The 54,063-nt window shown below is 67.6% G+C and carries 64 protein-coding genes and 1 pseudogene (1 of these 65 only partly in view); 11 read left to right on the top strand and 54 right to left on the bottom strand.

Annotated elements, in window-relative coordinates:
* The 5 genes from purF to ABB34_RS01495 form a co-directional block, all read right to left on the bottom strand.
* Positions 1-382, bottom strand: the 5' end (the start) of a protein-coding gene (purF, locus tag ABB34_RS01515) for an amidophosphoribosyltransferase (RefSeq protein WP_057639467.1). 1,085 nt of this gene lie to the left of the window's left edge; 382 of the gene's 1,467 nt are visible here — the first part of the coding sequence; its start codon is at positions 380-382; the stop codon falls past the left edge of the window.
* A gap of 33 nt (positions 383-415) precedes the next feature.
* Positions 416-1,159: a CvpA family protein gene (locus ABB34_RS01510; RefSeq protein WP_057639466.1), complete on the bottom strand. Its 744-nt coding sequence runs from the start codon at positions 1,157-1,159 to the stop codon at positions 416-418.
* A gap of 40 nt (positions 1,160-1,199) precedes the next feature.
* The gene (locus ABB34_RS01505) at positions 1,200-2,165 is read right to left on the bottom strand and encodes an SPOR domain-containing protein (RefSeq protein WP_057639472.1); all 966 of its coding nucleotides are present in this window, start codon (positions 2,163-2,165) and stop codon (positions 1,200-1,202) included.
* Between the two features lie 266 nt (positions 2,166-2,431).
* Entirely contained in the window at positions 2,432-3,700 is a 1,269-nt protein-coding gene (gene folC / locus ABB34_RS01500) for a bifunctional tetrahydrofolate synthase/dihydrofolate synthase (protein WP_057639465.1), read from the bottom strand.
* Positions 3,701-3,952: 252 nt separating this feature from the next.
* The gene (locus ABB34_RS01495) at positions 3,953-4,597 is read right to left on the bottom strand and encodes a histidine phosphatase family protein (protein ID WP_057639464.1); all 645 of its coding nucleotides are present in this window, start codon (positions 4,595-4,597) and stop codon (positions 3,953-3,955) included.
* A gap of 265 nt (positions 4,598-4,862) precedes the next feature.
* On the opposite strand from ABB34_RS01495, the gene ABB34_RS01490 reads away from it, so the two are divergent.
* A complete protein-coding gene (locus ABB34_RS01490) occupies positions 4,863-5,678 on the top strand; it encodes a hypothetical protein (RefSeq protein ID WP_083490017.1) in 816 nt (271 codons plus the stop codon).
* 165 nt (positions 5,679-5,843) lie between these two features.
* On the opposite strand, the gene ABB34_RS01485 is transcribed toward ABB34_RS01490, so the two are convergent.
* From ABB34_RS01485 to ABB34_RS01465, 5 genes are all read right to left on the bottom strand, one after another.
* Positions 5,844-8,009, bottom strand: a complete 2,166-nt coding sequence (locus tag ABB34_RS01485; protein ID WP_057639462.1) for a S46 family peptidase — start codon at positions 8,007-8,009, stop codon at positions 5,844-5,846.
* 134 nt (positions 8,010-8,143) lie between these two features.
* Positions 8,144-8,422 (bottom strand): hypothetical protein, encoded by a 279-nt coding sequence (locus ABB34_RS01480; protein ID WP_057639461.1) that lies wholly within the window; start codon positions 8,420-8,422, stop codon positions 8,144-8,146.
* 73 nt (positions 8,423-8,495) lie between these two features.
* Positions 8,496-9,455 (bottom strand): sensor domain-containing diguanylate cyclase, encoded by a 960-nt coding sequence (locus ABB34_RS01475; protein ID WP_057639460.1) that lies wholly within the window; start codon positions 9,453-9,455, stop codon positions 8,496-8,498.
* The gene (locus ABB34_RS01470; protein ID WP_057639459.1) at positions 9,452-10,069 is read right to left on the bottom strand and encodes a chemotaxis protein CheC; all 618 of its coding nucleotides are present in this window, start codon (positions 10,067-10,069) and stop codon (positions 9,452-9,454) included. Before ABB34_RS01470 ends, ABB34_RS01475 begins: the two co-directional genes overlap by 4 nt.
* A gap of 3 nt (positions 10,070-10,072) precedes the next feature.
* Positions 10,073-10,453, bottom strand: coding sequence for a response regulator (locus tag ABB34_RS01465; protein ID WP_057639458.1), 381 nt, complete (start codon positions 10,451-10,453; stop codon positions 10,073-10,075).
* 164 nt (positions 10,454-10,617) lie between these two features.
* Between ABB34_RS01465 and tdh the strand changes: the two genes are divergently transcribed.
* The gene (tdh, locus tag ABB34_RS01460; RefSeq protein ID WP_152979469.1) at positions 10,618-11,640 is read left to right on the top strand and encodes an L-threonine 3-dehydrogenase; all 1,023 of its coding nucleotides are present in this window, start codon (positions 10,618-10,620) and stop codon (positions 11,638-11,640) included.
* Positions 11,641-11,727: 87 nt separating this feature from the next.
* On the opposite strand, the gene ABB34_RS01455 is transcribed toward tdh, so the two are convergent.
* The 6 genes from ABB34_RS01455 to ABB34_RS01430 all read right to left on the bottom strand — a co-directional run bounded on the left by ABB34_RS01455 (position 11,728) and on the right by ABB34_RS01430 (position 18,020).
* Positions 11,728-12,426 carry a TorF family putative porin gene (locus tag ABB34_RS01455; protein ID WP_057639456.1) on the bottom strand — a complete coding sequence of 233 codons (699 nt, stop codon included), beginning with the start codon at positions 12,424-12,426 and terminating at the stop codon, positions 11,728-11,730.
* A gap of 239 nt (positions 12,427-12,665) precedes the next feature.
* A complete protein-coding gene (locus ABB34_RS01450) occupies positions 12,666-13,703 on the bottom strand; it encodes a sulfate/molybdate ABC transporter ATP-binding protein (RefSeq protein ID WP_057639471.1) in 1,038 nt (345 codons plus the stop codon).
* Between the two features lie 10 nt (positions 13,704-13,713).
* Positions 13,714-14,673 carry a sulfate ABC transporter permease subunit CysW gene (gene cysW, locus ABB34_RS01445; protein ID WP_057639455.1) on the bottom strand — a complete coding sequence of 320 codons (960 nt, stop codon included), beginning with the start codon at positions 14,671-14,673 and terminating at the stop codon, positions 13,714-13,716.
* A complete protein-coding gene (gene cysT / locus ABB34_RS01440; RefSeq protein WP_152979468.1) occupies positions 14,670-15,473 on the bottom strand; it encodes a sulfate ABC transporter permease subunit CysT in 804 nt (267 codons plus the stop codon). The genes cysW and cysT overlap by 4 nt, the downstream gene beginning before the upstream one ends.
* Before the next feature lie 75 nt (positions 15,474-15,548).
* A complete protein-coding gene (locus ABB34_RS01435) occupies positions 15,549-16,574 on the bottom strand; it encodes a sulfate ABC transporter substrate-binding protein (RefSeq protein ID WP_057639453.1) in 1,026 nt (341 codons plus the stop codon).
* Positions 16,575-16,586: 12 nt separating this feature from the next.
* Positions 16,587-18,020 carry an OprO/OprP family phosphate-selective porin gene (locus ABB34_RS01430; protein WP_245625379.1) on the bottom strand — a complete coding sequence of 478 codons (1,434 nt, stop codon included), beginning with the start codon at positions 18,018-18,020 and terminating at the stop codon, positions 16,587-16,589.
* Positions 18,021-18,183: 163 nt separating this feature from the next.
* Between ABB34_RS01430 and kbl the strand changes: the two genes are divergently transcribed.
* The gene (gene kbl / locus ABB34_RS01425; protein ID WP_057639451.1) at positions 18,184-19,395 is read left to right on the top strand and encodes a glycine C-acetyltransferase; all 1,212 of its coding nucleotides are present in this window, start codon (positions 18,184-18,186) and stop codon (positions 19,393-19,395) included.
* A gap of 78 nt (positions 19,396-19,473) precedes the next feature.
* Here kbl and ABB34_RS15445 read toward each other — a convergent pair whose 3' ends face one another.
* The 4 genes from ABB34_RS15445 to ABB34_RS01405 form a co-directional block, all read right to left on the bottom strand.
* Positions 19,474-19,773, bottom strand: a complete 300-nt coding sequence (locus ABB34_RS15445) for a hypothetical protein (protein ID WP_057639450.1) — start codon at positions 19,771-19,773, stop codon at positions 19,474-19,476.
* 104 nt (positions 19,774-19,877) lie between these two features.
* Positions 19,878-20,687 carry a pseudouridine synthase gene (locus ABB34_RS01415; protein ID WP_057639449.1) on the bottom strand — a complete coding sequence of 270 codons (810 nt, stop codon included), beginning with the start codon at positions 20,685-20,687 and terminating at the stop codon, positions 19,878-19,880.
* A gap of 15 nt (positions 20,688-20,702) precedes the next feature.
* Positions 20,703-21,176, bottom strand: coding sequence for a hypothetical protein (locus tag ABB34_RS01410; protein ID WP_057639448.1), 474 nt, complete (start codon positions 21,174-21,176; stop codon positions 20,703-20,705).
* Between the two features lie 180 nt (positions 21,177-21,356).
* Positions 21,357-22,466, bottom strand: a complete 1,110-nt coding sequence (locus ABB34_RS01405) for an OmpA family protein (RefSeq protein WP_057639447.1) — start codon at positions 22,464-22,466, stop codon at positions 21,357-21,359.
* Positions 22,467-22,794: 328 nt separating this feature from the next.
* Here ABB34_RS01405 and ABB34_RS01400 point away from each other — a divergent pair, with 328 nt between their 5' ends.
* Together ABB34_RS01400 and yczE are read left to right on the top strand one after the other, a co-directional pair.
* Positions 22,795-23,820 carry a zinc-binding alcohol dehydrogenase family protein gene (locus ABB34_RS01400; protein ID WP_057639446.1) on the top strand — a complete coding sequence of 342 codons (1,026 nt, stop codon included), beginning with the start codon at positions 22,795-22,797 and terminating at the stop codon, positions 23,818-23,820.
* Between the two features lie 81 nt (positions 23,821-23,901).
* Entirely contained in the window at positions 23,902-24,540 is a 639-nt protein-coding gene (yczE, locus tag ABB34_RS01395) for a membrane protein YczE (protein ID WP_425478912.1), read from the top strand.
* On the opposite strand, the gene ABB34_RS01390 is transcribed toward yczE, so the two are convergent.
* Positions 24,541-26,436, bottom strand: a complete 1,896-nt coding sequence (locus ABB34_RS01390; RefSeq protein WP_211258137.1) for an LTA synthase family protein — start codon at positions 26,434-26,436, stop codon at positions 24,541-24,543.
* Between the two features lie 297 nt (positions 26,437-26,733).
* Between ABB34_RS01390 and ABB34_RS01385 the strand changes: the two genes are divergently transcribed.
* The 3 genes from ABB34_RS01385 (at position 26,734) to ABB34_RS01375 (ending at position 30,208) form a co-directional block, all read left to right on the top strand.
* Positions 26,734-28,764, top strand: coding sequence for an NADPH-dependent 2,4-dienoyl-CoA reductase (locus ABB34_RS01385; protein ID WP_057639443.1), 2,031 nt, complete (start codon positions 26,734-26,736; stop codon positions 28,762-28,764).
* A gap of 290 nt (positions 28,765-29,054) precedes the next feature.
* Positions 29,055-29,513 (top strand): cell wall hydrolase, encoded by a 459-nt coding sequence (locus tag ABB34_RS01380; RefSeq protein ID WP_057639442.1) that lies wholly within the window; start codon positions 29,055-29,057, stop codon positions 29,511-29,513.
* A gap of 83 nt (positions 29,514-29,596) precedes the next feature.
* Complete coding sequence (locus ABB34_RS01375; protein WP_057639441.1) at positions 29,597-30,208, top strand: glutathione S-transferase N-terminal domain-containing protein; 612 nt, start codon at positions 29,597-29,599, stop codon at positions 30,206-30,208.
* Between the two features lie 99 nt (positions 30,209-30,307).
* Here the strand turns inward: ABB34_RS01375 and ABB34_RS01370 are convergent, their stop codons facing one another.
* The 3 genes from ABB34_RS01370 to ABB34_RS01360 form a co-directional block, all read right to left on the bottom strand.
* On the bottom strand, positions 30,308-30,928 hold the full coding sequence (locus ABB34_RS01370) for an RluA family pseudouridine synthase (protein WP_057639440.1): 621 nt from the start codon (positions 30,926-30,928) through the stop codon (positions 30,308-30,310).
* Positions 30,929-31,045: 117 nt separating this feature from the next.
* A complete protein-coding gene (locus ABB34_RS01365; RefSeq protein WP_057639439.1) occupies positions 31,046-32,029 on the bottom strand; it encodes a malate dehydrogenase in 984 nt (327 codons plus the stop codon).
* A 99-nt stretch (positions 32,030-32,128) separates the two neighbouring features.
* The gene (locus tag ABB34_RS01360) at positions 32,129-32,623 is read right to left on the bottom strand and encodes a peptidylprolyl isomerase (protein ID WP_057639438.1); all 495 of its coding nucleotides are present in this window, start codon (positions 32,621-32,623) and stop codon (positions 32,129-32,131) included.
* Between the two features lie 203 nt (positions 32,624-32,826).
* Between ABB34_RS01360 and typA the strand changes: the two genes are divergently transcribed.
* The 3 genes and pseudogenes from typA to ABB34_RS01345 all read left to right on the top strand — a co-directional run.
* A complete protein-coding gene (gene typA / locus ABB34_RS01355) occupies positions 32,827-34,656 on the top strand; it encodes a translational GTPase TypA (protein ID WP_057639437.1) in 1,830 nt (609 codons plus the stop codon).
* Between the two features lie 5 nt (positions 34,657-34,661).
* Positions 34,662-35,144, top strand: coding sequence for a DUF2127 domain-containing protein (locus tag ABB34_RS01350; RefSeq protein WP_057639436.1), 483 nt, complete (start codon positions 34,662-34,664; stop codon positions 35,142-35,144).
* A 73-nt stretch (positions 35,145-35,217) separates the two neighbouring features.
* A pseudogene (locus tag ABB34_RS01345) lies at positions 35,218-36,768 on the top strand (amidase); the annotation flags it as partial.
* 178 nt (positions 36,769-36,946) lie between these two features.
* Here ABB34_RS01345 and ABB34_RS01340 read toward each other — a convergent pair.
* The 30 genes from ABB34_RS01340 to ABB34_RS01195 form a co-directional block, all read right to left on the bottom strand.
* Complete coding sequence (locus ABB34_RS01340; protein WP_057639435.1) at positions 36,947-38,311, bottom strand: class II 3-deoxy-7-phosphoheptulonate synthase; 1,365 nt, start codon at positions 38,309-38,311, stop codon at positions 36,947-36,949.
* Positions 38,312-38,344: 33 nt separating this feature from the next.
* Positions 38,345-38,860: a disulfide bond formation protein B gene (locus ABB34_RS01335; RefSeq protein WP_057639434.1), complete on the bottom strand. Its 516-nt coding sequence runs from the start codon at positions 38,858-38,860 to the stop codon at positions 38,345-38,347.
* Positions 38,861-39,007: 147 nt separating this feature from the next.
* Entirely contained in the window at positions 39,008-39,394 is a 387-nt protein-coding gene (rplQ, locus tag ABB34_RS01330) for a 50S ribosomal protein L17 (RefSeq protein ID WP_055767523.1), read from the bottom strand.
* A 214-nt stretch (positions 39,395-39,608) separates the two neighbouring features.
* Positions 39,609-40,607 (bottom strand): DNA-directed RNA polymerase subunit alpha, encoded by a 999-nt coding sequence (locus tag ABB34_RS01325; protein ID WP_057639433.1) that lies wholly within the window; start codon positions 40,605-40,607, stop codon positions 39,609-39,611.
* 55 nt (positions 40,608-40,662) lie between these two features.
* Positions 40,663-41,292: a 30S ribosomal protein S4 gene (rpsD, locus tag ABB34_RS01320; protein ID WP_057639432.1), complete on the bottom strand. Its 630-nt coding sequence runs from the start codon at positions 41,290-41,292 to the stop codon at positions 40,663-40,665.
* A gap of 14 nt (positions 41,293-41,306) precedes the next feature.
* Positions 41,307-41,699 carry a 30S ribosomal protein S11 gene (rpsK, locus tag ABB34_RS01315; RefSeq protein ID WP_057639431.1) on the bottom strand — a complete coding sequence of 131 codons (393 nt, stop codon included), beginning with the start codon at positions 41,697-41,699 and terminating at the stop codon, positions 41,307-41,309.
* A gap of 13 nt (positions 41,700-41,712) precedes the next feature.
* Positions 41,713-42,069, bottom strand: coding sequence for a 30S ribosomal protein S13 (gene rpsM / locus ABB34_RS01310; RefSeq protein WP_057639430.1), 357 nt, complete (start codon positions 42,067-42,069; stop codon positions 41,713-41,715).
* A 352-nt stretch (positions 42,070-42,421) separates the two neighbouring features.
* The gene (secY, locus tag ABB34_RS01305; RefSeq protein ID WP_057639429.1) at positions 42,422-43,777 is read right to left on the bottom strand and encodes a preprotein translocase subunit SecY; all 1,356 of its coding nucleotides are present in this window, start codon (positions 43,775-43,777) and stop codon (positions 42,422-42,424) included.
* A 7-nt stretch (positions 43,778-43,784) separates the two neighbouring features.
* Positions 43,785-44,228, bottom strand: a complete 444-nt coding sequence (gene rplO / locus ABB34_RS01300) for a 50S ribosomal protein L15 (RefSeq protein ID WP_057639428.1) — start codon at positions 44,226-44,228, stop codon at positions 43,785-43,787.
* 6 nt (positions 44,229-44,234) lie between these two features.
* A complete protein-coding gene (gene rpmD / locus ABB34_RS01295) occupies positions 44,235-44,426 on the bottom strand; it encodes a 50S ribosomal protein L30 (protein WP_057639427.1) in 192 nt (63 codons plus the stop codon).
* Entirely contained in the window at positions 44,419-44,961 is a 543-nt protein-coding gene (gene rpsE, locus ABB34_RS01290; RefSeq protein ID WP_057639426.1) for a 30S ribosomal protein S5, read from the bottom strand. Before rpsE ends, rpmD begins: the two co-directional genes overlap by 8 nt.
* 157 nt (positions 44,962-45,118) lie before the next feature.
* The gene (gene rplR / locus ABB34_RS01285) at positions 45,119-45,472 is read right to left on the bottom strand and encodes a 50S ribosomal protein L18 (protein WP_057639425.1); all 354 of its coding nucleotides are present in this window, start codon (positions 45,470-45,472) and stop codon (positions 45,119-45,121) included.
* Positions 45,473-45,505: 33 nt separating this feature from the next.
* Positions 45,506-46,033, bottom strand: coding sequence for a 50S ribosomal protein L6 (gene rplF / locus ABB34_RS01280; protein ID WP_057639424.1), 528 nt, complete (start codon positions 46,031-46,033; stop codon positions 45,506-45,508).
* A gap of 17 nt (positions 46,034-46,050) precedes the next feature.
* A complete protein-coding gene (gene rpsH / locus ABB34_RS01275) occupies positions 46,051-46,449 on the bottom strand; it encodes a 30S ribosomal protein S8 (RefSeq protein WP_057639423.1) in 399 nt (132 codons plus the stop codon).
* Positions 46,450-46,666: 217 nt separating this feature from the next.
* Positions 46,667-46,972: a 30S ribosomal protein S14 gene (gene rpsN / locus ABB34_RS01270; RefSeq protein ID WP_057639422.1), complete on the bottom strand. Its 306-nt coding sequence runs from the start codon at positions 46,970-46,972 to the stop codon at positions 46,667-46,669.
* 18 nt (positions 46,973-46,990) lie between these two features.
* Positions 46,991-47,533 (bottom strand): 50S ribosomal protein L5, encoded by a 543-nt coding sequence (gene rplE / locus ABB34_RS01265; protein ID WP_057639421.1) that lies wholly within the window; start codon positions 47,531-47,533, stop codon positions 46,991-46,993.
* A gap of 11 nt (positions 47,534-47,544) precedes the next feature.
* The gene (gene rplX / locus ABB34_RS01260) at positions 47,545-47,862 is read right to left on the bottom strand and encodes a 50S ribosomal protein L24 (RefSeq protein ID WP_054663326.1); all 318 of its coding nucleotides are present in this window, start codon (positions 47,860-47,862) and stop codon (positions 47,545-47,547) included.
* Positions 47,863-47,879: 17 nt separating this feature from the next.
* A complete protein-coding gene (rplN, locus tag ABB34_RS01255; RefSeq protein WP_019186153.1) occupies positions 47,880-48,248 on the bottom strand; it encodes a 50S ribosomal protein L14 in 369 nt (122 codons plus the stop codon).
* A 13-nt stretch (positions 48,249-48,261) separates the two neighbouring features.
* On the bottom strand, positions 48,262-48,528 hold the full coding sequence (gene rpsQ / locus ABB34_RS01250) for a 30S ribosomal protein S17 (protein WP_057639420.1): 267 nt from the start codon (positions 48,526-48,528) through the stop codon (positions 48,262-48,264).
* A gap of 11 nt (positions 48,529-48,539) precedes the next feature.
* Positions 48,540-48,725, bottom strand: coding sequence for a 50S ribosomal protein L29 (rpmC, locus tag ABB34_RS01245; protein ID WP_057639419.1), 186 nt, complete (start codon positions 48,723-48,725; stop codon positions 48,540-48,542).
* Positions 48,725-49,138: a 50S ribosomal protein L16 gene (rplP, locus tag ABB34_RS01240; protein WP_057639418.1), complete on the bottom strand. Its 414-nt coding sequence runs from the start codon at positions 49,136-49,138 to the stop codon at positions 48,725-48,727. The genes rpmC and rplP overlap by 1 nt, the downstream gene beginning before the upstream one ends.
* A gap of 5 nt (positions 49,139-49,143) precedes the next feature.
* Complete coding sequence (rpsC, locus tag ABB34_RS01235; protein ID WP_057639417.1) at positions 49,144-49,878, bottom strand: 30S ribosomal protein S3; 735 nt, start codon at positions 49,876-49,878, stop codon at positions 49,144-49,146.
* Positions 49,879-49,880: 2 nt separating this feature from the next.
* The gene (gene rplV, locus ABB34_RS01230; protein WP_057639469.1) at positions 49,881-50,216 is read right to left on the bottom strand and encodes a 50S ribosomal protein L22; all 336 of its coding nucleotides are present in this window, start codon (positions 50,214-50,216) and stop codon (positions 49,881-49,883) included.
* Between the two features lie 12 nt (positions 50,217-50,228).
* On the bottom strand, positions 50,229-50,498 hold the full coding sequence (rpsS, locus tag ABB34_RS01225; protein ID WP_057639416.1) for a 30S ribosomal protein S19: 270 nt from the start codon (positions 50,496-50,498) through the stop codon (positions 50,229-50,231).
* Positions 50,499-50,504: 6 nt separating this feature from the next.
* Entirely contained in the window at positions 50,505-51,332 is an 828-nt protein-coding gene (gene rplB, locus ABB34_RS01220; protein WP_057639415.1) for a 50S ribosomal protein L2, read from the bottom strand.
* A 10-nt stretch (positions 51,333-51,342) separates the two neighbouring features.
* The gene (rplW, locus tag ABB34_RS01215) at positions 51,343-51,642 is read right to left on the bottom strand and encodes a 50S ribosomal protein L23 (RefSeq protein WP_054663307.1); all 300 of its coding nucleotides are present in this window, start codon (positions 51,640-51,642) and stop codon (positions 51,343-51,345) included.
* Complete coding sequence (gene rplD, locus ABB34_RS01210) at positions 51,639-52,244, bottom strand: 50S ribosomal protein L4 (RefSeq protein WP_057639468.1); 606 nt, start codon at positions 52,242-52,244, stop codon at positions 51,639-51,641. Before rplD ends, rplW begins: the two co-directional genes overlap by 4 nt.
* A 12-nt stretch (positions 52,245-52,256) precedes the next feature.
* Positions 52,257-52,907 (bottom strand): 50S ribosomal protein L3, encoded by a 651-nt coding sequence (gene rplC, locus ABB34_RS01205; RefSeq protein ID WP_057639414.1) that lies wholly within the window; start codon positions 52,905-52,907, stop codon positions 52,257-52,259.
* Between the two features lie 11 nt (positions 52,908-52,918).
* Positions 52,919-53,230, bottom strand: coding sequence for a 30S ribosomal protein S10 (rpsJ, locus tag ABB34_RS01200; protein ID WP_057639413.1), 312 nt, complete (start codon positions 53,228-53,230; stop codon positions 52,919-52,921).
* A gap of 446 nt (positions 53,231-53,676) precedes the next feature.
* Positions 53,677-54,063 (bottom strand): EF-Tu C-terminal domain-related protein (locus tag ABB34_RS01195; protein WP_484600317.1); only part of this gene is annotated, 387 nt, incomplete at its 5' end.

Raw genomic sequence — 54,063 nt, 5'->3', positions numbered from 1 at the left:
TGTCCGAGTCGGTGTTGATGTTGCGGCGGTCGGCCTCGAACACCTGCTGGCGCAGCGCCTCGGTGTTGATCAGGTTGCCGTTGTGTGCCAACGCGATGCCGTAGGGCGAGTTGACGTAGAACGGCTGCGCCTCGTCGGTGCCTTCCGAGCCGGCGGTGGGGTAGCGCACGTGGGCGATGCCGATGCGGCCCTGCAGCAGCGCCATGCGGCGCTCGTCGAACACGTCGCGGACCAGCCCGTTGGCCTTCTCCACGCGCAGGCGGGTGCCGTTGGCGGTGGCGATGCCGGCGGCATCCTGGCCGCGGTGCTGGAGGACGGTCAGGCCGTCATAGAGCTGCCCGGCGACGTTCTGGTTGCCGACGATTCCGACGATGCCACACATGTTGCGCGATCTCCGCTGGGCGCTGGGGCCCGGTTAACGTGAAGGTGGCCGTGCCTGGCCCTGTGCCTCGACCCGCGCCGGGTCGGGTTGACCCGGGCGCACCTGCGCGGGGTCGATATTGGAGGGCAACGCCCTCGCAGGGTCCTGCCGGTGGGCGGCGTCGGTGGCGTCCTGCGCGGGTTTCCCCAGCGCCCGGCTCACCATGTCCGGCAGCCCACTACCCTTCATCATGTCGTTGAGCGCGGCATTATCGCCTGTCACCGGCAGGTTCCCCAAGTCCGTCGGCGCCAATGCGTCCAGGTCCACGCCGGGCATGGACAGGTCCGGCAGCTGCGCGCGCATCCATTCGGCGCCTGGCAGCAGTACCGGCAGCACCTTCGACTGGCCCCACTCGGCCTCGCGCGGCAGCGGCGTGAAGCCCATCAGCAGCACCAGCACGCAGGCGAACAGCCCGCCGCGCAGCACGCCCAGGCCGAAGCCCAGCGCACGGTCGGTACCGTTGAGCCGGGTGGCATCGACCGCACTGCGCAGCAGCATGCCGGTCACCGCCACCAGCACCAGCACGCCGACGAAGACCAGCGCGTAGCCGCCCAGGTAGTGGGTCAGCGACGGCGCCGCGCCCTCGGCGAGCCAGCGCGCGGCATGGCCCCCGAACTGGAACGCGGCCCAGCCCGACAGCAGCCACGACAGCGTGCCCACGACGATGCCGACGAAGCCCTTCATCAGGCCCAGCAGGGCCGACAGCCCGATCACGGCCAGCAGCACCATGTCGATCATGCGTCGCCTCCGTGGCGGTGGAGCGGCGTTGCTGCCTGCATCAGGGGTGCGGGCTGACGATGCCGGGGATGCCGACCTTCGCCGCCACCTGCGCCTTGAGCTGCTCGGCTTCGGCGCGGTTGGCCACCGGCCCGACGCGGACACGGTGCAGCAGCACGCCGTCGCTCTTGCGCACCTGGTCGGTGAAGGCACTGAAGCCCGCCGCGCGCACCTTGTCGCGCAACGCATTGGCGCCCGCGGGCTGGGTGAACGCACCCAGCTGCACCGCGAAGCCGACGCCGCTGGCAGCCGGCGCGGTGCTCACCGTGGTGGTGCTGCGCTCGGGCACCGCCGGCTTGGCGGCTTCCGGCGGCGGCGCGGCGGGCCTGGGTTCGGGCCGGGTTTCCGGCTTCGCGGCGGCCACCGGCTTTGCTGCTTCCGGCGGCAACGCCTCGGTCCGTACCGGCGACGCGGCCGGCGCGTCCTTGTCGGCGTCGAGCACCACCACCTGCGCATTCACGTCGCTGCGCACCTTGCCCGCTTCCAACCGCACCAGTTCGGCCTGCGCGCGGTCGGCGTAGGGGCCGATGCGCACCCGCCAGGCCCGGCTGCCGTTGATGGTGTCCGGCTGGCGGAAACCGGGAAGGCCGGCCGTCTTCAGGTGAGCGATCACCGCATCGGCATCGGCCTCGGTCGCATAGGCGCCAAAGTTGACCGCGTAATTGCCGGCGGCGACGGCCGGTGGCAGCGCGCGGCCGTCGTCCGTCGCCGGCGCGGCCGCATTGGACTCCGGTTGCGCCGCCGGCATGCCGGTGGCACTGCCGGATGCCGGTGCGTTGGGCGCCACCAGCGGCAGCTCGCGGGTCTCGAACTGGCCATCGGAAGGAGCGTCGGGGGCGCGCAGCGGCACGTCCTGCGCACTACCGCTGTCCGGCGCCGGGTCCTTGACCAGCATGGGCAGGAAGATCACGGCCAGCGCCACCAGCACGATGGCACCAATCAGTCGCTGTTTCAGGGGGGTATCCACGGAAGGCGGGTCCGGCGGCATGCGAGTGTGTTCCGATTATATGCGGGTGCCTGCGGGCACGACGGCCGATGGCTGAATGCCTTGGCGGGTGCCCTGCATGGAGCCCGCAGGTCGGGGTTGCGTTCCCGACGCGCCTCCACATCGACGAATCGAGCGTCGGGGGTGTAACCCCGACCTACGGTTCCCGCTGCTCCAGCCCGTAGGTCGGGGCTACGTCCCCGACGCGCTTTCACGGACGAATCAAACGCCGGGGGCGTGGCCCCGGCCTACCCGTGCAGCAGCGGCAACGCTTCGGCCACGGTGTGGAAGGAGCCGAACACCAGCACGCGGTCGCCGCGCCGGGCCTGTTCCAGCGCGCCGGCCAACGCCTGCCCGACATTGGCCGACAATGCCGCGCCGGCGGCGGCGGTCCCGGCCAGGCGCTCGCGCAACCGTTCGGCGCTCTGCCCGCGCGCGCCTTCCAGCCCGGCCAGGTGCCAGCGGTCGATGCGCCCCTGCAACGCGGCGACCACGCCGGGCGCGTCCTTGTCGGCCAGCGCCGCGTACACCGCCAGCGTGCGCCCGGCGGCGGGGCGGGCCTGCAATGCCGCCGCCAGCACGGCGGCGGCCTGCGGGTTGTGGCCGACATCGACCAGCACCTCCACGCCATCGCGTTCGAACCGCTGCAGGCGCCCGGCCACCCGTGCCTCGGCGATCCCCCTGGCCCATGCCGCTCGCGGCACCGCCCGGTCCAGCGCGCGCAGCGCGGCGATGGCGGTGGCGGCGTTGTCGCGCTGCACCGGCGCCCACAGCGCCGGCTGCGGCAACTCCAGCCGCAGCGACACGTCGCGCCAGCGCCAGCGCCCGGCATCGATCGGCTCGGCGAAGAAATCGCTGCCGAAGCGGATCGCGTTGGCGCCCAGCACGTAGGCACGGCGCAGCACGCTCGACGGCGGGTCGATCTCGCCGAGGATCACCGGCTTCCAGCCACGGATGATGCCGGCCTTCTCCATGCCGATGGTTTCGCGGTCGCCGCCCAGCCAGTCGGCATGGTCGATGTCCACGGTGGTGATGACCGACACGTCGGCATCGACGATGTTCACCGCGTCCAGCCGCCCGCCCAGGCCGACTTCCAGCACCGCCAGGTCCAGCCCGGCCTGCCCGAACACCCACAGCGCGCACAGCGTGCCGTATTCGAAATAGGTCAGCGCGGTGTCGCCGCGCGCGTCCTCCACCGCATTGAAGCCGGCCACCAGCGTGGCGTCGTCGGCATCGCCGCCATCGATGCGCACGCGCTCGTTGTAGGCCAGCAGGTGCGGCGAGGTGTAGGCGCCTACCTTCCAACCGGCGGCACGGGCGATGGCCTCGATGAAGGCCACGGTCGACCCCTTGCCGTTGGTGCCGCCGACCACGATGCAGTGCTTGCCCGGCCGCGCCAGCCGCATCCGCGCGGCCACCTCGCGCACGCGCTCCAGCCCCATCGCGATCGGCTGAGTGTGCTGCTGTTCGATATGGGCGAGCCACTGCGCGAGCGTGGCGGGACGTGCGGGGGACATGCGGGGTTCTCGACGGAAAAACCGGCGCCGTGCGCGCGGGACGCACATGATAGCGGCGCTGGCCTCGCCGCGTGAGCAATGATCGGACGCTACCGAGGCCGCAGATGCCGGGCCTTCCCGGCATGGGGCTTCACCGGGAAAACTCCATGCGGGGCAAGCCCCGCAGCTACGAGAAGCAGCCTTTCCACCGTAGGTGCCGGGCTTGCCCGGCACGGGCTTCACCGGGGCAATGGCCCGGTGGGCACAGGACGCTTACAACGCGCGGTGCTTGGCTTCTCCGAAGAACGGGGTGTGGTGGGCGCAGTCGTTCAGGCGCACCACTTCCAGATGCTCCAGATCCGGGCCTTCGAGCAGGTTGAGCGTGGTCGGGGCCTGGCGGAAGGTCCACAGCTTGCCGATCGGCAGGCCCAGCACCCGGCACAGGATCACTCGGTTGACCGCATCGTGCGCGACCACCAGCAGGGTGTCGTCCTCGCCCAGCCCTTCGGCGGCCTTGGCCAACCCGCGCCAGCTGCGGTCCAGCACCTGCCGCAGCGATTCGCCGCCGGGCATCAGCACGGTGTCCGGCTCCTCGCGCCAGGCACGCAGCCGTGCCGGGTCGGAGTCATTGATCTCGCTGGCAAGCAGGCCCTCCCACTCGCCGTGGGCGATTTCCTGCAAGTCCGGCTCGGTCAGCAACATGGCTTCGCGCGCCGCGCCCAGCGCGGCCCTGGCGGTGCTCTGCGCGCGCGACAGCGGCGAGGCCACGGCACGGGTGATCTGCACGTCCCGCAGGCGCTCGCCAAGCGCGGCGGCCTGGGCCTGGCCCACCGGCGAAAGGGGAATGTCGATCTGGCCCTGGTAGCGGCCTTCGGCGTTCCACGGCGTTTCGCCGTGACGGGCAAGCAGGATGCGCATGCAGTGGAGTGTCCGTGGAGGGGGCCCGCATCATAGCCTGCCCCCGTGGCGCGGCCGGGGTCGGTTACCCGCGTTACGAAATCGCGGGTGGTCGCTCTCGCAGCGAACCTGCAACCGCCAGCGCGTTTGCCGGCCAACGGCAGGCGTTACCATACCGGCCCTCCTTTGGCTGCCTGGTGTGAATCCGCATGAGGGCCAGCACCTCCCACGCCCCCGACGCGGCATGAGCAGCCTTTCGACGTCCCCGACGCCCCGTCCCAAGCCTTTGAACGAGCGCCTGCAGCCGTGGGTGGCGGCGCTGGCGAGCGCGCTGCTGCACCTGCTGGTGGTGCTGCTCCTGCTGCACGCCGATCCGCCACAAGTGAGCACGCCGCAGGGTTCGTCCAATGGCGGCCGGGTCAAGGTGGATTTCATCGGCGAGGCACCGCCCTCGCCGCAGGCCACGCCGGCCCCGCCCAGGCCGAAGCCGACGGACGCGCCCAAGCCGCGGCCCAAACCAACCGCACGCAGGAAGGTCGAGCAGCGCAAGCCGGTGGTCGAAGCCAGGTTCATCGAACCGTCGGCCGAGCCGGAGCCGGAGCCGGAACAGGCCGAGGCCGCGGACCCGCCCGCGCAGGTACCGGCGCAGGCCGCCTCCAGCCCGTCGGGCACCGCCCAGCGCCAGCCGCGGACCTGGACCGGGCGTCCGCCGGGCTGGCTGGAGAAGGAAACCGCTCCCGACGACGACGGCCGCTACCGCGGGCAGGTCAACCGCAACGGCAGCCGCAACGACATGGCGAGCGGCGAGCCCGCCATGCAGGTGGGCGGCTACCAGATCATCTACGACCTGCTGCGCGAGGCCCAGCTGCGCGACTGGATGGAGCAGGGCATGAAGGAACTGTCCATCCCGCTGCCCGGCACCAGCTACCTGATGGTCTGCCCGGCCGAGGTCGCGCTCAGGCGCGAGTCCAGCAAGTGCCGCCTGCTTCCTCCCGACTCGCCGGAGCTGCAGGCCATCGGCGATGCCCGCGAAGTGGTCACGGTGATGTCCGTGTACCGGCAGGGCGAACTGGTCTGGCGCGGGCCGGGGCCGTACCGGTAGGCGCTGCGAATGCCTGAACACCTGTAGGAGCGCACCTTGGTGCGCGATGAAGCTTTCCCGGTAGAGCCTCATCGCGCACCAAGGTGCGCTCCTACCAGTGGTGGGCCATGCAAAAAGCCCCGGGCGGTTTCCCGTCCGGGGCTTTCGATCCGATGCGGCCGCCGCTTACTTCGAGGCGGCTTCCATTTCCTTCAGCAGCTGCGGCGCCGGGGCCACTTCCTGCATGATCCAGCGCATGTAGCGCTGGTCCACCGAGATCATGCGGGTCATCACCGGGTCGAACACCCAGTTGCTGGCCACCGCCTCCCAGATGCCGTCGAACGCCAGGCCCACCAGCCGGCCATGCGCGTCCAGCACCGGCGAGCCGGAGTTGCCGCCGGTGATGTCCAGGTCGGACAGGAAGTTCACCGGCACGCTGCCGATGCGCTTGTCCTCCAGCCCGCCATAGCGCTTGGCCTTGACCGCGTCGAGCAGCGCCTTGGGCGAGTCGAACGGATCGGCGCCGGTTTCCTTGGCGGCCACGCCTTCAAGATCGGTGAACGGCTGCTGCACCTTGCCGTCCAGCCCGGTGTAGCCCTTCACGTTGCCGAAGGTGATGCGCAGCGACAGGTTGGCGTCCGGGTAGACGAACCCGCCCTTGCTCTGCTTGTAGTCGGCGATGGCCTGCAGGAACAGCGGCCGCGCCACCAGTTCCTCGCCCATGCGCACCTTGCGCTGGTGTTCCAGCTCCAGCAGCGCCGGCATCACCGCCACCGCGTATTGGATGGCCGGGTCGCTGCTGGCCTCGAACGCGGCCTTGTCGGCGTTGAACCACTTCAGGCGCTCGTCCAGCTCGCCCAGCTTCGAGCCATCAAGGCGCGCCAGCGCCGCATCCACCGCCGCCGCGTCGTGGCCGCCCAGCCACTGGTCCAGCGCAGGCAGGCCCTTGCCCGCCGGCAGCTGCAGGTACTGCTGCAGCCAATATTGCTGGAACTGGCGGTCCATCGACGCCACGTAGCGGCGGTCCATCTGCTTCAGGCCGCCCTCGATCGCCGGCAGGTCGCGTTCCTGGTAGCCCTCCTCGCGCTCGGCATCCGGCCTGGCCTTCTCGATCGCCAGCCGGTACAGGCGTACCGCGGTGCCCAGCGTGCCGGTGCGGTTGAACATGCCCAGCACGAAATCGCGCTCCTGGGTGGCGCGCGCCATCGTGCCCAGGTTCTGCAGGCGGTCGTAGGCGTGCAGCGCCGGCCGGCCGGCTTCGCCCTGCGCGCGCAGCCATTCCAGCACCGCGGCCTCTTCCTTCTGCTTGTGGGCAAGCACGCCGTTGCGCTTGAAGCCGTCCAACTGGCCGTCGAAGTTCTTGCTGGTGTTGTTCCAGCCGGCCATGTTGGCCGCGTACTTCACCGCGATGTCCTTGTCGTCCTTGCCGGCCGCTTCCACCAGCGCGATCTGCTCCTTGTAGGCCTTGGCGACGGCCGGGTACAGCCAGTTGGCGGTGTTCTCGAACTCGCTGACCAGCGCATAGCGGTCGGTGCGGCCCGGGTAGCCGGCCACCATCACGAAGTCGCCCTCGCCCAGCGGCTGGTCGGCCAGCTTCAGCCAGTGCTTCGGCTGGTACGGCACGTTGTCGGCCGAGAACGCGGCCGGCTTGCCGTCCTTGCCGACATAGGCACGGTAGAACGAGAAGTCGCCGGTGTGGCGCGGCCACATCCAGTTGTCGATGTCGCCGCCGAACTTGCCGACGCTGCCCGGCGGCGCATAGGCCAAGCGCACGTCCTTGATCTCCAGGTTCTTGAACAGGCGATAGGTGTTGCCGCCGGAGAAGCTGTACAGCCGGCAGCTGTAGGCCTCGTCGGCCTCGCAGTCGGCGACGGCCTTCTTCTCGAACGCCTCCAGCGCCTCGGTGCGCTTGAGCGGATCGGCGCCCGCCGCAGCGATGGCCGCACGCGCCTGCGCGGTGACGTCGGTGATGTCATCCAGCACATAGATGCGCGCGTTGGGGCCGGCGCTGAGTTCGTCCTTGAAGGTCGGCGCGTTGAAGCCGTCCTTGATCAGGTTCTTCTCGGCGGTGGAGTTGAGCTGGATGGCGCCGTAGGCGCAGTGGTGGTTGGTGACCACCAGGCCCTGCGGCGAGACGAAGCTGGCGGTGCAGCCGCCCAGCGCGACCACCGCGCCCATCGGGTCGCCGGTGAGGTCGGCCAGCTGCTGCGGATCCAGCTGCAGCCCGGCCTGCTTCAGCGGACCGGCGATCTCGGGCAGCTGCTGCGGCACCCACATACCTTCGGCGGCCTGCGCCAACTGGGCCAGGCCGAGCCCGGCAACGACGGAAAAAGCGAGAAGGTTCAGACGCATGCAGGTACCCCCAGGGAATGGAAGCCCGATTGTAGCGGTTGCAACCAACTTGTCCCGCCGGCCGCTTGCATCTGGGCAAACGGGCAAGCGGAAAGCCCGCCCAAGCGGGCAGCCTGCCCGGGACGACCCGGCCATCACGGCGCCAGCCGCGCGACCATTTCCCTGATGACGGTGTGCGTGATCGCGCGCAGGCAACGCATCTCGCCTTCCAGTTGCGGGCCGATGGGCAACCTCCTGCCCAGCTCGGCGTTCTCCGCCTCCACTTCGCCCAGCAACTGCCCGGCCACCTCGAAGATCGAGGCCTGCATCATGGCGAGCCTGTCCGCCGCCGTCCGCGGTTTCAGGCCCAGCGCCTGCCCGGCCTCGATCAGGAGATCACCGAAATCCTCACTATCGAAAGGATTTTCCCGCATATTGCCGGTACTGCAAAAAAATCCTCATGCGGCAAAGGATTTCAGGGGCCCATCAATCCCCGGTCATCGCGGCTCAACCCGCCACCACCCTGTCGCGCCCGCCCTGCTTGGCGCGGTACAGCGCCGCGTCGGCGGCGTCCATCAGGCATCGCCCGTCGGCTTCTTCCTGCGGTACGGCGGTGCATACCCCGATGCTGATGGTCACGCGGCGGGCCACCGGCGACTTTTCATGCGGCTCTTCCAGCGCATGCACGCTTTCGCGCAGGCGCTCGGCGATTCCCTGCGCCCCGGCGGCATCGATGCCGTTGACCAGCATGACGAACTCCTCGCCGCCATAGCGGGCGAAGACGTCGGCCGACGAGCGCTGCTGCGCCTTGAGCGCGGCGGCCACGCGCTTCAGCACGCGGTCGCCCGCCGTGTGCCCGTAGTGGTCGTTGTATTGCTTGAAATAGTCGATGTCGATCATGAACAGCGACAGCGCCTCGCCATTGCGCCGCGCCCGCTGCAGCACCAGCGCGAAGCTCTCGTCGAAGAAGCGGCGGTTGTACACGCCGGTCAGGCCGTCGGTCACCACCTGGCGCTTCAGCGCCTCGGAGTGCGACATCAGCATCTTCTCGCGCCGGATCGAATGGCTGGCGTCGCTGACCTGGATCAGGCAGGCGCGGCTGCCGTCGACCGCCGTGATCGGCGTCATCACCACCGACTGCACCATGCGCGCCGGCGCCCCGCCGTCGTTGCCGGCATTGGCGTGGTACAGCGGCAGCGGCGAGCGGTGCAGGGCGCTGGACAGCATCGCCGGCAGGCCGTAACTGATGGTGTTGGACAGCGCCCGCAGGAAGCCGGGGGCCAGCTGCTGCTGGAACAGCGTGACGAAATTGGCGTTGAGCGCGCGCCCGGCGTCGATCCCGCCATGCCGCTCCATCCAGCCGTTCCACAGCAGGATGTTGAAGTCCTTGTCCAGCACGACCAACCCCAGGTTGAGGTTGTCGAGCACGGCATCGGCGGTGATGCGGCCCGGAACGAAACTGCTCATGAAATGGCGTTCAGATAGCGTTGGATGTGCGCCACCAGCCGGTTGAGCGAGGTCGAGCTGAGCAGGAAGATCAGGTGGCCGGAGGCGTGGTGCTTCTCGATCAGCAGGTCGATGTGCAGGACCAGCACGTAGGTGTCGTCGTTCTCGCCGGAGGCCAGGCGCGCGGAGATTTCCTCCGGCGAGGACACCGCGTACTCGGGCAGCGAGCTGTTCAGGGTGATGCCCAGCATGTCGGCCATCGCCGACAGGCAGGCGTTGAGGATGATGTTGCCCAGCTCGCACATGGCCTCCTGCTCGAACTCGGCCAGGTCCTCCAGGCTGATCTGCGAACCCATCATGTCGCGCACGATTTCCAGCGCATGGGCCTCGGCGAACAGCAGCACCGCCTCGGCGTCGAACGGGCCGTCGAATATCTGGCTGACGGCGGCGAAGCGCGCATTGGCCAGCGGCAGCACCCGCTCGTCGATCTCGCGCGTGCGCAGCACCTCCAGCGACGGCACCGACAGGCGCACCTCGTCGCCCACGATCTCGGACAGGCTCAGCGCGGCGCGCCCGGCACCGACGTTGAAGATCTCGGTGAGCGCGTCGGTTTCGATGTCGGTCAGGACGCTCATGGCCTACCCCGCGAAATGCTGGAGGGCCTGCGCGATCGACTTCTCGGTCACCGGCTTGGCCACGAACACCGCGCCCAACTGCTGCGCGCGCGTCTGCACCGCTTCCTGGATGTTCGCCGAGAAGATGGCGATGCGCACCTGCGGGTGCGCCTGCAGGATCAGCGCCGCCGCATCGGTGCCGGGCATGCCGGGCATGTTGACGTCCACGGTGCAGTAGTCGGGCACCGCCCTGGCGACCAGCGCGACGGCCTCCTCGCCGGTGCCGGCCTCGACCACCTGCCACTGCGGGTGGACCTCCAGGATGTGCGCCTTGATCACCATGCGCGACACCTTGCTGTCGTCGACGACCAATACCGTCTTGCCCGAATCCGCCTGGATGGCCATGTGTGCTGTCTCCCCGCACCGTGATGTGCCGCACAATTTTACGCGCAATGCCCTTGCGCTGCGCACCGCCCGCCGCAACGGCCCGGCCACCGGACCGTTGCGGCTGAAAGCATATAATCGGCGCTCTTTCCCACCGTGGTTTTCCGGCAATGACACAGAACACGATGCGCGCGCTGGTGAAGCGCGAGGCGGCCAAGGGCATCTGGATGGAAGAGGTGCCGGTGCCGGTGCCCGGCCCCAACGAGGTGCTGGTCAAGCTGGAGAAGACCGCCATCTGCGGCACCGACCTGCACATCTACCTGTGGGACGAGTGGAGCCAGCGCACGATCAAGCCGGGCCTGACCATCGGCCATGAGTTCGTCGGCCGTATCGCCCAGCTCGGCTCGGCCGTCACCGGCTACGAGGTCGGCCAGCGCGTCTCGGCCGAGGGCCACATCGTCTGCGGCCATTGCCGCAACTGCCGCGGCGGCCGCCCGCACCTGTGCCCGAACACGGTGGGCATCGGCGTCAACGTCAACGGCGCGTTCGCCGAGTACATGGTGATGCCGGCGTCCAACCTGTGGCCGATCCCCGACCAGATCCCGAGCGAGCTGGCCGCGTTCTTCGACCCCTACGGCAACGCCGCGCACTGCGCGCTGGAGTTCGACGTGATCGGCGAGGACGTGCTGATCACCGGCGCCGGCCCGATCGGCATCATTGCCGCGGGCATCTGCAAGCACATCGGTGCGCGCAACGTGGTGGTCACCGACGTCAACGACTTCCGCCTGAAGCTCGCCGCCGACATGGGCGCGACCCGCGTGGTCAACGTCGCCAACCAGTCGCTGAAGGACGTGATGGCCGACCTGCACATGGAAGGCTTCGACGTGGGCCTGGAGATGAGCGGCAACCCGCGCGCGTTCAACGACATGCTCGACTGCATGTACCACGGCGGCAAGATCGCGATGCTCGGCATCATGCCCAAGGGCGCCGGCTGCGACTGGGACAAGATCATCTTCAAGGGCCTGACCGTGCAGGGCATCTACGGCCGCAAGATGTACGAGACCTGGTACAAGATGACGCAGCTCGTCCTGGGCGGCTTCCCGCTGGGCAAGGTGCTGACCCACCAGCTGCCGGTGGATCGCTTCCAGGAGGGCTTCGACCTGATGGAACAGGGCAAGGCCGGCAAGGTGGTGTTGAGCTGGAATTGAGCTCCGCGGAATCGCGCCAAGGCGCGTTCCCGCACATGAAAAAGGCGCCTTGCGGCGCCTTTTTCATTGCAACGGCGTTGCCCGCGCTCAGCGCGCGATCTTCACCGCCAGCACCACGCGGTTGTCGGCCAGCTTGCCGAAGTTGTCGCGGCCGTTGCCGTCGGCGCCGTAGTAGCCCAGCGACACGTTGGCGATGCCGAAGCCGCGGCTCACGCCCACGCCCCAGTCGGTGTAATCCTCGGCGACGCCATTCTCGAAGGTACTGCGGCCGACGTTGGCGCTCAGGCTGAATTCGTTGGGCAGGCCCCACTCGCCACCGATGCCGTAGTACCAGCCATCGGTGCCGCTGTTCCACACGTCGTTGCTGTAGCTGACGTTGACCTTCCAGGTGTCGGCGATGGTGGTGGTGGTGACCAGCTCGTTGTAGGCCAGCTCGCTCGCGCCGGGGTAGGTATAGCGGTTGAGCAGCACGTCGAAGTTGACCTGCTCGCTGACGTCGAAGCCGTAGCCGACGAAGAAGTCCACTTCCACGTCGGGGTCGCCGGGGCCGAAATCCACGCCCGAGCCCCAGGTGCCGACGTACAGGCCGACCGGCGAGGTCCAGGTCAGGCCCGCCTGCACGGTGGGCTTCTCGTCGGTCTGCGAGGCCGCGCGGAACAGGTAGTCCGATACCGCGCCGACTTCCCAGCTGATGGGCGATTCGGCCGCATCGTCGGCGGAAGCCATGAACGGGACGGAAAGCAGGGCGGCGCAGGCAACGGCGGCAAGGCGTTTGCTGTGGGTCATTGCGGTTCTCCTGTGGGGGGACCCGTGCGGCGAGGGCGCGGGTTCACGAATTCTTAACCACAATGACCAGGCAGCGCCAGAGGAAATTCGGCTCTTCGCCCGATTGCGGGGAAGCGCAATCCCGCAAGTCCGCAGAATGCCCTGCCCCCGCAGGTACCGGGCTTGCCCGGCATGGGGTTTCGTCGGCAAGGCCCCATGCCGGGCGAGCCCCGCATCCACGGGGGCTGTGCCGGCACGCGCTACGTGGCCGGGAACACCCCGTGGCGGCGCGCCGCCAGCGCGATGGGCTGGCCGGCGGCATAGGCCGGGGCGTCCGGCGGCAGTTCGACCTCCACGTCCACGGCGGCCTCATGCAGGCGCGCGCGCAGCCGGGTACGGGCGCCGCTGCGCTGCACCGACAGCACGGTGCCGGCCCAGTCGCCGGCGGCGTCGGCGCGCATGTCCTCCGGCCGCACGTAGACCTCCAGTTCGCCCGCCGCCGGCAGGGTCGCCGGCAGCGGCCATTGCGCGCCGGCCACCTCCAGCCCGTCGCCGCGCACCCGCGCCGGCAGCCGGTTGGCCTCGCCGACGAAGCCGTACACGAACGGCGAGGCCGGGCGGTCGTAGACCTCGGCCGGGGTGCCGACCTGCTCGATGCGACCGCGGTTGAGGATGGCCACGCGGTCGGCCAGTTCCAGCGCTTCCTCCTGGTCGTGGGTGACGAACACCGTGGTCAGCCCGGTGCGGTCGTGCAGTTCGCGCAGCCAGCGCCGCAGGTCGCGGCGCACCTGCGCGTCGAGCGCGCCGAACGGTTCGTCCAGCAGCAGCACGCGCGGTTCGATGGCCAGCGCGCGCGCCAGCGCCACGCGCTGGCGCTGGCCACCGGACAGCTGCGTCGGGTAGCGCCCGCCCAGCCCGTCCAGCTGCACCAGCGCCAGCAGTTCCTCGACCCGGGCGGCGATGCGCGCCTTCGGCCAGCGCTCGCCGCCGCGCCGCACTTCGAGGCCGAAGGCGATGTTGCGGCGGACGTCCATGTGCTTGAACAGCGCGTAGTGCTGGAACACGAAGCCGGCGCGGCGCGCCTGCACGCTCAGCCCGGTGGCGTCCTCGCCGTCGAACAGGACGCGGCCCTGCTCGGGCTGCTCCAGCCCGGCGATGGCGCGCAACAGGGTGGTCTTGCCCGAGCCGGACGGCCCCAGCAGCGCCAGCAGCTCGCCGCTGCGGATGTCGAGGCTGACGCCGTCGAGCGCGGCGAAATCGCCGAAACGCTTGCCCAGTTGTCGTATGCGGATGTCCATCGTCGTCATCTCAGTGGCGGTGCGCGGCAGCCAGCGATTCGCCGTGGCGCCATTCAAGGAAGGTCTTTGTCACCAGCGTCAGCAGCGCAGTGCCGGCCAGCAGCGAGGCGCAGGCGAACGCGGCGCTCCACGTATGCGCGGACGGTTCGTTGTAGAGAATTTCCACATGCAGCGGCAACGTGTTGGTACGCCCGCGGATGTGCCCGGACACCACCGACACCGCGCCGAATTCGCCCATCGCCCGCGCGCTGCACAACAGCACGCCGTACAGCAGGCCCCAGCGGATGTTCGGCAACGTGACTTTCCAGAACATCTGCCACGCGTTCGCGCCCAGGGTCAGCGCGGCCAGTTCCTCGTCGTTGCCCTGCTGCTCCATCAGCGGCATCAGTTCGCGGGCGATGAAGGGAAAGGTGACGAAGGCGGTGGCCAGCACGATGCCGGGGATGGCGAACACGATGCGCGGCAGTTGCAGCAGCACCTCGCCCAGCACCGGCAGGTGCAGGTGCAGGCCGTCCTCGATCAGCGGCCACAGCCAGCCATCGCGGCCGAACAGCAGGATGAACACCAGCCCGGCCACCACCGGCGACACCGAGAACGGCAGGTCGATCAGCGTCACCAGCCAGCGCTTGCCGGGGAACTTGTGCTTGCTGACCACCCACGCCGCGGCAATGCCGAACAGCAGGTTCAGCGGTACGACGATCGCGGTGACCAGCAGGGTCAGTTTCACCGCCGCCAGCGCGTCGGCATCGGTGATCGCGGCCCAGAACGCCTGCACGCCGCCACGCAGTGCCTCGCCGAACACCAGCAGCAGCGGCAGCAGCAGGAAGGACAGCAGGAAGCCCAGCGCGCCGAGGATCAGCAGCACCTGCACCCAGCGCGGCTCGGTGGTCACGCTGGCCGCTTGCGCCGCGCCGCGGCGGCCGGTGGATGCGGCAATTCCCATCGGCAGCTCCGACACCATTTCGTTCATCGCGCGCCCCTGCGTTGCAGCCGCGCTTGCAGGCTGTTGACCAACAGCAACACGACGAAGGACAGCAGCAGCATCGCCGTGGCGATCGCGGTGGCCCCGGCGTAGTCGAATTCATCCAGGCGGATGGTAATCAGCAGCGGTGCGATCTCGGTGGCGAACGGCAGGTTGCCGGCGATGAAGATCACCGAGCCGTATTCGCCCACGCCGCGCGCAAACGCCAGCGCAAAACCGGTCAGCAGGGCTGGCCACAGCGCCGGCAGCACCACCCGCGCCACGGTCTGCAGGCGGTTGGCGCCGAGCGTGCCGGCCGCTTCCTCCAGCTCGCGCTCGCTCTCGGCCAGCACCGGCTGCACGATGCGCACCACGAACGGCAGGCCGACGAACACCAGCGCCACGACGATGCCGGCCGGTGCATAGGCGACCTTGACGCCCAGCGGCTCCAGCCAACGGCCTATCCAGCCCTGCCCGCCGTACAACGCGGTCAACGCGATGCCCGCCACCGCCGTGGGCAGCGCGAACGGCAGGTCGATCATCGCGTCGAACAGGCGCCGGCCGGGGAAGCGGTAGCGCACGAACACCCACGCCACCCACGTGCCCATCACCGTGTTGAACGCCGCCGCCGCCAGCGCGGTGAGGAAGCTCAGGCGCAACGCCGCCAGCACCCGCGGCTCGCTCCATATCTGCCAGATGCCGCCGACGCCCAGCCCGGCGGCCTTGAGGAACAGCCCGGCCAGCGGCACCAGCACGATCAGGCCCAGCCAGAACAGGGTGATGCCCATGCCGAGGCCGAAACCGGGAATGACCCGGCGCGCGCGCCGCCGGCCCTTCGGCGCGGCCAGCGGGGACGCCGGAGCGGGAGAAACCGGATGGGTCACTTATTTGCTCGCCTGGATCTGGTCGAACACGCCGCCATCGGCGAAATGCTCGGCTTGCGCCTTTTCCCACGAACCGAAGGCATCGCGGATGGTGACCAGCCGCACCTGCGGGAAGCGCGCCACGTCGGCCGGGGCGGCCAGTTCGGGATGGCGCGGACGGTAGTAGTGGCGCGCGGCGATGCGCTGGCCCTCCGCCGAATATAGGTAGTGCAGGTAGGCCTGCGCCACCTCGCGGGTGCCGTGGCGGTCGACGTTGCGATCGACCAGCGCCACCGACGGCTCGGCCAGGATCGACATGCGCGGCACCACGATCTCGAACTTGTCCGGCCCCATTTCCTGCTGGGCGAGGAAGGCCTCGTTCTCCCACGCCAGCAGCACGTCGCCGATGCCCCGCTGGACGAAGGTGGTGGTGGCGCCGCGCGCGCCGGTGTCCAGCACCGGCACGTTGCGGAACAGCGCGCGCATGTAGTTGAGGATGCGTTCGCGGTCGCCCTTGAAGATGTGGTCGGCGTAGGCCCAGGCGGCCAGGTAGTTCCAGCGCGCGCCGCCGGAGGTCTTGGGGTTGGGGGTGATGACCGACACGCCGTCGCGCAGCAGGTCCGGCCAGTCGCGGATGCCCTTGGGGTTGCCCTTGCGCACCAGGAACACGATCGTCGAGGTGTAGGGCGCGCTGTTGTCGGGCAGGCGGCTTTCCCAGTCCGCCGGCAGCAGCCTGGCCTTTCCGGCGATCGCATCCACGTCGTAGGCCAGCGCCAGGGTCACCACGTCGGCTTCGATGCCGTCGATCACCGCGCGCGCCTGCTTGCCCGAGCCGCCGTGCGAGGTTTCGACGGTGACCGTATCGCCGGTGGTCTGCTTCCAGTGCTTGGCGAAGGCGGCGTTGAAGTCGCGGTACAGCTCGCGGGTGGGGTCGTAGGAAACGTTGAGCAGCTGCACGTCGCGGGCGAAGGCACTGCCGGCCCCCAGGGCCAGCAGCAAGGCCAGCGTGGCAATGCCGGCGCGGCGGACAAGGGAGGAAGTCGTCATGGGGGCTCTCCGTCAGAAGGACACTTGCAGGCGCGAGAAAACGGCTTTTTCGTCGGGCAACGCGCTGGCGCCGCCGGCTGCATCGAAACGGGTGTGCGTGTAGTTGGTCACCAGCTTCAGGTTGGCGGTCAGGTACCAGTTGGCGCCCAGCACCCAGGCGCGGGCGCGCGCGGCCGAGGTGGCCGGGTCGGCATAGAACGGGAAGGCGGCAGCGTCGATCTCCAGCTCGCCGTAGCGGGCGGTCAGTTCCAGTGCGCCGCGGCCGCCGTTGACGCCGAACGGCCGCGCCGGCGTCACCCCGCGGTAACTGGCGTCCTCGCCGCTGAGCACCCAGCTGGCAGTGGCCTGCCAGGCGCGGTGCTCCAGCGCGGCGCGCTGGCCGGCGCTGGCTACTTCCTGCCGCGAGACGATGTATTCGCCCTGCAGGCCGAAGCCGTCGCGGTAGAACCAGCCCTGCGGCGACCAGCGGCGGTGGCTGCCGTCGGCCAGCACCGTGCCGCGGTAGCCGAAGAACGTGGCCTGCCCCGGGGTGCGGTAGCGCGGCAGGAAGTTGTTGCCGGCGCCGTGCTTGTCGCCGCTGCTGGCACCGAGGCCGAAGCCCAGCCCCGCCCAGGCGCTGTCGCGGCCCTTGAGCGGCTCGAAGAACACGCGCCCGGCCAGTTCGAAGTCGTCGTCCGGGTTGCTGGTGACGGCATCGCGGCCATCGACCGCGCCGTTGAACACGCCCAGCGCATAGCTGAACCTGCCCCCGGCCACGTCGCCCTGCAACTGCACGCCGAGGTCGCGGTTGGGTGCCAGTTCGCTGGCCAGCGCGCGTTCCACGTCGGCCAGCGCCGAGGAGGACTGCAGGCGCTCCAGCCCCACCGGCGAGGTGAACCTGCCTACCCGCAACGTCCAGGCGGGGTCGAAGCGCAGGTCGGCATACGCATCGACGACGCTGGCGCTGTCGCCGGCCAGCTCCGGGGTGAAGCGGTAAGCCACCCGCTTGCCGAGGCTGCCTTCCAGCGTCGGCCGCGCGGTGCGCAGCAGGAAGCTGTCGTTCTGGTTGGCGTCGCTGCCGAGGAACACCCGCGCATCGCCCTGCAGCAGGCCGCGCAGTTTCAGCTCGTAGGCGCCGTCGCCGGACTTGAACGCGGCGCCCTTCTGGTCGATGGCGATCTTCGGCGCGGCCTTCGCCGTGGCTGCGCGCTCTTCTTCCTGCAGTTCCAGGCGCCGTTCGAGGATGCGCAGGCGCTGGTCCAGCGCGGCCAACCCGGTATCTGCATCATCATCGTCGGCAGCGGCCACGCCGGCATGGCGTTCCAGCCGTTCCAGCCGCTGCTGCAACTGTTCCAGCGTCAGCGATTGCGCCTGTACCGGCCCCCATGCCCCACATGCCAGCCCGGCCAGGCTGGACAGCAGCAGCATCCTGGTCGACTTGGCGGACGGGGGAAGGGGCGCGGTCATCGGGAGATTCCTGTGGGATTGGACAGGTTGCCGATGCTGCGGGCGCACACGCGGGCGGAGAAATGACTTCGCCCGCTGCGCTTATAGCCATTCCCCATGACTCCGGCGGCACGGGCGGCCGGCGGCTAGAATCAGCGTCTTCTTTCCGCCGCAAGACGCCGCCATGACTTCCATCGCGCACACTTCCCCGCTCACCCGGCACTACGCCGAGGAACTGGACGCCATCCGCGCGCAGGGGCTGTTCAAGTCCGAACGCATCATCACCAGCCCGCAGTCCGCCGAGATCACTCTGGACGACGGCCGCACGGTGCTGAACTTCTGCGCCAACAACTACCTCGGGCTAGCCGACCACCCGGCGCTGATCCAGGCCGCCAAGGACGCGCTGGACAGCCACGGCTTCGGCATGGCCTCGGTGCGCTTCATCTGCGGCACGCAGGATTTGCACAAGCAGTTGGAAGCACAGATCGCGCGCTTCTTCGGCAAGGACGACACCATCCTCTACGCCGCCTGCTTCGACGCCAACGGCGGCCTGTTCGAGCCATTGCTGGGCGAGAACGACGCGATCATCTCCGACGTGCTGAACCACGCCTCGATCATCGACGGCGTGCGCCTATGCAAGGCCAAGCGCTTCCGCTACGCCAACTGCGACATGGCCGACCTCGAAGCGCAGTTGCAGGCCGCCGACGCCGCCGGCTGCAAGACCAAACTCATCACCACCGACGGCGTGTTCTCGATGGACGGCTTCATCGCCCCGCTGGACGAGATCACCGCGCTGGCTTCGAAGTACGGCGCGTTGGTGCACATCGACGAATGCCATGCCACCGGCTTCCTCGGCGCCACCGGCCGCGGCTCGGCCGAGGTCAAGGGCGTGCTGGACCGCATCGACATCATCACCGGCACCCTCGGCAAGGCGATGGGCGGCGCGCTGGGCGGCTTCACCTGCGCCAGCGCCGAGGTCGTCGAGCTGCTGCGCCAGCGCTCGCGCCCCTACCTGTTCTCAAACTCGCTGCCGCCGCACGTGGTGGCCGCCGGCATCAAGGCGTTCGAGATGCTGGACGCCGCCGGCGACCTGCGCGAGAAGCTGGCCGAGAACACTGCTTACTTCCGCGAGAAGATGACCGCCGCCGGTTTCGACGTGAAGCCGGGCGTGCACCCGATCAGCCCGGTGATGCTGTACGACGCCCCGCTCGCGCAGAAGTTCGCGCAGCGCCTGCTCGAAGAAGGCATCTACGCGATCGGCTTCTTCTTCCCGGTGGTGCCGAAGGGACAGGCGCGCATCCGCACCCAGATGAGTGCCGCGCACAGCCGCGGGCACCTGGACCGCGCCATCGATGCCTTCACCCGCATCGGCAGGGAACTGGGCGTCATCAAGTAACGGGACGTGCCCGGCCGGCAGCCGGGCACCCTCGCGCCATGCCGGCCAATGGCAGGCATGGCGCCATACCCGGGACGGTCAGCGCTTGCGCTTCTTCCCGTCCACGGCCGCCGGGGCCGCTGGCGCACCCTGCGCCACGCGGATGCCGTTGGCCTTCATCCAGGCATCGAACTGGTCGGCGCTCATGTTGGCGCCGTCCTGCTGCATCAGGAAACGGTAGTTGCCCAGCGCATCCTTCTGCGCCACGGAAGCGGCTTCCACCGTCACCGTGACCGGCTTGGGCGCCGTCGCCTGCGGGCCGGTCGAGGCGCACCCGGCCAGCCCCGCCACCGCCGCCAGCCACAGCGACGTTCCCGATACGCGAATCACTACCTGCATGGCACAGCACCTTCGTTCAAACCGGAGGACCCAGCCTAATCAGACACACGAAGTATTCAAGCTATTTCACTGAATTCATTGAATAAATGCAGATCCAGTCGCATTCATTCACTGAATGGGCACTGCAATGCCTGCAGTTCTTCCGCTTCCAGTTCGCGCCACTGCCCCTTCTCCAGCGTCCCCAGTTGCACCGGCCCGATCGCCACCCGTACCAGCCGCAGCACTTCGAACCCCAGCACCTGCAACAGGCGCCGGATATGGCGGTTGCGGCCCTCGGCCAGCACCACCTCCAGCCAGGCGGTGCGCTGGCCGTGGCGCAGCACCTGTACCGCATGCGCGGCCAGGTGCTCGCCGGCATCGTCGACGCCCTCGCGCATCCGCACCAGCTGCGCCGCATCGGGCAGGCCATCGACCTGCACCCGATAGGTCTTCAGCGGCCCGGTGGCCGGGTCGGTCAGCCGCGCCGCCCATTCGGGATCGTTGCTGAAAAGCAGCAAGCCTTCGCTGGCCTTGTCCAGCCGCCCGGCCGGCGCCAACCACGGCAGGCCGCCGCCGTCGAAGCAGCGATACACGGTGTCGCGCCCCTGCTCGTCGCGCACCGTGGTGACCAGCCCGCGCGGCTTGTTCAGGGCCACGTACCAGCGCCGCGCCGGTGCCAGCGGCACGCCATCCACCCGTACCTGCTGGCGCGACGGCACCACCGGGAACTCCGGATCGCGGACCACGCGCCCGTCCACGCTCACCCGCCCTTCCTGCACGCGCCGCGCCGCCTCGCTGCGCGAGCACAGCCCGGCCTTGGACAGCACCCGCGCCAAGCCATGCCGCGCCCCCCCGGCCGGCGCCGGCGCGGAAACGCGACGCCCGCCCTGGTGACCAGGACGGGCGTGCGTTGAAGGGGTCCGGCGGGAAGCCATGCGGCCTTGCGCCGGTTACTTGGCCTCGGGAGCCGGCTGCGCCTCGGCGGGGGTTTCGCGCGCCTTGACCACGCGCACGCCGCGCGCCTTCATCCAGGCATCGAACTCCTCGGCGGTCATGCGCTTGCCGTTCTGGCTCATGTCGAAGCGCCACGGCGTATTGTCGAATTCGGTCTGCGGCTTGTAGGCGGCCGGATCGTTGGGGTTGACCGCAGCGCCTGCCGGCACCGCATTGGCGACGTTGTTGCAGCTTTCCACGCGCAGGCGCATCAGCACCAGGTCCAGCGACTGCTCGCCCAGGTTCGAGGTCAGCACGCCCGCGGGCATGCCCAGCTGGCCCTGGCGCACGTGCAGCTCGGCGGCTACCGGGGCCACCACCGTGGCCGGCAGCGGTGCCGGGACCGCGGCACTGGCCGAGCAATCGACGGCTGCGTGGGCAACGGGGACGAGAGCCAGCGCGAGGGCACCGGCCAATGCGATACGCAGCATCGGATTTCCATCGGAAGAAGAACGCGGCGAGTGTAGGCAGCTGCCGATGCGCAATCAACCGCGGCATGCACGCGACCGCGCGCGGCGTGCCGGAGGTCCCGCGCATTCCGGGCCGCCGTCACGAAAAAGACAAGGCCCGGCAATGCCGGGCCTTGTCTGGTATCAATCGAAGCGTCCGGATCAGTTCTGGACGTTCAGCTCGGTGCGGCGGTTCTTGGCGCGGCCTTCCGGATTGTCCGAACCATCTTCGTTGGTATTCGGGGCAATCGGACGGCTCTCGCCGTAACCCACCGGGCCGATCAGGCGCGAAGCAGCGACGCCGTTGCCGGTCAGGTAGTCGTACACGGCGGTGGCGCGACGCTCGGACAGCTTCTGGTTGTAGGCGTCGCTACCCTTCGAGTCGGTATGACCGGCGACTTCAACGCGCAGCTCCGGATAACGCTTCAGGATCTCGGCCGCTTCGCTCAGGACCGACACGGCGTCCGGACGCAGGGTGGCCTTGTCGAAGTCGAAGTTGACGCCCTTCAGGTCGATCGACACCGGCACCGGGCAACCGTCCGGACCGATGATCTGGCCGGCTTCCGAGGTCGGGCACTTGTCGTCGCAGTTGTTGACGCCGTCGCCGTCGTCGTCCAGGTCGGCGCAGCTCGGCGCAACCGGAGCCGGAGCCGGTTCCGGAGCGGCGGCCACCGGGGCCGGGCCCAGCGGGATCACGACGCCGACCGAGGCCAGCACGTCACCGAACCAGTCGTTGTCGTTGCCGGCCAGACGCGGGTTCACGCTCTGGTCGTCGAAATCGGCGCGGTAGGCCAGTTCGGCGCGCACGGCGACGCGCTTGTCGAAGGTGGTCTGCAGGCCGACACCGACCTTGGCGGCCAGGTTGCCGTCCTCACGCTGCGCCGGCGAGTTCGGCGCATTGATGACGTACTCTTCCTCGGCCTTCTGGTAGCCCAGGCCGAACAGCAGGTACGGGTTCCAGCCACGACCGTCCTGGATGAAGTGGCGACGCAGGTCCAGCGACACGCCGTACTGCGACCAGTTCAGATTCTGGTTGCTCTCGAAATTCGGGTTCTGGTAATTCAGTTCGCCATCCAGCGACCAATTCGGGCTGATGAACTTGCCCAGGCCCAAAGTAGCGAACGGAGCGTCATTGGTAGTGCGATCGCTGTCCTGAAGGTTGAAGCCAGCCGAACCGGTCAGGTACCAGCGGTCATCGAATTCCTGGGCCGACGCAGCCTGGGCGAATGCCAGGCCACCCAGCAGCGCGGCGGTGAGAATCTTCTTGTTCATGAATACAACTCCTTGTTTCGGGGGAATGAAACCGGGTTAAGGCATGGTCCAGCGATTTCGTTCGTCGCGTTCAGAAACGGCCGTATCCGCACGCCAACGCGGTGCACATTATGCGCGGGACCGTGAAGACCGTGTTAACGGCGATATAACAAATGGCAGATTGCCGTCTTCCCGACCACGAACGAACGCTCATGCGGCTTGGCGGGCATACCTGCTCATCGGCATCGCATTCACGCCGCTCCGCCATCGTTGGCCCTCCCCTCACCGGCCACGCCATCAACCGCGCTGCGTATGATGCCTCTGCCCTTCCAGCAACGGATCTTCCCACATGAAAGCCGTCGCCCTGACCCGCTACCTGCCCATCGACGACCCGCATTCACTGCAGGACTTCGACCTCCCCGAACCCGCCGGTCCACATGGCCGGGACCTGCTGATCGGCGTGCAGGCGGTGTCGGTGAACCCGGTGGACACCAAGCTGCGCCGCGCCGGCACCGGCGAGGAGAATCCGCCGCGGGTGCTCGGCTTCGATGCCGCCGGCACGGTGCTGGCCGTCGGCCCGGAGGTGACGGCGTTCGAGGTCGGCGACGCGGTCTACTACGCCGGCGACGTCACCCGCCCCGGCTGCAATGCGCAGCTGCAACTGGTGGACGAGCGGCTGGCCGGGCGCAAGCCGGCCACGCTGGATTTCGCCGAGGCCGCCGCACTGCCGTTGACCACGCTCACCGCATGGGAGCTGCTGTTCCAGCGCATGCCCTGCCAACTGGACGGGCGCCGCCATGCCGGGCAGGTCCTGTTGGTCGTCGGCGGTGCCGGCGGGGTCGGCTCGATGGCCATCCAGCTCGGCCGCCATGCCGGCTTCACCGTGGTGGCGACCGCTTCGCGCGAGGAAACCGCGGCGTGGTGCCGGCAAATGGGCGCCACGCACGTGGTCGACCACCATCAGCCGCTGGCCCCACAATTGCGGGCGCTGGGCATCGTCGAGGTGGATGCGGCGCTGAACCTGGCCGATACCGACGCGTACTGGCAGCAACTGGGGGAACTGCTGGCCCCGCAGGGTCACGTGGGGCTGGTCGTCGAACCACGCGGCGAGCTGCGCATCGGCGATCCATACAAGGCCAAGTGCATCGGCATCCACTGGGAATTCATGTTCGCCCGCGCCCGCTTCCGCACCGAAGACATGATCGAGCAGCACCGCATCCTGACCCGCGCGGCCAGCCTGATCGATGCCGGCGAACTGCGCAGCCCGCTGAACCGGCGGCTGGGGCCGATCGGCGCCGCCAACCTGCGCGAGGCGCACCGGCTGCTGGAGTCGGGCCGCAGCATCGGCAAGCTGGCGCTGGAAGGCTGGGGTTGAAAGACCGGCAGGAATGAAGGAAGCAGGATTCACTCTCCCGGCATTTTCCCTTGGTCCATCCTCTCCCCCGCCTTCATGCCGATGTCCCGCACCGCCCTCGCCCCGCGCCTGCTGCAACTGCTTCCCGGCCTGTTCCTGTTCGGTATCGCCTCGTCGTTGATGATCCGCGCGGGCATCGGCATCGCGCCGTGGGACGTGCTGGCGCAAGGCATCGCGCAGCGCAGTGGCTGGTCCTTCGGCCTGGCCAGCAATCTGGTGAGCATCGCGGTGCTGTCGATGTGGTGGCCGCTGCGGCAACGGCCGGGGCTGGGCACCGTGCTCAACGCCCTGTTGGTCGGCCCCAGCGCCCAGTGCGGGTTGAACCTCATACCGGCGCCGCAGGGCCTGCCCATGCAGTTGCTGCTGTTCGCCGCCGGACTGGTGCTGCTGGCCGTCGCCACCGGGCTCTACATAGGCGCGCACCTGGGGCCGGGCCCGCGTGACGGACTGATGACCGGGCTGCATGCGCGTACCGGCCGGGCGATCTGGAAGGTGCGCACCCTCATCGAAGCCAGCGCCCTGGCGGTGGGCTGGTGGCTGGGCGGAAACGTGGGGCCGGGCACGTTGGCCTTCGCCCTGCTGATCGGCCCGCTGTGCGGCATCACCCTGCCGCTGTTCGACCGGGACAGACGCCACCCGCCGGCAGCCACGGCATCCCTGCCGGATCAGGCGCCCAAGTGACTAACGCCGCTGCGCCAGCACCTGCCCGCGGATGTACCAGTCGCGCAACGCGACATTGGCGGCAATGCGCCGGGCCTGCACAAGGGCAGCCGCATCCGGCACGTGCCCCTGCGCCTGCACGCGGCGTGCATCCTGCCAACCATGCAGTTGCGGGGCCTCCAACGGGGTCAGCATGCCCTCCCGCAGGTAGAGATGCTTGAACTGGGACAGCGCCTGTCCGCCATCGGCCGGCGCCTGCCATAGATTGCGTCCGGTGGCGAAATAACGCTCTCCCGGCAGGGCCAGCGACACCAGCGTCGGAACCAGGTCGCCGTGACCGGCGAACGCATGCACGTCGGGCCCCGGCCCGGGCGGCGCGAATGCAGGCGGCACCCGCAGGTAGGCGAACACGCGGTCCACGTCCGGCTGCTCCGCCGGCAGGTCGTAACGATAGTGGGTGCGCAGGTTGTGGTCGCCGGCGGCCGCAACGAGGGTGCGCTCCCCCAGTTCCCCCTGTCGCAGCACCTGCAGGAAGGCGCCGAACTCGTCGGCCTGGTACTGGTACGTCGCCAGGATCCTGCGCAGCTCGTCGCGGTCGTCCGTTGCGCGCGGGCCCAGGGCGGCCGGGTCCAGCGGCAACGTGCGATGCGGCGTGTCCAGTTCGAACGGCGGGTGGTTGGTCGTGGTCAACAGCACCAGGAACAGGCGTTCGCCACGGGCATCGGCCTGTGCCAGCAGTTCCCCGGCGAAGCGGAACAGGTAGGCGTCATAGATGCCCCAGTCGGTGCCATGCGCCTCGGGGAAGCGCGTGCGGATGTCGCGCGCATCGTAGACATGGTCGAAGCCCTGGTGGCTCAACGCGGTGCCGATCTGGCGCCAGTCGCTGCCTCCGCCATAGACGAAGGCGGTGCGGTAGCCGGCCCGCCTGAACGGCAGTGCCGCCGAGGTATCGAACGTCATCCGCGCATTGCGCCCGCCGGTAAGCGGCGTGATCGGCGTGCCGAGCAGCAGGTTTTCCAGTTCCTGGTGGGTGCCGTTCTGGCCGGCGATGAAATTGTCGAACCGGTAGCCGTGGGCCAGTTCCCCGCGCAGGCGCCCCAGCATGTCGTTGCCGGGCGTGTCGGCGTGCAACAGGTCCTGGCCGAACGACTCCAGCAGCCCCAGCACCACATGCGGCGACTGCGCCAGCGGACGCGGCTGCCCCGGCGCCACCGGGAACAGCGCCGCGCGCACCGGTCCGGGTTCGGCGGACGGCAGGCCGGCGACAACGGCCGCCTCGTCCAGCGTGGCGAAACCCAGCCGGTGCAGCCCGACCAGCGGATCGTCGCCGACACGGGTTTCCCGCGCCCGTATCCGGAGCGCGCGGTACAGCGTCAGCGGCGCATTCAGCACCGAGGCGTTGACGAAGGGATCGGGCGAGAACGTCACGTCGCGCCGCACCAGCGGGAACGTGCCCACGCTGCCACGCGCCAGCAGCAACAGCAGCAGGCATTGCACGACCACCAGCACGATGCGGGTGCCGGTACCGGAACCTGCAGGCCAGCGCGCGCTCAACCAGCGGCCGGCGCGCGGCACGGCCCAACCCAGCAATGCCGCCGCCAGCACCAGGCCCAGCACGCCGCGCAGCACTGGATAGTCCTGCCAGATGGTCACGAGGACCGCACCGGTATCGTCCTCGAACAGGCCGAACATGACCGGGTCGAAGCGCGTCTTGTAGAAACCGTAGTAGAAGTATTCGCAGGCGGACAGCAACAGGAACAACAGCAACACCCCCACCGCCAGCCACTGCGCCAGCCACGCCGCCCGGGCGTGTCGGCGCCGCAGCCACAGCGGCATCACCAGCAACCCGAGCAGCAGGGCGGCCACCGCTCCCGCCACCAGGTCATAGCGTAGCCCCTGCAGCAAAACCGGCAGCAACAACTCCATTCCCCGCCCGGCACCGGCATGGGCGCCCCACATGCACAGCCTGGCCATGCCCCCCAGCACGGCAATGCCCGCGACCAACAGCCACAACCTCGGCAATACCCGTTGGTCCTCGGGCAGCAATGATTTCGTATTCATTCGGAACAGGCAGCCCTTGGCGGTGGAGCGAACCGGCGATGCGGGCGCGCATTGTAATTCCAGCCCGCACCCTGGCCATCCAATACCCGGGGATTGAGAAATCGGCAGGTTGCACCGCAGAATGGCGGCAATCCATACGCAAGCGTATCCATCATGACGCCAGCCACCGACATCGCCTATCCCCACCTGTTCGCCCCGCTGGACCTGGGCTTCACGCGGTTGCGCAACCGCGTGCTGATGGGCTCGATGCATACCGGGCTGGAAGACCATGCCCGCGATTTCCCCAAGCTGGCCGCCTATTTCGCCGAGCGTGCCGAAGGTGGCGCGGCGCTGCTGGTGACCGGCGGCTTCGCCCCCAATGTGGTCGGCTGGCTGGCGCCGTTCGGCAGCAAGCTGTCGTGGCCGTGGGAAGTGCGCCGGCACCGGCAGGTGACCGCCGCCGTGCACGGGCACGCGGCGAAGATCTGCATGCAGCTGCTGCACGCCGGCCGCTACGGCTACCACCCGCTGCAGGTGGCGCCGTCGAAGCTGAAGGCGCCGATCAACCCGTTCACGCCGCGCGCCCTCAGCGCGCGCGGCGTCGAGCGGCACATCGCCGATTACGCCCGCGCGGCGCGGCTGGCGCGCGAGGCCGGTTACGACGGCGTCGAGGTGATGGGTTCGGAAGGCTACCTGATCAACGAGTTCATCGCCCCGCGCACCAACCAGCGCACCGACGCCTGGGGCGGCGACGCGGCCAGGCGCATGCGCTTCGCGGTGGAGATCGTGCGCCGCATCCGCGAGACCTGCGGGCCGGACTTCATCATCATCTACCGGCTGTCGCTGCTGGATCTGGTGGAAGACGGCAGCAACTGGCAGGAGATCGTGCAGCAGGCCAAGGCCATCGAGGCGGCCGGCGCGACGATCATCAACTCCGGCATCGGCTGGCACGAGGCGCGCGTGCCGACCATCGCCACCTCGGTGCCGCGCGCGGCGTTCGCCGGCGTCACCGCCAAGCTCAAGCCGCACGTGGGCCTCCCGCTGATCGCCACCAACCGCATCAACATGCCGGAGGTGGCCGAAGCCATCCTCGCCGCCGGTGGCGCGGACATGGTGTCGCTGGCGCGACCGCTGCTGGCCGACCCGCAGTGGCCGAACAAGGCGCGCGCCGGCAAGGCCGACGCCATCAATACCTGCATCGCCTGCAACCAGGCCTGCCTGGACCACGTATTCCAGAACAAGCGCGCCAGTTGCCTGGTCAACCCGCGCGCGGCGCACGAAACCGAACTGGTCTATCGCCCGACCTCCGCGCCCAAGCGCATCGCCGTGGTCGGCGCCGGCCCGGCCGGGCTGGCCTGCGCCACGGTGGCGGCCGAGCGTGGCCACCGCGTGACCCTGTTCGACGCCGCCGGCGAGATCGGCGGCCAGTTCAACGTCGCCAAGCGCATCCCCGGCAAGGAGGAGTTCCACGAGACGCTGCGCTACTTCCGCCACAAGCTGGTCGAAACCGGCGTGGAACTGCGACTGGGCACGGTCGCCGGCACGGAAACCCTGACCGGCTTCGACGAGGTGGTGGTGGCTACCGGCATCGTCCCGCGCACCGTGGATTTCCCCGGCGCCAACCACCCGATGGTGGTCAGCTACCTCGACGTGCTGCTGGGCCGGGTCCGGGCCGCCGACAAGGTGGCGGTCATCGGCGCCGGCGGCATCGGCTTCGACGTCGGCGAGTTCCTCGTCCACGAAGGCGAATCGCCGTCGCTGGACCCGGCCCGCTGGATGGCCGAATGGGGCGTGGACCCGGACTTCGAGGCGCGCGGCTCGCTCGCCAGGCCCCGGCCTGAACACCCGGCACGCCACGTCTGGCTGCTGCAGCGCAGCCCCGGCAAGCCCGGCGCACGGCTGGGCAAGACCACCGGCTGGATCCACCGCGCCACGCTCAAGGCCAAGGGCGTGAAGATGCTGGGCGGCGTGGAGTACCTCGGCGTGGACGACGCCGGCCTGCGCATCCGCGTGGACGGCAGCGAGCAGCTGCTTGATGTCGGCACCGTGGTGGTCTGCGCCGGGCAGGAGCCGCGCCGCGAACTTGCCGACGCGCTGCGCGCGGCCGGCCGCAGCGTGCACGTCATCGGCGGCGCCGACGTGGCCGCCGAACTGGACGCCAAGCGCGCCATCGACCAGGGCAGCCGCCTCGCCGCGGAGCTCTGAAGCCACGAAGAATGTGACGACGCCCTCAATTCCATCCCAGCAACAAACCTGAATGTCAAGAAACCGCATTCAGGACCGGTTTTGGATTCCCCCCCTACCTTGCGCGCACTTTCCGCTCACCCCCCAGTTCAGGTGAGCACGGCGCGGCCCCCTCCGAACGACATTGGAGGCCGCCCACGGGGCGGCCCCGATGCCACGGCCGCCTCCCCATGACGCCAAGCTGCGGTTGCCAGGCTCCAGGTTTCGTTACCAGAGCAGGCGCTGCTGCCCATACGGAGCAAGGAGACCCAATGAAACTGGCCTGGATACTCTGGCTGTCGCAACTGTTGCCGCAGCCGGCCGCCGACTCGCTGTGCCTGAGCACCACCGTTTACCTGGAAGCCCGCGACCAGACCCTGCGCGGCCAGCAGGCCGTGGCCGAAGTCGCGCTGCGCCGCCTCGACAGCGGCCTGTGGGGCGACTCGATGTGCGAGGTGGTGACCGCGCGCAAGCAGTTCGCGCCCACCCTCGTCGCCCCCGGCTTCCGCCTGCGCAACAACGACGCCTGGGCCGAAGCGGTGGGCGTGGCCTTCGCCGCCGAGCGCAACTGGGCGCTGCCGGCCGGCGAGCGCCAGGAGATCGTGCCCGGCGCCAGCCACTTCGCCGCCCATGCCATCGCCAGCCCGAGCTGGCGCAATGCCTACCAGGTGGCGACCATCGGCGGGCACACCTTCTACAAGGTGCAATCGCTCAAGCCGCGGCAGTCGTAACGGTCCGTTGCCGCCATGCCGCTGTGCGGCGGCAACCGGCTCTGGGATAGTGCGTGGGTTTCCCATCCACTCCCGGAGTCCCCATGAAGCTGTACAGCAAGCCCGGTGCCTGCTCCACCGCCGACCACATCGCCCTGCAATGGACCGGCCAGCCGTTCGAGGTCGAACTGCTGACCGCCGAACGCATGAAGGCGCCGGAATTCCTGAAGATCAACCCGACCGGCGCGGTGCCGGCGCTGGTGGACGGCGATTTCGTGCTGACCCAGAACGCGGCGATCATGGGCTACATCGCCGACAGCTTCCCGCAGGCGCGGCTGGCCGGCGACGGCAGCCCACGCCAGCGCGCGGAGGCGACCCGCTGGCTTTGCTTCGTCAACTCCGACCTGCACCCGGCCTTCGTGCCGCTGTTCTCCCCGGCCAAGTTCCTCGCCGATGCTTCCCAGCACGATGCCCTGAAAGCCACCGCGCGCACCCGCCTGCGCGGCCTCTACGAGCAGGCCGAGCGGCAACTGGCCGGCAGGGACTGGCTGGCCGGCTTCCGCAGTTTCGCCGATCCCTACCTCTACATCACCCTGCGCTGGGCCGGCGCGGTGGGCGTGGACCTGTCGGGGTTGGACCACCTGGCCGCGTTCAAGGCGCGGATGGAAGCCGATGCCGGCGTGCAGGCCGCACTGAAGGCCGAAGGACTGGCCTGACGGTCCCCATAGCTGCGGGGCTTGCCCCGCAGGGGCCTTCTTATTCAGAGGATTCCTTCCGGAAAGCGTGCGGGGCAAGCCCCGCACCTGCGTCAAGTTTCAGAACGGCACAGGCGACTCGAATGCCATCGCCTGCCCGCTGCGCGGATGCGCGAACGCCAGCGCTCGCGCATGCAGGCATACCCGTGCCGCGGGTACGGCCCCGTAGAGCACATCCCCGACGATGGGATGACCAATGCTGGCCAGATGCAGGCGCAGCTGGTGGCTGCGGCCGGTCACCGGCTCCAGTTCCAGCCGCGTGCACCGCGTATCGGCATCGCGTGCCATGACCCGCCAGCGAGTCAACGCCAGCTTGCCCAGTTCGAAATCCACCTTCTGTTTCGGCCGGTTCGGCCAGTCGCAGATCAAGGGCAGCGCGATCTCGCCAACCTCTTCTTCGACCAGTCCCTGCACCAACGCTTCGTAACGCTTGCCGACCTGCCGCCGCTCGAACTGCGCCGACAACGCCACCTGCATCGCCTTGCCCCGTGCATGCAGCAGCAGCCCCGAGGTGACCTGGTCCAGCCGATGCACTGTGAGTACATCCGGGTAATGCGCCTGCAAGCGCGTCACCACGCAATCGCGGTTTCCCTCGGCACGCCCCGGCACCGACAGCAGGCCGGCCGGTTTTTCGGCTACCAGTAGCGCCTCGTCGATGTGGTACAGGAGGATGTCGTTCATCAGTTGGAGCACGGAATCCTTGTAGGAGCGTACCTTGGTGCGCTCCTACGCCATGAAAGCCCACAAAAAGACGGGGAAGCCGAAGCTTCCCCGTCCGTCACGTCATGGCGCCATCGTTTACAGCAGGTCTGCCACGCCGGCGCGCTCTTCTTCCAGCTCGGCCAGGGTGATGTCGATGTACTTCTTCGAGAAGTCGTCGATCGGCAGGTCCTTGACGATGCTGTAGGTGCCGTTCTCGGTGGTCACCGGGAAGCCGAACACCACGCCTTCCGGAATGCCGTAGGAGCCGTCGGACGGCACGCCCATCGTCACCCACTTGCCGCCGGTGCCCAGCACCCAGTCATGCACGTGGTCGATGGCGGCATTGGCGGCCGAGGCGGCCGAGGACAGGCCACGGGCGGCGATGATCGCCGCGCCGCGCTTGCCGACGGTCGGGATGAAGGTGCTGGCGTTCCATTCCTGGTCGTCGATCAGCTCGGCCACCTTGGTGCCGCCGGTGGTGGCGAAGCGGTAGTCCGGGTACATGGTCGGGCTGTGATTGCCCCACACGGTGAACTTCTCGAAGCTGTCCACGGCCTTGCCGGTCTTGGCGGCGAGCTGGCTCAGCGCGCGGTTGTGGTCCAGGCGCAGCATCGCGGTGAAGTTCTCCGGCTTCAGGTCCGGTGCCGACTTCATCGCGATGTAGGCATTGGTGTTGGCCGGGTTGCCGACCACCAGCACCTTGACGTCGCGCTTGGCCACGGCGTTCAGCGCCTTGCCCTGCACGGTGAAGATCTTGGCGTTCTCCAGCAGCAGGTCCTTGCGCTCCATGCCCGGGCCGCGCGGGCGCGCGCCGACCAGCAGGGCGACGTCGACGTCCTTGAACGCGACCAGCGGGTCGGCGGTGGTCACCACGCCGGCCAGCAGCGGGAACGCGCAGTCTTCCAGCTCCATCACCACGCCCTGCAGCGCGGCCTGGGCCTTCTCATTGTCCAGTTCCAGCAGTTGCAGGACGACCGGCTGGTCCTTGCCCAGCATTTCACCGGAAGCGATGCGGAACAGCAGGGCGTAGCCGATCTGGCCGGCTGCGCCGGTCACGGCAACTCGTACGGGTGCTTTCATGGGGGTTTCCTCTGTCAAGAAACGAATCGTGGGGGCGGCCCGCGCCTTGCGGCGGGGCTTGAAGCAAAAACGGCCACCTGTGCAGGTGGCCGTGGAGAATCAGGCGGCGAGGATCTTGTTCCACTCGGCCACGCGCTCGGCCTTGGCGGCCAGCACGGCGTCGGCATCGCCTTCGATGGTGACCGTGTTGATGGCGTCGCCCTGCTTGATGGCGTCAACCACGTCCAGGCCTTCGGTCACCTTGCCGAACACGGTGTGCTTGCCGTCCAGCCAGTCGGTCTTGATGTGGGTGATGAAGAACTGGCTGCCGTTGGTGTTGGGGCCGGCATTGGCCATCGACAGCACGCCGCGCTCGTGGCGCACGCCGTTGTTGGTCTCGTCCTCGAAGCGGTAGCCCGGGCCGCCGCGGCCGGAGCCTTCCGGGCAGCCGCCCTGGATCATGAAGTCGGCGATCACGCGGTGGAAGCTCAGGCCGTCGTAGAACCCGCGCTTGGCCAGGTTGACGAAGTTGGCCACGGTCAGCGGCGCCTTGTCGGCGAACAGCTCGACCTTGATCAGGCCGCGGGAGGTGTCGAAGTTGGCGATCAGGGACATGGGATACCTTGTGGGGAAAGACGGCTTTGCCAGCCGCATAGGATACACCCGGCCCGAATCCGCCAGCGCCGGCCACCGTGTCCGGCGCTTGCTGAATGGGCGCCTCCACATCCCGCCACGGGTACTTTTCGCGCAGGGCCCGCCTGCCCGTATAATGTTGGACTTCTTTTCCCAATCCACGGCACCTGCTGGCCGTCTTTCGCATGTCCATCGAAAACCTTCGCAACATCGCCATCGTCGCCCACGTCGACCACGGCAAGACCACCCTCGTCGACCAGTTGCTGAAGCAGTCTGGCACCCTGTCCGAGCGCACGGTGCTGGCCGAGCGCGTGATGGACAGCAACGACCAGGAAAAGGAACGCGGCATCACCATCCTGGCCAAGAACACCGCCATCAAGTGGAACGGCAACCGCATCAACATCGTCGACACCCCCGGGCACGCCGACTTCGGCGGCGAGGTGGAGCGCGTGCTGTCGATGGTCGACTCGGTACTGATCCTGGTCGACGCGATGGACGGCCCGATGCCGCAGACCCGCTTCGTCACCCAGAAGGCCTTCGCGATGGGCTTCAAGCCGATCGTGGTGGTCAACAAGGTCGACCGCCCCGGCGCGCGCCCGGACTGGGTGATCGACCAGGTGTTCGACCTGTTCGACAAGCTCGGCGCCACCAACGAGCAGCTGGACTTCCCGATCGTCTACGCCTCCGGCCTGAACGGCTACGCCGGCCTTGAAGACACCGTGCGCGACGGCGACATGACCCCGCTGTACGAAGCGATCATGAAGTACGTGCCGGCGCCGCAGGTCGAAACCGAAGGCCCGTTCCAGATGCGCATCAGCCAGCTGGACTACAACAACTTCGTCGGCGTGATCGGCATCGGCCGCATCCAGCGCGGCAAGGTGAAGAAGAACCAGCCGGTGGTCGTGATCGACCGCGAGGGCAAGAAGCGCCAGGGCAAGGTGCTGCAGGTGCTGGGCTTCATGGGCCTGGAGCGGATCGAGGTCGAGGAGGCGCAGGCCGGCGACATCGTCGCCATCTCCGGCATCCAGGAGCTGACCATCTCCGACACCGTGTGCGCGCTGGACAACCCGGAGGCGCTGCCGGCGCTGACCGTGGACGAGCCGACCATCTCGATGACCTTCCAGGTCAACAACTCGCCGTTCGCCGGCAACAAGGACCTGTCCGGCGGCAAGTTCCTGACCAGCCGCCAGCTCAAGGAGCGGCTGGAGCGCGAGACCGTGCACAACGTCGCGCTGAAGGTCGAGCAGTTGGAGGACGCCGACAAGTTCCTGGTCTCCGGCCGCGGCGAACTGCACCTGTCGGTGCTGATCGAGACCATGCGCCGCGAAGGCTACGAGCTGGCCGTGTCGCGCCCGGAAGTCATCATCAAGGAGATCGACGGCCAGCTGATGGAGCCGATCGAGCAGCTGGTGGTGGACGTCGAGGAGCAGCACCAGGGCGGCGTGATGGAGAAGCTCGGTACCCGCAAGGCCCAACTCAAGAACATGGAGCCGGACGGCAAGGGCCGCGTGCGCCTGGACTTCGAGATCCCGGCGCGCGGCCTGATCGGCTTCCAGAACGAGTTCAAGACCCTGACCCAGGGTTCGGGCCTGCTGTTCCACGTGTTCGACCATTACGGCCCGAAGGAACAGGGCGCCATCGCCAAGCGCCTGAACGGCGTGATGATCGCCAACGCCCCGGGCACCACCCCGGCCTACTCGCTGGGCCCGCTGCAGGAACGCGGCAAGCTGTTCGCCGCCGAAGGCGACAACGTGTACGAAGGCCAGCTGATCGGCATCCACTCCAAGGACAACGACCTGACCGTCAACGCCATCAAGACCAAGCCGCTGACCAACATGCGCGCTTCGGGCAAGGATGACGCGATCCAGCTGACCCCGGCCATCAAGTTCTCGCTGGAGCAGGCGCTGGACTTCATCGACGACGACGAGCTGGTGGAGATCACCCCGAAGGAGATCCGCCTGCGCAAGAAGCACCTGACCGAGAACGATCGCAAGCGCGCCTCGCGCGCCGGCTGATCGTCTTGAAGCAACGCCAGCCCTACAACCCGGATCGCCACGCGCATCCGGGCCTGGCCGCCATCGCCCTGCTCGAAGCGGGCAAGGCGGTGTTGGCGTTCCTCGCCGCCGCGGGCCTGGAGATCTCCGGGCCCGCGCCGTTGCGCAACATCGTCAACACGCTGGTCCGCCGCGTCGGCGCGGACCCGGAGCACGGCTCGTTCTCCAACCTGCTGGACCTGATCACACCGGACACCGTGCACGTCGGCGTCATCGCGCTGGTCGCCTACGGCCTGCTGCGCGCGGTGGAAGCCTGGGGCCTGTGGCGCGCCAAGGCCTGGGCCTCGTGGCTGGGCTGCATCTCCGCCGCGCTGTACCTGCCGCTGGACGTCTACGCCATCGCCAGGCACCCCGGCTGGGCCTCGTGGCTGCTGCTGGCGGTCAACGTGCTGGTGGTCTGGGTGCTGGCCCGCGATATCGGCAAGCGCCGCCCGCCACGCAACGCCTGACGCCGTTGCCAAGGGCGCCACGGGGCAATAGCCTGCCCGGATGCGCCCCTTCCCGATACGTCCCCGCCCCCTGCTGCCGCTACTGGCGCTGGCCCTGTGCTGCGCCTGCCAGCGCCCTGCCACGCAATCGGCCGAAGCGCCCTTCCCCTATCAGGAAGCCGACATCGCCGGACTGCAGGCGCGCATGGCCGCCGGCGAACTGGACAGCGTCACCCTCACCGATGCCTACCTGCGCCGCATCGCCGAGCTGGACCGCAGCGGCCCCACCCTGCGCGCGGTGACCGAGCTCAATCCCGCCGCGCGCCGCGAGGCCGCCCAGCGCGACGCCGAACGCCGCGCCGGCCATGTGCGCGGGCCGCTGCACGGCATGCCGGTGCTGCTCAAGGACAACATCGCCGCCACGCCCATGCACAACACCGCCGGCTCGCTGGCGTTGAAGGGCTTCCGCCCCGGCCGCGACGCCTTCCTCGTGCAGCGCCTGCGCCAGGCCGGCGCGGTGATCCTGGGCAAGACCAACTTGAGCGAATGGGCCAACTTCCGCTCGACCAGGGCCAGCTCCGGCTGGAGCGCGGTCGGCGGGCAGACCCGCAACCCGTATGCACTGGAGCGCAACCCCTGCGGCTCCAGCGCGGGCAGCGCGGTGGCGGTGGCCGCCAACTTCGCGGTGGTGGCCATCGGCACCGAAACCGACGGCAGCATCACCTGCCCGGCGGCGATCAACGGTATCGTCGGGCTCAAGCCCACCGTCGGGCTGGTCAGCCGCGACGGCATCATCCCCATCTCCTTCAGCCAGGACACCGCCGGGCCGATGACCCGCAGCGTCGCCGATGCCGCGCTGCTGCTGGGCGCCATCGCCGGGCGCGACGAAGCCGACCCGGCCACCGCGGCGATGCCCGGCCGCGCCGTCTACGACTACAGCGCACGCCTGCGCACCGATGCCCTGCGCGGCGCCCGCATCGGCCTGCTGCGCAGCCCGCTGTCCGAACGCCCCGAGATCGGGCCGGTGCTTGCCCAGGCCGTCGCGGCGCTGCGCGCGGCCGGCGCCATCGTGGTCGAGACCGAGCTGCCGACCGAAGGCCAATGGGAACAGGACGAACTGACCGTGCTGTTGCACGAGTTCAAGGCCGGCCTGCCGCGCCACCTGCAGCAATGGCAGGCGCCGGTGACGACGCTGGCCGGGCTGATCGCCTTCAACCGCGAGCATGCCGCGCAGGAAATGCCGTTCTTCGGCCAGGAACTGTTCGAACAGGCCGAAGCCGCCGGCGAACTGAACGACCCGGCCTACATCAGCGCCCGCAACAACGCGCGGCGCCTGGCCGGCCCGGAAGGCATCGACGCCGCGCTGCGCGCCGACCAGCTGGACGCGCTGATCGCGCCGACTACCGGCGTGGCCTGGCGCACCACCCACGGCGAGGGCGACGACTACCCGGGCGGCAGCTACGGCGCGGCCGCGGTGGCCGGCTACCCGAGCCTGAGCGTGCCGATGGGCCATGCCGACGGCCTGCCGCTGGGACTGCTGTTCATGGGCACCGCGTGGAGCGAACCGCGCCTGCTGGAACTAGGCTACGCCTACGAGCAGCTCACCCGCGCGCGCAAGCCGCCGACGTTCGCCAGCGGCAAGCCGTAGATGCCGGGCTCTCCCCATATTGGGGCATTGCATGGAAAGCCCCGTGCCGGGCAAGCCCGGCACCTACGCGGGGATGATCGGCTTTCCGTAGATGCGGGGCTTGCCCCGCATGGAGCCTCACCGGTAAAGCCATGCATGGGGCACAAACCCCATACCCGCGATCCCGGACGCGCGCCTATGCGCCCTGCTTGCGCACGATCGCCATCGCGATTTCCAGCGACTGCTCGTAGTTCAGCCGCGGGTCGACGCTGGAGCGATAGGCACGCTCCAGATCGCGCTCGGTCAACTCGCGCGCGCCGCCGGTGCATTCGGTGACGTCCTCGCCGGTCAACTCCAGATGCACGCCCCCCAGCCGGGTGCCGGCGGCGGCGTGCAGGTCGAACGACAACTCCACTTCGCGGCGCACGTTGTCGAAACGGCGGGTCTTGTAGCCGTTGCTGGTGCTCTCGGTATTGCCGTGCATCGCGTCGCACACCCACAGCACGCGACGGCCATCGCGCTTGACCGCATCCAGCAACGGCGGCAGCTTGTCGGCAATCTGCGCCGCGCCCATGCGGTGGATGAAACTCAACCGGCCCGGCTCGTCATCCGGGTTCAATACGTCGATCAGGCGCAACAACTGCTCCGGCTGCACCGACGGCCCCACCTTGATCGCGACCGGGTTGCGGATGCCGCGGAAATATTCCACGTGCGCGCCATCCAGCGCGGCGGTGCGCATGCCGATCCACGGGTAATGCGTGCTCAGGTTGAACCAGCCCGGCTGGCGCGGCACCTGCCGGGTCAGCGCCTGCTCGTAGGGCAGCAGCAAGGCCTCGTGCGAGGTGTAGAAATCGACCCGGTTGAGGTTGTGCACCTGCGCGCCGGACAGGGTTTCCATGAAGCGCACCGCATCGCCGATGGAGCCGACCATCTTCTGGTACTCGGCGGCCAGCGGCGAGCAGCCCATCCAGCTCAGGTTCCAGTATTCGGGGTGGTGCAGGTCGGCGAAGCCGCCGTCGATCAGCGCACGCACGAAATTCATCGTCAGCGCCGAACGCGAGTGCGCCACGATCATCCGCTGCGGGTCGGGCATGCGCGCGGCGGCGGTGAATTCCGGCGCGTTGATGACGTCGCCGCGGTAGCTGGGCAGCGTCTGCCCGTCGCGGGTCTCGGTATCGGCCGAACGCGGCTTGGCGTACTGGCCGGCGAAGCGGCCGACGCGGATCACCGGCTTGCGCAGCCCGTGCACCAGCACCAGGCTCATCTGCAGCAGCACCTTGAGCCGGTTGGAGATCGTGCCCGACTCGCAATCGACGAAGTTCTCCGCGCAGTCGCCGCCCTGCAGCAGGAAACGCTCGCCCTCCTGCGCCTCGGCCAGCTGCCGCTTGAGCGCGAGGATCTCCCACGAGGTCACCAGCGGCGGCAACCGCCGCAACTGCCCCAGCACGTCCTCCAGCGCCTGTAGGTCCGGGTAGGTCGGCATCTGCAACGCCGGCTTGCCGCGCCAACTCTCCGGCGTCCAGTCGGCGGCGGTGGGAGACAGGGACGGGAAAGCATTCATGGGGGATACCGTTGCAGTACGAAAAACGGGGGATCAGAACAGGCGCGACTTGCGTTTGCGCAGGCCGGCGCACAGCGCCAAGACACCGAGCAGCACGAACCAGACCAGGCTCCACATCGGCATGCTCAGGCCGAGGAAGGTCCAGTCGATGGTGCCGCAGTCGGCGGTGCCGGTCAGCACGGTGCGGAACACCTCGAACGGCCCCATCGTCTCGCTCAGGAAACTCAGCGGCGGCCCGCAACTGCTGCCCAGTTCCTTCGGCAGCAACTGCACGTAGACGTGGCGCCCGGCGATGCCCATGCCCACCGCGGCGGCGATGAAAGCCAGCAGCCCATAGGCGGCGCGCCCGCCGCGCGTGGCTGGCCCGTGCAGCGCGCCGAGCAGAAACAGCACGCCCAGCGCGGCAAAGGCGATGCGCTGGAAGATGCACAGCGGGCACGGCTCCAGCCCCATCTTCAACTGCATCCAGATCGCAAACGCCAGCAGGCCCGCACACACCAGGAAACCCAGCAGGCACTGCGCGCGGAAACTCCAGCGCAAGGGATTCATCGCGTCATTCCGGTTCGACAAGTACGCAAGAGTAGCAGGCCCCAACAAGGCCACGCATGACCCGGCTCATTGCAAACATGCATGAACGCAAAAGCCCGGCCAGGGCCGGGCTTTCGTTGCATTCGTCGTGATGGACGAAGGGCGCGATTACTCGGCCACTTCCTCGGCCACGGCAGCCGGACGATCGACCAGCTCGACGTAGGCCATCGGCGCATTGTCGCCGGCGCGGAAGCCGCACTTCAGCAGGCGCAGGTAGCCGCCCGGACGGGTGGCGTAGCGCGGGCCGAGGATGGTGAACAGGTTGCCGACGGCTTCCTTGTCGCGCAGGCGGGCGAAGGCCAGGCGGCGGTTGGCGACCGAGTCAACCTTGGCCAGGGTGATCAGCGGCTCGGCGACGCGGCGCAGTTCCTTGGCCTTGGGCAGGGTGGTCTTGATCAGCTCGTGCTTGAACAGCGAGGCGGCCATGTTCTTGAACATCGCTTCGCGATGGGCGCTGGTGCGGTTGAACTTGCGGCCCGACTTCTGGTGGCGCATGGGTGTGTTCCTTGGTCAGTGAATGGTGGGTCGTTGTACGTCGCTGTCGCCATCCCGGCGTTGTCTGCGGACTGCGGTTGGTCCTTGGCCGCTCGTCCTGAACGACCTGCCCGCGAACCTGCGGTTCGTCGTGGCGGCGAAGCCCTCAAGGCTTCGTTGCGAAGGCTCCACCGTTGCCGGTGGAGCCTTGCGCGGTACTGCGGGGAAGCGGCTGTCAGCCGAGCATGCCGTGGGCTGCAACACCGGCCGGCGGCCAGTTCTCCAGCTTCATGCCAAGCGACAGGCCACGCTGGGCCAGCACTTCCTTGATCTCGGTGAGCGACTTCTTGCCCAGGTTCGGGGTCTTGAGCAGCTCCACTTCGGTCTTCTGGATCAGATCGCCGATGTAGTAGATGCTCTCGGCCTTCAGGCAGTTGGCCGAACGCACGGTCAGCTCCAGGTCGTCGATCGGGCGCAGCAGCACCGGATCGACGCCGGTGTTGGCCGGCTTGGCCGCACCGCGGTCGCGATGGGTGAAGTCGCCGAACACCGACAGCTGGTCGCTGAGGATGTCGGCGGCGGTGCGCACGGCTTCCTCGGCGTCGATGGTGCCATTGGTCTCGATGTCGATGACCAGCTTGTCCAGGTCGGTACGCTGCTCGACGCGCGCGGCTTCCACCGCGTAGGCGACGCGGCGCACCGGCGAGAACGAGGCGTCCAGCACCAGGCGGCCGATGGCGCGCGACTCTTCGTCCGGGCGACGGCGCGAGGCCGCCGGCTGGTAGCCGAAGCCACGCTCGACCTTCAGGCGCATGTTGATCGACGTATCCTTGGTCAGGTTGCAGATCACCTGATCGGGATTGACCACTTCGACGTTGTGGTCGACCTTGATGTCGGCCGCGGTGACGACGCCCGGGCCCTGCTTGGACAGGGACACGGTGGCGCTCTCGCCGGAATGCATGCGAATGGCCACGTCCTTCAGGTTGAGCAGGACTTCCAGCACGTCCTCCTGCAGGCCTTCCAGCGTGGTGTACTCGTGCAGCACGCCATCGATCTCGACTTCGGTGATGGCGAAGCCCGGGATGGACGACAGCAGCACGCGACGCAGGGCGTTGCCCAGCGTATGCCCGTAACCCCGCTCCAAGGGTTCGATCACGACCTTGGCGCGGGTGTCGGTAAGGCGTTCGATCTGCGGGCCGCGAGGACGCAGAACCTGGTTTGCGGTAACCGTCATGTGGCGGGTTCTCCTAGTGAACTCCCGGCCGTCGCCGGGAGTTCTCCGATGTGAATTACTTCGAGTACAGCTCGACGATCAGCGCTTCGTTGATGTCCGCCGGCAGGTCGGCGCGATCCGGCACGGCCTTGAAGATGCCGCTGAACTTCTTCGAATCGACTTCGACCCACGACGGGCTGAGATCGTGCTGTTCGGCCACGGTCAGGGCTTCCTGCACGCGCAGCTGCTTCTGGGCCTTTTCGGACAGGGCGATCGCATCGCCGGCCTTGACCTGGTACGAGGCCAGGTTGACCGACTTGCCGTTGACCGTGACGCCACGATGCGAGACCAGCTGGCGCGCGGCCGGGCGGGTCACCGCGAAGCCCATGCGGTAGACGACGTTGTCCAGGCGGGTTTCCAGCAGCTGCAGCAGGTTCTCGCCGGTGTTGCCCTTCTTGGTCGAGGCCTTCTTGTAGTAGTTGCGGAACTGGCGCTCCAGCAGGCCGTAGATGCGCTTGACCTTCTGCTTCTCGCGCAGCTGGGTGGCGTAGTCGGACAGCTTGCCCTTGCGGGCGGTGGCGCCATGCTGGCCGGGCTTCTGCTCCAGCTTGCACTTGGAGTCCAGCGCACGGGCCGGGGACTTCAGCGACAGGTCGGCGCCTTCGCGACGGGCGAGCTTGCAGGTAGGACCGATATAACGAGCCATTTCTTATCGCTCCTTTAGACGCGACGCTTCTTCGGCGGACGGCACCCGTTGTGCGGGATCGGCGTCACGTCGATGATGTTGGTGATCTTGTAGCCGACGTTGTTCAGCGAACGCACGGCCGACTCACGGCCCGGACCCGGGCCCTTGATGCGGACTTCCAGCGACTTCACGCCGTAGTCCAGCGCGGCCTTGCCGGCCTTTTCGGCGGCGACCTGCGCGGCGAACGGGGTGGACTTGCGCGAACCGCGGAAGCCGGCACCACCGGAGGTCGCCCAGGACAGTGCATTGCCCTGGCGGTCGGTGATGGTCACGATGGTGTTGTTGAAAGAAGCGTGGACGTGGGCGACGCCGTCGGTGATGACGCGCTTGATCTTCTTCTTGGTCTTGGTAGCAGCGGGCTTGGCCATTTTCTAGGGTCCCTTACTTCTTCAGAGCCTTGCGCGGGCCCTTGCGGGTACGTGCATTGGTCTTGGTGCGCTGGCCACGCAGCGGCAGGCCGCGACGGTGGCGCAGGCCGCGGTAGCAACCCAGGTCCATCAGGCGCTTGATGGCGATGCCGACTTCGCGACGCAGGTCGCCTTCGACGATGTATTTGCCGATCTCGGCACGCAGACGGTCGATTTCCGGCTCCGACAGATCGCGGATCTTGGTGGTCGAAGCCACGCCTGCGTCTTCGCAGACCTTCTTCGAACGGGTACGGCCGATGCCGTAAATGCTTTGCAACCCGACCCAGACGTGCTTCTGGGCTGGCAGGTTGACGCCTGCAATACGCGCCATGACGCGGTTCTCCAGCTGAGTGATGGCCGAATGCGCACCGCGTGGCGCGCCGTTCCGGCAGGATGGATCAAAAAAGTGGACTGGTGATTCTAGCAAGGCCTCGGTTCATCTGTAAGTCCGTGGAACACGAAGTTCCATGGACCCGGCATGGGGAGTGTGCCCATGCTCCGGCGCCGGATGTGCCTGGCGAGGGACTCTTCCCCCACGCCGCCCGCGCTACTCCCGCGCGGAACTACCACATCGCACCCCCACCCGAGACCGCTGCGGGGGCCGCCCTTCCGTTTTTGGAAGCCCGCCCCGGGAACCGGTGCGGCGGGCTTCACGCCATGAAGCGGAGAAGTATAACCGGGAATCAGCCCCGCGCAAAACCGCCGCGGTTGCCGCCCTTCAGGTTCGCCTTCTTCAGCAGGCTCTCGTACTGGTGCGACATCAGGTGCGACTGGACCTGGGCGATGAAATCCATCACCACCACCACCACGATCAGCAGCGAGGTACCGCCGAAGTAGAACGAGGCGTTGAGCTCGGTGCGCATGATCTCGGGCAGCAGGCAGACGATCACCACGTACAGCGCGCCGGCCGCGGTCAGGCGGGTCAGCACGGCGTCGACGTAGTCGGCGGTGGCCTTGCCCGGGCGGATGCCAGGGATCAGCGCACCGGACTTCTTCAGGTTGTCGGCGGTTTCCTGCGAGTTGAACACCAGCGCGGTGTAGAAGAACGAGAAGCCGATGATCAGCGCGGCGAACACGATCATGTGCAGCGGCTCGCCCGGGCCCAGCGCGTTGGACGCCTTCTGCAGCCAGGTCGCCGAGGTGGCCTGGCCCGACCACTGCGCCAGCGTCGCCGGGAAGGCGAGGATGCTGGAGGCGAAGATCGCCGGGATCACGCCGGACATGTTGAGCTTCAGCGGCAGGAACGAAGCCTGATTCATGTAGGCGTTGCGGCCGCCCTGGCGGCGCGCGTAGTTCACCGTGATGCGGCGTTGCCCGCTCTCGACGAACACCACGAACCAGGTGAAGCCCAGCACCACGACCAGGATGATCAGCAGCGAGATGAAGCTCATGTTGCCGTTGCTGTAGGCCTCCAGCGTGTGGATGACCGCCGCCGGCAGGCCGGCGACGATGCCGGCGAAGATGATCAGCGAAACACCGTTGCCGATGCCGCGCTCGGTGACCTGCTCGCCCAGCCACATCAGGAACATGGTACCGGCGGTCAGCGCGACCACGGCGGTCAACACGAAGCCGAGGCCCGGCGCGTAGACGACCGGGGCGCCGCCCGGCGACACCTGGTTCTGCAGCGCCAGCGCGATGCTGCCGCCCTGCACCACGGCCAGCAGCACCGCGCCGATGCGCGAATACTGGGTGACCTTGCGGCGGCCGGACTCGCCTTCCTTCTGCATCGCCTTCAATGCCGGGAACACGTGCACGGCCAGCTGCATCACGATCGATGCCGAGATGTACGGCATCACGTTCAACGCGAAGATGCTGAAACGGTGCAGGGCGCCGCCCGAGAACATGTTGAACATGTCCACGATACCGCCGCCCTGCGCCTTCATCAGCGAAAGCATGGCATCGGGATTGACGCCCGGCACCGGCACGTAGCAGCCGATGCGGTAGACGAGCAATGCCCCGACGACGAACAGAAGACGCTGGCGAAGTTCCGTGAACTTGCCCATTCCGCCCGCGAGGTTTCCGATGCCAGCTTGCGCCATGTTCCAGTTACTCCTGCACGCTGCCGCCGGCAGCTTCGATCGCGGCCTTGGCGCCGGCGGTGGCCGCCACACCCTTCAGGGTGAATGCCTTGGTCAGCTCGCCCTTGAGGACGATCTTGGCCTTCTTGGCGGTGGACGGGACCAGCTTCGCGGCGCGCAGCGCGGCGAAGTCGATCTCGCCGGCTTCCAGACGATCCAGGTGGTAGGACAGCACTTCGGCGGTGTCCTTGGCCATCTTGGAATGGAAGCCGATCTTCGGCAGGCGGCGCTGCATCGGGGTCTGGCCGCCTTCGAAGCCGGCCTTGATCTTGCCGCCGCCCTTGCGGGCGAACGAACCCTTGTGGCCGCGGCCGGCGGTCTTGCCCAGGCCCGAGCCGATGCCGCGACCGACGCGGGTACGCTCGGTGCGGGCGCCCGGTGCCGGGCTCAGTTCATTGAGACGCAGAGTCATGGTCGATTACTCCTCAACCTGGACGAGGTACTGAACCTGGTTGATCAGGCCGCGCACCTGCGGGCTGTCCTTCAGTTCACGCACATCGTTGAGCTTGTTCAGGCCCAGCGCACGCACCGACAGGCGGTGACGCGACTGGGTTCCACGCAGGCCGCGCACCAGGCGCACCTTGACGGTCTTGTTGGACTCATTAGCCATGGTTGAGTTCCTCCACCTTCTTGCCGCGCTTGGCCGCGATGCGGGCCGGCGACTGCATGCCTGCCAGACCCTTGACGGTGGCGCGCACCAGGTTGATCGGGTTGCGCGAACCGGTGGCCTTGGCCAGCACGTCCTTCACGCCCACCGCTTCCAGCACGGCGCGCATGGCGCCGCCGGCGATCACGCCGGTACCTTCCGAGGCCGGCTGCATGAACACGCGGGCCGCGCCGTGGCCGTCCTTGACGGTGTGCCACAAGGTGCCATTGTGCAGGTCGACGTTGACCAGGTTCTTGCGCGCCTGCTCCATCGACTTCTGGATGGCGACCGGCACTTCGCGCGCCTTGCCGTAGCCGAAGCCGACCTTGCCCTCGCCGTCGCCGACCACGGTCAGCGCGGTGAAGGTGAACTGGCGGCCGCCCTTGACGGTCTTGCTGACGCGGTTGACGGCGACCAGCTTCTCGATCATGCCGTCGTCGACTTTCTCTTCGCGGTTGCGGTCGCGATCGCGACCCCGCGACTGACGTTCTTCTGCCATGTTGATTCCTTGATTGATTGGGTATGTACGGCTCTGGGCCGCTTATGGTTGTGGAATGGAACGTTGGATCGCCGGCGGTTGCAGAAGAACCGCCGGCGCCCGGCACTACCCGTGCCGGCAGGCCAGCAAGGAGCGCGAAGCTCCTTGCCCATGTTGCTTAGAACTGCAGGCCGCCTTCGCGGGCAGCGTCGGCCAGCGCCTTGATGCGGCCGTGGTAGCGGTAGCCCGAGCGGTCGAAGGCGACCTTCTCGATACCGGCAGCCTTGGCGCGCTCAGCGATGATCTTGCCAACCTTGGTCGCGGCGTCGCAGTTCTTGCCGTTCTTCAGGCCTTCCTTGACGTCGGCCTGGGCGGTATTGGCCGAAGCCAGCACCTTGGAGCCGTCGGCGGTGAAGACCTGCGCGTACAGGTGCTGGCCGGTACGCAGCACCGACAGGCGCGGCACGCCCAGGGTACGGATGTGCGAACGGGTCGACTTGGCGCGGCGCAGGCGAGCGATGTTCTTGTTCATGTTCTTTATCCTCGAAAGCTGAAGACCTAGGAATTAGGCCTTCTTGGCTTCCTTGCGAATGATGTTCTCACCGGCGTACTTCACACCCTTGCCCTTGTAGGGCTCCGGCGGACGGTAACCGCGGATCTTGGCGGCGACTTCGCCGACCACCTGCTTGTCGGCGCCCTGCACGACGATTTCCGTCTGCGTCGGGGTCGACAGGGTGATGCCTTCCGGCGCCACGAACACGATGGGATGCGAGAAACCCAGCGACAGGTTCAGGTCCTTGCCCTGCATGGCGGCGCGGTAACCCACGCCGACCAGCTCCAGCTTCTTCTCGAAGCCTTCGGACACGCCCTTGACCATGTTGGCCAGGATCGCGCGGACGGTGCCGGTCAACGCATCGAAGGAGATGTCCTTCGGGTTCAGCGTGGCGACGCCGTTGTCGAGGGTGATTTCAACGCCGGCGGCCTTGGCCAGCGACAGGGTGCCCTTGGGGCCCTTCACGCTGACGGATTCCGGCTGGATGTTCAGTTCAACGCCCTTGGGCAGGTTGATCGGCTTCTTGGCTACGCGGGACATGGTCTACTCCTTCTCGCTTAGGCCACGAAGCACAGGACTTCACCGCCGACGCCCTGCTGGCGCGCCTGCGCATCGGTCATGATGCCCTTGGAGGTGGAAATGATGGCGATGCCCAGGCCGTTGAGGACCTTCGGCAGCTCGCTCTTGCCGCGGTACTGGCGCAGGCCCGAACGCGAGAAGCGCTTCAGGGTCGCGATGACCGGCTTGCCCTCGAAGTACTTCAGGACGATTTCCAGCTCGGCCTTGTTGTTTTCCAGCTTGTTCACGCGCAGGTCGGCGATGTAGCCCTCGTCCTTCAGGACCTGGGCGATCGCAACCTTGATCTTGGAGGACGGCGCCTTCACCGTCGGCTTGCCAACCGCGGCCGCATTCTTGATGCGGACCAGCAGGTCGGCGATGGGATCAGTCATGCTCATGTAAATACCTTTGAGTGCACCGATATCCGCTTTCGCGAAAATCTCGTGTTTTCCCGGGAGGGGCCGGGGCCCTTTGCCAGCGTCACCCACCCTTTCGGGCAGGCAAGACGCGGGAGTATACGACAAAAAGTCCGACTTGCGTCGGACTTCCTGAATTGCCGCCGGGTTGCCCCGGCGGCGCTCCGCGGCAGGCCCGAAAGGCCCGCCGCGAAAGGTCTTACCAGCTGGCCTTGCGCAGGCCCGGCACGTCGCCACGCATGGTGGCTTCGCGCAGCTTGTTGCGGCCCAGGCCGAACTTGCGGTACACGCCACGCGGGCGGCCCGACAGTTCGCAGCGGTTGCGCTGGCGGCTCGGCGACGAATCGCGCGGCAGCTTGGACAGCTTGGTCGCGGCCTCGATCTTCTCCTCGTAGCTCGCGTCCTGCGAGGACACGATCTTCTTCAGAGCCGTACGCTTGTCGGCGTACTTCTTGGCCAGCTTCGCCCGCTTGATGTCGCGGTTGACCATGGAGGTCTTTGCCATTTCGGTTTCCTCGACGGATCAGTTACGGAACGGGAACTTGAACGCTGCCAGCAGCGCCTTCGCTTCCGCATCGGTCTTGGCGGTGGTGGTGATGGCGATATCCATGCCGCGGATCGCATCGACGGCGTCGAAGTCGATTTCCGGGAAGATGATCTGTTCCTTCACACCCATGTTGTAGTTGCCGCGGCCGTCGAACGAACGCCCCGACACGCCGCGGAAGTCACGCACGCGTGGCAGCGAGATGTTGATCAGGCGGTCCAGGAACTCGAACATGGTGTTGCGGCGCAGGGTGACCTTGCAACCGATCGGCCAGCCATCGCGGATCTTGAACGAAGCCACCGAGACGCGCGACTTGGTCACCACCGGCTTCTGGCCGGTGATCTTGGCCATGTCGGCGACGGCGTTCTCCAGCACCTTCTTGTTGGTCGCGGCTTCGCCGACGCCCATGTTCAAGGTGACCTTGACCAGCTTCGGCACTTCCATCGGATTGGTGTAGCCGAACTGCTTCATCAGCGCCGGCACCACTTCTTCCTTGTAGATTTTTTCGAGACGGGAAGTCATCAGCTCATTCCTCAGGCGTCAATCGCCTCACCGCTGGAGCGGAACACACGCAGTTTGCGTCCATCCTCCAGCACCTTGAAGCCAACGCGCTCGCCCTTGCCCGAAGCCGGGTTGAGGACATTGACGTTGGAGATATGGATCGAAGCTTCACGCTCGACCACGCCGCCGGCGACACCCGCCTGCGGGTTCGGCTTGGTGTGGCGCTTGACGATGTTCACGTTGGCGACGACCACGCGGTCGCCGTCGACGCGGACGACTTCGCCCTGCTTGCCCTTGTCCTTGCCGGTGTTGACGACGACCTGGTCGCCCTTCTTGATACGGTTAGCCATGATTATCTCCTAGTCGCTCACAGCACTTCGGGAGCGAGCGAGACGATCTTCATGAACTTCTCGGAACGAAGTTCACGGGTCACCGGCCCGAAGATACGGGTGCCGATCGGCTCCTGCTTGTTGTTGAGCAGGACCGCGGCGTTGCCGTCGAAACGGATCAGCGAGCCGTCGGCGCGACGCACACCCTTGCGGGTACGCACCACGACGGCGTCATACACTTCACCCTTCTTGACCTTGCCGCGCGGGATCGCGTCCTTCACGGTGACCTTGATGATGTCACCGATGTGCGCGTAACGGCGCTTGGAACCACCCAGCACCTTGATGCACATCAGTTCCTTGGCACCGGAGTTGTCCGCGGCGTCAAGGTAGCTCTGCATCTGGATCATGATTCAGATCTCCTTATTCGGCCGCACGGGTGACGACTTCCACCACCCGCCAGTTCTTGGTCTTGGACATCGGAGCAATCTCGGTCACGCGCACGACGTCGCCTTCGTTGCAGGCGTTGTCGGCGTCGTGCGCGTGCAGCTTGGTCGAGCGCTTGATGTACTTGCCGTACAGGGCGTGCTTGACCTGGCGCTCCACCAACACGGTGACCGTCTTGTCCATCTTGTTGCTGACGACACGGCCAACGACCGTACGCAGCGTCTTTTCGTTGTTTTCGCTCATCGCAGCCATCCTTACTTCGTGCTGCCGATCAGGTACTTGACGCGAGCGATCTCGCGGCGCACCCGGCGGGTTTCATGGGTCTTCGGCAGCTGCCCGGTGGCGGCCTGCATGCGGAGCGAGAACTGCTCCTTGCGCAGGTCGCCCAGGTGGGCCTTGAGTTCGTCAGCCGACTTTTCGCGGAGTTGTTTGATGTCCATCAGCGCACCGTCCGGGTCACGAAAGTGGTGGTGACCGAGAGCTTGGCCGACGCCAAGCGGAACGCCTCGCGCGCCACTTCCTCGGGGACACCCTCGATTTCATAGATCATGCGGCCGGGCTGGATCTGCGCGACCCAGTATTCCACGCCGCCCTTACCGGCACCCATACGCACTTCGATGGGCTTCTTGGTGATGGGCTTGTCGGGGAACACGCGGATCCACATCTTGCCGCCGCGCTTGACGTAGCGGCTGATCGAACGGCGGGCCGCCTCGATCTGGCGCGCGGTCAGCTGGCCGTGGGCGGTCGCCTTCAGGCCGTACTCACCGAAGCTGACGGCATTGGCATTCCAGCTCAGGCCGTCGTTGCGGCCCTTGAACATCTTGCGGTACTTGGTTCGCTTGGGTTGCAACATTGCCGTTACCTCGCTTCACGAGCCGGGCGCGACGGACGGTCACCGCGGTCGCCACGATCACTGCGATCGTTGCGCGGGCTGTCGTCCTGCTTTTCCTGGCCAACCTGGGAGAAATCGAAGATCTCGCCCTTGTAGATCCAGACCTTGATGCCGATGATGCCGTAGGTGGTGCTGGCCTCAGCGAAACCGTAGTCGATGTCCGCACGCAGGGTGTGCAGCGGCACGCGGCCTTCGCGGTACCACTCGGAACGGGCGATTTCAGCACCGTTCAAGCGGCCTGCGACGTTGACCTTGATGCCCAGGGCACCCAGGCGCATCGCGTTGCCGACCGAGCGCTTCATCGCGCGGCGGAACATGATGCGGCGCTCCAGCTGCTGCGCGATCGACTCGGCGACCAGCTGCGCGTCCAGCTCCGGCTTGCGCACTTCGGTGACGTTGATGTGCGCCGGGACGCCCATCATCTCGCTCACTTCCTTGCGCAGCTTCTCGATGTCCTCACCACGCTTGCCGATCACCACGCCCGGGCGGGCGGTGTGGATCGTCACGCGCGCGGTCTTGGCCGGACGCTCGATCAGGATCTTGGAGATACCCGCCTGAGCCAGCTTCTTGCGAAGCATCTCGCGGACCTTGAGGTCGGCCGCCAGGTAGCCGGCGAACTCGCTCTTGTTGGCGTACCACTTGGAGTTCCAGTCCTTGGAAACACCGAGGCGGATACCAATCGGATGTACTTTGTGACCCATCGTTATTTGCCCTCGCCCACGACCACGGTGATGTGGCTGGTGCGCTTGAGAATGCGCGTGCCGCGGCCCTTGGCGCGGGCCATGAAGCGCTTCAGCGTCGGACCTTCGTCGACCATGATGGTCTTGACCTTCAGCTCGTCGACGTCGGCGCCCTGGTTGTTCTCGGCATTGGCGATCGCCGACTCCACCACCTTCTTGATCAGGGCGGCGGCCTTCTTGTCCGAGAACTTCAGCAGGTTGACCGCACGCTCAGCCGGAAGGCCGCGCACCTGGTCGGCGACCAGACGGGCCTTCTGCGGGGAGATGCGCGCGGTGCGCAGGATTGCTTTCGCTTCCATCGTCATCTCTCCTTACTTGCCCGACTTCTTGTCAGCACCGTGACCCTTGAAGGTCCGGGTGATGGCGAATTCGCCGAGCTTGTGGCCAACCATGTTCTCGTTGACGAGAACCGGGATGTGGTTCTTGCCGTTGTGCACGGCAATGGTGAATCCAACCATTTCAGGCAGGATCATCGAACGGCGCGACCAGGTCTTGATCGGCCTTTTGCTGCCCGCGGCGGCCTCCACCTTCTTGACGAGGTGGTGATCGACGAACGGGCCCTTCTTGAGTGAACGTGCCATGGTCGATTAGCCCCTACGATCGCGGACGATGAACTGCTGAGTGCGCTTGTTATGGCGCGTCTTGTAACCCTTGGTCGGCACGCCCCACGGGGTGACCGGATGCGGGTTGCCCTGGCCGGCCTTGGCCTCACCACCGCCGTGCGGGTGATCCACCGGGTTCATGGCGGCACCGCGAACGGTCGGGCGGACACCGCGCCAACGCTTGGCGCCGGCCTTGCCCAGCTTCTCCAGGTTGTGCTCGTCGTTGCCGACTTCACCGACGGTGGCGCGGCACTCGACCGGCACCTTGCGCATTTCACCCGAGCGCAGGCGCAGGGTGGCGTAGATGCCTTCGCGGGCCACCAGCTGCACCGAAGCACCGGCGGCGCGGGCGATCTGGGCGCCCTTGCCCGGCTTCAGCTCGATGCCGTGGATGGTGGTGCCGACCGGGATGTTGCGCAGCGGCAGGGTGTTGCCGGTCTTGATCGGGGCATGCGCGCCCGAGATGACCTGGTCACCGGCCTTCAGGCCCTTGGGGGCGATGATGTAGCGGCGCTCGCCGTCGACGTAGCACAGCAGGGCGATGTGGGCGGTGCGGTTCGGATCGTATTCGATGCGTTCCACGCGCGCCGGAATGCCTTCCTTGTTGCGCTTGAAGTCGATGATGCGGTAGTGCTGCTTGTGGCCACCACCAACGTGACGGGTGGTGATGCGACCGTGGTGGTTGCGACCACCGGACTTGCTCTGCGGCTCCAGCAACGCTGCGTGCGGTGCGCCCTTGTGCAGATCGGGCGTGACCACGCGCACGGCCGAACGACGGCCTGCGGAGGTGGGCTTGAATTTCATCAATGGCATGGGATGTACCTCAGGCCTTGGCCGTTACATCGATGGACTGGCCATCGGCCAGACGCACGTACGCCTTGCGCCAATCGCCGCGACGGCCAGCGCGGTTACGGAAGGACTTGCTCTTGCCCTTGACGTTGACCACGTTGACGGCCTCGACCTTGACGTCGAACAGCTGCTCGACCGCGGCCTTCACATCGGCCTTGGTGGCTTCGTTCGAGACTTCGAAGACGTACTGGTTGGAGAGTTCCTGCAGGCGCGCGGTCTTCTCGGAGACTCGCGGAGCGCGCAGCACGCTGAAGATTTTTTCGTTGCTGCTCATGCCAGCCACTCCTCGACCTTCTTGACCGCGTCAGCGGTGATGACGACCGTGTCGGCACCGACCAGGGCGACCGGGTCCATGCCCTGCACGTCACGCACCTGCACGTAGGGCAGGTTGCGGGCCGACAGGTACAACGACTCGGAGGCGTCCTCGGTCACGATCAGCGGGCGCTTGCCCACTTCCAGACCGGCCAGCTTCTCGATCAGCGCCTTGGTCTTGACCGCCTCGACGTCGAACGACTCGACGACCTTGATGCGGCCCTGGCGGTTCAGCTCGGACAGGATCGCGCAGATGGCCGCACGGTACTGCTTGCGGTTGACCTTCTGCTCGAAGCTGCGCGGCTTGGCCGCGAAGGTCACGCCACCGCCGACGAAGATCGGAGCGGTCAGGGCACCGTGGCGAGCGCCACCACCCTTCTGCTTCTTCGACTTCTTGGTGGTGCCGGCGACTTCCGAACGCGTCTTCTGTGCCTTGGTACCGGCGCGAGCGGCGTTGCGGTAGGCGACGACGACCTGGTGGACCAGATCCTCGCTGAATTCGCGACCGAACACGGCTTCGGAGACCGACACCTTGTTGTTGCTACCCGTGATAACGAGTTCCATCGTCATCTCTCCTTATGCCTTGCTCGCCGGACGCACGATCACGTCACCGCCGGCAGCACCGGGAACGGCGCCGCGAATGGCGATCAGACCACGCTCGACGTCCACCTTGACCACTTCCAGGTTCTGCGTGCTCTGCTGCACCGAACCCATGTGGCCGGACATCTTCTTGCCCGGGAAAACGCGACCCGGGGTCTGGCGCTGGCCCAGCGAACCCGGCGCGCGATGCGACAGCGAGTTACCGTGGGTGGCGTCGCCCATGCGGAAGTTGTGGCGCTTGATGGTGCCCTGGAAGCCCTTGCCCTTGGTGACGCCCTGGACGTCGACCTTCTGGCCGACCTCGAAGATGTCCGCCTTGATTTCACCACCGACGGCGAAATCGCCGACCTTGGTGTCCTCGACACGGAATTCCCACAGGCCACGACCGGCCTCGACCTTGGCCTTGGCGAAATGGCCGGCTTCCGGCTTGTTCACCAGGGCGGCGCGGCGGGCGCCGACGGTCACCTGCACGGCGCTGTAGCCGTCGGTTTCGACGGTCTTGACCTGCGCGATGCGGTTCGGGGTGGCTTCGATCAGGGTCACAGGGATGGACTGGCCGTCCTCGGTGAAAACGCGGCTCATGCCGGCCTTGCGGCCCACGAAGCCCAACGAATATTTCTTCGTCATGGTCGTAGTCCTCAGGTCAACTTGATCTGCACGTCAACGCCAGCGGCCAGTTCGAGCTTCATCAGCGCGTCCACGGTCTTGTCGTTGGGATCAATGATGTCGAGCACGCGCTTGTGCGTGCGGGTCTCGTACTGGTCGCGCGCGTCCTTGTCGACGTGCGGGGAGACGAGAATGGTGTAGCGCTCGATCTTGGTCGGCAGCGGGATCGGGCCGCACACTTGTGCGCCGGTCCGCTTTGCCGTCTCGACGATCTCGCTGGCCGAGCGGTCGATCAGACGATGATCGAAAGCCTTCAGCCGAATCCGGATCTTTTGGTCCGCCATGACGGTGTTCCTGTAGGTCTAAAGAGCGACGGGCCCGGCCTCTTGTGTACCGGACCCCATGAATGCGGCAGCAGGCATGCCCTTGCCGCGCGAATCCCTTCAAAACACTAAGGCGGCCCGGTTTCCCGGCCCGCCCCAGACACAAACAAACGCGCAGAAACCCCTCCGTCAACCACCGGAGGATCCACGCGACCTGTCCTTAGTCTGGCGAATACGAGGCGCTTCCTGCCCCTCATTTCGCTGGTTGCGGAACGGGTGCGATGCACGCATTCCACAGTGGTCGCGCATTCTGTCAGGATTTCCGGGCCATTGCAAGCCCTGCCCCTCGACAAAAGCGGACGCTTCAGCTGCCGGCCATCCCGCGGGAGTCCCGGCAAGCGGAAGGGCGGCCCGAGGACCGCCCTTCCCTGCACTTCGCCCCTGCAGACAGGGGTTGGCGCGGCTGCTTACTTGGTGATCTTGGAGACGACGCCGGCGCCGACGGTACGGCCGCCTTCGCGGATCGCGAAACGCAGGCCTTCGTCCATCGCCACCGGGTTGATCAGGGTGACCGCCATCTTCACGTTGTCGCCCGGCATCACCATCTCCACGCCTTCCGGCAGCTGCACCGCACCGGTGATGTCGGTGGTGCGGAAGTAGAACTGCGGACGGTAGCCCTTGAAGAACGGGGTGTGACGGCCGCCCTCGTCCTTCGACAGCACGTACACCTCGGCATCGAACTCGGTGTGCGGGGTGATCGAACCCGGCTTGGCCAGCACCTGGCCGCGCTCCACTTCGTCACGCTTGGTGCCGCGCAGCAGCAGGCCGGCATTATCGCCCGCCTGGCCCTGGTC

The organism is Stenotrophomonas daejeonensis (assembly GCF_001431505.1).
In the GTDB taxonomy this organism is placed as follows: Bacteria; Pseudomonadota; Gammaproteobacteria; order Xanthomonadales; family Xanthomonadaceae; genus Stenotrophomonas; species Stenotrophomonas daejeonensis.
The sequence above is the reverse complement of the archived record's forward strand: the minus strand, read 5'-3'. Positions and strand labels throughout refer to the sequence as shown.

Bases quoted from the DNA above. Each gene is read 5' to 3' on its own strand.
- ABB34_RS01510 (WP_057639466.1), bottom strand. From the start codon at position 1,159: ATGATCGACATGGTGCTGCTGGCCGTGATCGGGCTGTCGGCCCTGCTG.
- folC (WP_057639465.1), bottom strand. From the start codon at position 3,700: ATGTCCCCCGCACGTCCCGCCACGCTCGCGCAGTGGCTCGCCCATATC.
- ABB34_RS01495 (WP_057639464.1), bottom strand. From the start codon at position 4,597: ATGCGCATCCTGCTTGCCCGTCACGGCGAAACGCCGTGGAACGCCGAA.
- ABB34_RS01485 (WP_057639462.1), bottom strand. From the start codon at position 8,009: ATGCGTCTGAACCTTCTCGCTTTTTCCGTCGTTGCCGGGCTCGGCCTG.
- ABB34_RS01480 (WP_057639461.1), bottom strand. From the start codon at position 8,422: ATGCGGGAAAATCCTTTCGATAGTGAGGATTTCGGTGATCTCCTGATC.
- ABB34_RS01475 (WP_057639460.1), bottom strand. From the start codon at position 9,455: ATGAGCAGTTTCGTTCCGGGCCGCATCACCGCCGATGCCGTGCTCGAC.
- ABB34_RS01470 (WP_057639459.1), bottom strand. From the start codon at position 10,069: ATGAGCGTCCTGACCGACATCGAAACCGACGCGCTCACCGAGATCTTC.
- ABB34_RS01465 (WP_057639458.1), bottom strand. From the start codon at position 10,453: ATGGCCATCCAGGCGGATTCGGGCAAGACGGTATTGGTCGTCGACGAC.
- tdh (WP_152979469.1), top strand. From the start codon at position 10,618: ATGCGCGCGCTGGTGAAGCGCGAGGCGGCCAAGGGCATCTGGATGGAA.
- ABB34_RS01455 (WP_057639456.1), bottom strand. From the start codon at position 12,426: ATGACCCACAGCAAACGCCTTGCCGCCGTTGCCTGCGCCGCCCTGCTT.
- ABB34_RS01450 (WP_057639471.1), bottom strand. From the start codon at position 13,703: ATGGACATCCGCATACGACAACTGGGCAAGCGTTTCGGCGATTTCGCC.
- cysW (WP_057639455.1), bottom strand. From the start codon at position 14,673: ATGAACGAAATGGTGTCGGAGCTGCCGATGGGAATTGCCGCATCCACC.
- ABB34_RS01435 (WP_057639453.1), bottom strand. From the start codon at position 16,574: ATGACGACTTCCTCCCTTGTCCGCCGCGCCGGCATTGCCACGCTGGCC.
- ABB34_RS01430 (WP_245625379.1), bottom strand. From the start codon at position 18,020: ATGACCGCGCCCCTTCCCCCGTCCGCCAAGTCGACCAGGATGCTGCTG.
- kbl (WP_057639451.1), top strand. From the start codon at position 18,184: ATGACTTCCATCGCGCACACTTCCCCGCTCACCCGGCACTACGCCGAG.
- ABB34_RS15445 (WP_057639450.1), bottom strand. From the start codon at position 19,773: ATGCAGGTAGTGATTCGCGTATCGGGAACGTCGCTGTGGCTGGCGGCG.
- ABB34_RS01415 (WP_057639449.1), bottom strand. From the start codon at position 20,687: ATGGCTTCCCGCCGGACCCCTTCAACGCACGCCCGTCCTGGTCACCAG.
- ABB34_RS01410 (WP_057639448.1), bottom strand. From the start codon at position 21,176: ATGCTGCGTATCGCATTGGCCGGTGCCCTCGCGCTGGCTCTCGTCCCC.
- ABB34_RS01405 (WP_057639447.1), bottom strand. From the start codon at position 22,466: ATGAACAAGAAGATTCTCACCGCCGCGCTGCTGGGTGGCCTGGCATTC.
- ABB34_RS01400 (WP_057639446.1), top strand. From the start codon at position 22,795: ATGAAAGCCGTCGCCCTGACCCGCTACCTGCCCATCGACGACCCGCAT.
- yczE (WP_425478912.1), top strand. From the start codon at position 23,902: ATGTCCCGCACCGCCCTCGCCCCGCGCCTGCTGCAACTGCTTCCCGGC.
- ABB34_RS01385 (WP_057639443.1), top strand. From the start codon at position 26,734: ATGACGCCAGCCACCGACATCGCCTATCCCCACCTGTTCGCCCCGCTG.
- ABB34_RS01380 (WP_057639442.1), top strand. From the start codon at position 29,055: ATGAAACTGGCCTGGATACTCTGGCTGTCGCAACTGTTGCCGCAGCCG.
- ABB34_RS01375 (WP_057639441.1), top strand. From the start codon at position 29,597: ATGAAGCTGTACAGCAAGCCCGGTGCCTGCTCCACCGCCGACCACATC.
- ABB34_RS01370 (WP_057639440.1), bottom strand. From the start codon at position 30,928: ATGAACGACATCCTCCTGTACCACATCGACGAGGCGCTACTGGTAGCC.
- ABB34_RS01365 (WP_057639439.1), bottom strand. From the start codon at position 32,029: ATGAAAGCACCCGTACGAGTTGCCGTGACCGGCGCAGCCGGCCAGATC.
- ABB34_RS01360 (WP_057639438.1), bottom strand. From the start codon at position 32,623: ATGTCCCTGATCGCCAACTTCGACACCTCCCGCGGCCTGATCAAGGTC.
- typA (WP_057639437.1), top strand. From the start codon at position 32,827: ATGTCCATCGAAAACCTTCGCAACATCGCCATCGTCGCCCACGTCGAC.
- ABB34_RS01340 (WP_057639435.1), bottom strand. From the start codon at position 38,311: ATGAATGCTTTCCCGTCCCTGTCTCCCACCGCCGCCGACTGGACGCCG.
- ABB34_RS01335 (WP_057639434.1), bottom strand. From the start codon at position 38,860: ATGAATCCCTTGCGCTGGAGTTTCCGCGCGCAGTGCCTGCTGGGTTTC.
- rplQ (WP_055767523.1), bottom strand. From the start codon at position 39,394: ATGCGCCACCAGAAGTCGGGCCGCAAGTTCAACCGCACCAGCGCCCAT.
- ABB34_RS01325 (WP_057639433.1), bottom strand. From the start codon at position 40,607: ATGACGGTTACCGCAAACCAGGTTCTGCGTCCTCGCGGCCCGCAGATC.
- rpsD (WP_057639432.1), bottom strand. From the start codon at position 41,292: ATGGCTCGTTATATCGGTCCTACCTGCAAGCTCGCCCGTCGCGAAGGC.
- rpsK (WP_057639431.1), bottom strand. From the start codon at position 41,699: ATGGCCAAGCCCGCTGCTACCAAGACCAAGAAGAAGATCAAGCGCGTC.
- rpsM (WP_057639430.1), bottom strand. From the start codon at position 42,069: ATGGCGCGTATTGCAGGCGTCAACCTGCCAGCCCAGAAGCACGTCTGG.
- secY (WP_057639429.1), bottom strand. From the start codon at position 43,777: ATGGCGCAAGCTGGCATCGGAAACCTCGCGGGCGGAATGGGCAAGTTC.
- rplO (WP_057639428.1), bottom strand. From the start codon at position 44,228: ATGACTCTGCGTCTCAATGAACTGAGCCCGGCACCGGGCGCCCGCACC.
- rpmD (WP_057639427.1), bottom strand. From the start codon at position 44,426: ATGGCTAATGAGTCCAACAAGACCGTCAAGGTGCGCCTGGTGCGCGGC.
- rpsE (WP_057639426.1), bottom strand. From the start codon at position 44,961: ATGGCAGAAGAACGTCAGTCGCGGGGTCGCGATCGCGACCGCAACCGC.
- rplR (WP_057639425.1), bottom strand. From the start codon at position 45,472: ATGAACAAGAACATCGCTCGCCTGCGCCGCGCCAAGTCGACCCGTTCG.
- rplF (WP_057639424.1), bottom strand. From the start codon at position 46,033: ATGTCCCGCGTAGCCAAGAAGCCGATCAACCTGCCCAAGGGCGTTGAA.
- rpsH (WP_057639423.1), bottom strand. From the start codon at position 46,449: ATGAGCATGACTGATCCCATCGCCGACCTGCTGGTCCGCATCAAGAAT.
- rpsN (WP_057639422.1), bottom strand. From the start codon at position 46,972: ATGGCAAAGACCTCCATGGTCAACCGCGACATCAAGCGGGCGAAGCTG.
- rplE (WP_057639421.1), bottom strand. From the start codon at position 47,533: ATGACTTCCCGTCTCGAAAAAATCTACAAGGAAGAAGTGGTGCCGGCG.
- rplX (WP_054663326.1), bottom strand. From the start codon at position 47,862: ATGGCTAACCGTATCAAGAAGGGCGACCAGGTCGTCGTCAACACCGGC.
- rplN (WP_019186153.1), bottom strand. From the start codon at position 48,248: ATGATCCAGATGCAGAGCTACCTTGACGCCGCGGACAACTCCGGTGCC.
- rpsQ (WP_057639420.1), bottom strand. From the start codon at position 48,528: ATGAGCGAAAACAACGAAAAGACGCTGCGTACGGTCGTTGGCCGTGTC.
- rpmC (WP_057639419.1), bottom strand. From the start codon at position 48,725: ATGGACATCAAACAACTCCGCGAAAAGTCGGCTGACGAACTCAAGGCC.
- rplP (WP_057639418.1), bottom strand. From the start codon at position 49,138: ATGTTGCAACCCAAGCGAACCAAGTACCGCAAGATGTTCAAGGGCCGC.
- rpsC (WP_057639417.1), bottom strand. From the start codon at position 49,878: ATGGGTCACAAAGTACATCCGATTGGTATCCGCCTCGGTGTTTCCAAG.
- rplV (WP_057639469.1), bottom strand. From the start codon at position 50,216: ATGGAAGCGAAAGCAATCCTGCGCACCGCGCGCATCTCCCCGCAGAAG.
- rpsS (WP_057639416.1), bottom strand. From the start codon at position 50,498: ATGGCACGTTCACTCAAGAAGGGCCCGTTCGTCGATCACCACCTCGTC.
- rplB (WP_057639415.1), bottom strand. From the start codon at position 51,332: ATGCCATTGATGAAATTCAAGCCCACCTCCGCAGGCCGTCGTTCGGCC.
- rplW (WP_054663307.1), bottom strand. From the start codon at position 51,642: ATGAGCAGCAACGAAAAAATCTTCAGCGTGCTGCGCGCTCCGCGAGTC.
- rplD (WP_057639468.1), bottom strand. From the start codon at position 52,244: ATGGAACTCGTTATCACGGGTAGCAACAACAAGGTGTCGGTCTCCGAA.
- rplC (WP_057639414.1), bottom strand. From the start codon at position 52,907: ATGACGAAGAAATATTCGTTGGGCTTCGTGGGCCGCAAGGCCGGCATG.
- rpsJ (WP_057639413.1), bottom strand. From the start codon at position 53,230: ATGGCGGACCAAAAGATCCGGATTCGGCTGAAGGCTTTCGATCATCGT.